This window comes from Streptomyces sp. SUK 48 (assembly GCF_009650765.1).
Taxonomy (GTDB): domain Bacteria; phylum Actinomycetota; class Actinomycetes; order Streptomycetales; family Streptomycetaceae; genus Streptomyces.
The window spans coordinates 3371229-3427975 of sequence record NZ_CP045740.1 but is presented as its reverse complement, the minus strand read 5'-3'; the positions used below and the strand labels follow the sequence as shown (position 1 = coordinate 3427975).

The window sequence follows — 56747 nt, the reverse complement described above, 5'->3', positions numbered from 1 at the left end:
CCCGCTTCCTGGAGGAGATCCCGGCCACGCATGTGGACTGGAAGCGCACGGGTGCGACGGCGCCGCTGTCCGGGCCCGCGTCCGGGGTGGCGGCCTCGCTGTCCTCGTCGCGGTCGCGTTCCTCGGCCTCGGGCGCGTCCGGTTTCGCCACGCGGCGCACCTCGGAGAAGCCGGTGGTCGGGCTGTCCGTCGGGGACCGGGTCACGCACGACCAGTTCGGACTCGGCACGGTCGTCGGGGTCAAGGGCACGGGCGCGAACGCGGAGGCGACGATCGACTTCGGCGACACCAAGCCGAAGCGGCTGCTGCTGCGGTACGCGCCGGTGGAGAAGCTGTAGGCGGACCCGGAAAGCACATACGGAAAAGGGCCCTCGCCGACCGGCGGGGGCCCCTTTCGTTCAAGGCTTTCAAGGCATTCAGGGCTTCCCTACGTGGGGTCGAGCCCGTGGCTGCGCAGCCACGGCAGCGGGTCGACCGCCGCCCCGCCCCCGGGCCGTACCTCGAAGTGCAGGTGCGGACCGGTGGAGTTGCCGGAGTTGCCGGAGTCGGCGATCGGCTGGCCGGCCTTGACGGTCGTACCGGGGGCGACGACATAGCGGGAGAGGTGGCAGTACCAGGTCTCCGTGCCGTCCTTCGCGGTCAGGATCAGCATGTTGCCGTAGGCGCTGTTCCACTTGGTGACGACGGTGCCGTCGGTCGCGGCCATCACCGTGGTGCCGTACGCGACGGGGAAGTCGATGCCGGTGTGCACGGACATCCAGTTGACGCCGGCCTGCCCGAAGTAGGCGCTGAGGCCCTTCTGGAGGACCGGCAGCACGAACTTGGGCCGCAGCCGTTCCTTCAGCGCGGCCGCCGCGGCCGCCTTCTTCTTCTCCTGGTCCTGCTGCTGCTTGAGGTCGATCCGCTCCTGGGTGCGGCTGGCCCGGTCGGCGAAGTCGTCGGCGCCGGCCGACAGCCCCCTGAGCTGCGTGTCCAGCGTGCTGTTGGCGGTCGACGGCTGGACCGCGTGCGTGTCCGAGGCGGAGGCGGTGGTCTCCGTGGAGCCGCCGCTGTGCAGCGCGCCGACGGAGGCCGCGGCGATCCCGGCGACACCCATCACACAGGCCGAGGGAACGGCGACGGTCAGCAGCGCGGAGCGCTTCGCGGGCGTACGACGCCGGGAACGCGCCCCGGCCCGCGCGCCCGCGCGCCCACCCGAGGGAGCCGGAGCCGGCGCGGACTCCTGCTGCTCCTCCAACAGGTACGGCGTGTCGGCGAGTTCGCCGGTCCCGTCCGGGTCCGCGAACCCCTCGAAGGTCGCGGTCTCCTGCTGGTCGAACGGCACGGCGTCCGGCTCGTACGGCGTACCGTCCGGCTCGTACGACGCGTGGTCCTGCGGGTAGGGCATGGCGTCCGGCTCGTACGACGCGTGGTCCTGCGGGTAGGGCATGGCGTCCGGCTCGTACGGCGCCGCCTCCTGCTCGTACGGGGCGGCCTCCGGCTCGGCGCCCGCGGCCCCGGCGGAGTTCCACTGCGTGGCGTCGTACGCGCCCGTGTCGAAGGTCTGGGTGCCCCACTCCCACTGCTGCGTGGCGTCGTGGGTGCCGGACGGGTCGGGGTGCGCGTCCCACTGGCCGCTCACCTCGTTGCCGGTGGCCTGCGCGGGGACGGTCCAGGCAGTGCTGTCGTAGGCACCCGTGTCGTAACCGGCCTGGTGCTGCGGCGCGTAGGCGCCGTAGGCCGGGGTCTGGACGGTGCCGGTGTGCCATGGGCCGGTGGCATATTCACCGGTGGCATGGGGATCACCGGGGAAGTGCCCGAAGAGCGGGTCCGGATCGAAGCCTGCGGCGGGACCACTGGTGAAACCGGTGGCGTCGTAGCCGCCGTACGTGGTGAAGTCGTCGTAGGGGACTTCCGGAGTGCCGTACGACGCCGGGGGCGCCGCGGAGGCGTCGGAAGCCGGGGCCGGGGTGGTCAGGGTCCCCGACGGGTGACGGTCGTTCACCAACTTCTCTTTCGCCTCGACAACAGGGGCTGCCAGAGCAGTGCGGCGACTGTACCCGGCGGTATGCGGGCGCGACAATCTTCGACCGGTTTCACCGAGCCGGAAACGGGCATTCGGCGTTGTTTCGGGGGGCGCTCGACCCGAGTTTGGCTTTCTGTTCGATGTGCGTTCGATGTCAGGCGGCTGTGAGACGGTGCTTCACGGCCCTCGCGGCGCGCTCGGCGGGCCTCACGCCACCGTCAGGCCGTTCGTGGGCCGCTCCCTGCTGTCGGCGAAGTCCAGCGCCTCGCGTATCCCGGCCGCCACCGCGGGGTGCACCGGCAGGGCGAGATGGCCGATGCCGGTCACCCGCACGTTGTGCGCGTCGAGGTCGGGATGGTCCAGGCAGGCCGTCTCCAGCGGGTCCATCAGCGGGTCCAGGTCGCTCCAGAAGCTGACGAACCGGGTGCGGCAGCCGGGTGCGGGACGGCCCAGCTCCTCGATGACCTGCGAACCGGGCCGCATCTGGCGCACGATGGGATGAGCGTCGGCCAGCGGCGCGACCCGGGTGCCGGAGTGCGGGGTGCCGAGGGTGACGAGGGTGCGTACGCGCAGGTCACCGCCCATGCACTGCACGTAGTACCGGGCGATCAGACCGCCGAGGCTGTGCCCCACGATGTCCACCCGGTCGCTGCCGGTGCGCGCGCAGATCTCCTCCACATGCCGGCCGAACAGCTCGGCGGCGGTGCGGATGTCGCAGGTCAGCGGGGAGTAGTTGAGCGATTCCACGCGCTGCCCGCCGTGCTGGCCCAGGCTGCGGCGCAGCAGGACGAACACCGAGCGGTTGTCGATGAAGCCGTGCAGCAGCACGACCGGCGGGCCGGGGCGGACGGGCAGCCGGGCGGTGCCGCCGGGCGCGGCCAGGGGCGCGAGCCGCTCCTGGAAGAGGCCGGTCGGATACAGCAGGACGTGTCCGGCCAGGATCGCGGCGTCCAGGGCGGTCGCCTTCAGCAGCGTCACCGACAGCCCGGCCAGTCTGCCGGGCCACAGGCGACGGCAGTATGCGTACGGGGAGAAGAGTGGCGCTGCTCCGGTGACCTTCATGGCCGACCTCCCGTCGGCACACCGGAGGACGGCTCCCTCCCCCGTGTGCCTGTATGTCCCACTCAATGAATTCCCCGTCGTCGCGCGCCGTAAAACAGCCGGGCGCGGGATGCTGGAGACAACGTCCTCTCACCCCGCGACGGGTGGCGGGGCGTGCCGAAGGTGCGGTACTTGTCGGAGGGCGGCGGCGAGCGCCTCCGCCGGCCGTACGGTGACGGCGCGGTCGCGTGACGCGGCCGGGGCCGGATGAGGGAGGCAGTGATGGGTGTGGCAGCCGGTCCGATCCGGGTGGTGGTCGCCAAGCCGGGCCTCGACGGCCACGACCGGGGCGCCAAGGTCATCGCGCGGGCCCTGCGGGACGCCGGGATGGAGGTCATCTACACCGGGCTGCACCAGACGCCCGAGCAGATCGTGGACACCGCGCTCCAGGAGGACGCCGACGCGATCGGCCTGTCCATCCTCTCCGGCGCGCACAACACCCTGTTCGCCGCCGTCATCGACCTGCTCAGGGAGCGCGACGCCGAGGACATCCTCGTCTTCGGCGGCGGCATCATCCCGGAGGAGGACATCCCGACGCTGAAGGAGAAGGGCGTCGCGGAGATCTTCACCCCGGGCGCGACGACCGCGTCGATCGTGGAGTGGGTCAGGCAGAACGCGCGTCAGCCGGCGGCGTCCGGGGGCTGAGGAGGCGCGGCGGGCCGGCGCGGCGGTGGGCCGGGCCGGGCGGGCGACCGTCCCCGCCGCGTGCCCGCAGGGACCGTGAGTTCGCCGGTCTTCATGGTGTCCGCCACCCGCCCCCGCCCCGCGTGCCGGTCCCGCCCCACACGTCGGCCGCGCCCTGCGTGTCGGTGGCGGCGCACTGAGGTGGCGGCGCCCCCGCGTGCCGATGGCGCCTCCGCGTGCCGGTGGCGCCCCCACGCGCCGGTGACGCCCGGCGAACGACGTCACCCCGCGCCCGAATCCTCCGCCGGTCTCAGCTCCTCGGCCATCGCCGCCCGCAGCCGCAGTGTGGTGACGAGCCGCTGGAACGCCTCCGCCCAGTAGCCCCCGGCGCCCGGCGCGGCGTCCTCGCGTTCGTCGGGTATCGCCAGCAGGGCTTGGAGCCGGGCCACCTCGGCCGGGTCCAGGCAGCGTTCCGCGAGACCCATCACACCGCTGAAGCTCCAGGGGTAACTCCCGGCGTCCCGCGCGATGTTGAGCGCGTCCACGACGGCCCGGCCCAGCGGCGCCGACCAGGGCACCGCGCACACGCCGAGCAGCTGGAACGCCTCCGACAGGCCGTGGGCCGCGATGAACCCGGCGACCCACCCGGCCCGTTCCGCCGGATCGAGCGTGGCCAGCAGCTTGGCGCGCTCCGCCAGGGACACCGCCCCCGGGCCGCCCGCCTCGGGCGCCGACGGGGCGCCGAGCAGCGCCCGCGACCAGCGCGCGTCCCGCTGCCGCACCGCCGCCCGGCACCAGGCCGCGTGCAGCTCGCCCTGCCAGCCGTCCGCCACCGGCAGCGCGACGATCTCCCGCGCGTCGCGCCCGCCGAGCCGGTCCGGCCAGGTGGTAAGCGGCGTGGCCTCCACCAACTGGCCGAGCCACCAGGACCGTTCGCCCCGCCCGGCCGGAGGGGTGGCCATCAGGCCGTCGCGCTCCATGCCGGAATCGCATGCGTGCGGCGCCTCCACCGCGATCACCGGACCGTCTCCCGAACGGTCCAGGGCCACACACGCCGTGGCCCGCACGGCCATCCGCCGGGCCAGCGCCGAGCCGGGCAGCGCGGACAGCAGCTCCGCCGCCGTGGCCCGGACATTGCGGCTGCGGTCGCCCAGCGCCTGCTCCAGGAACGGCTCATCCGCCGCGGACAGGCCCGAGCGCAGCGAGTCCAGGAACATCAGCCGGTCCTCCGCCCGCTCCGTCGGCCAGGTCCCGTCCAGCAGCTCACGGGCGTGCTCGGGGAGCGGGCCCGCAGCGCGCCCAGCAGGGCCACCCGCTCGGCGAACAGGCCCTCCTCCCACAGCCGTCGGATCGCCTCGGTGTCCCCGGGGTCCGGGAGCTCCGCGCCGCCGCCCGGCGCCGCGCGCAGGGCGAAGCGCCAGTCCGGGTTGAACCGGGCCAGCCACAGCGCCCGGGGCCCCGCGAAGGCCAGCGCCGCCGGGCGCAGATCGGTGCGGCCCCGGGCCGCGTCCAGCAGTGCGGGGAGCGCCGGCGCGGGGGCGGCGTACCCGTGTCCGTTGGCCGCCGCGAGCCACTGCGGGAGCAGCTCCATCAGGTCCGGGGAACTGCCCCGCCGCCCGCCGCCGGTGCCGCCGGAGCGGTCGGCCAGCAGCGCCGCCAGCCGGCCGGCCGCGGCCGCGGGCAGCGCCGGGCGGTGATCCTCGGGCGCCCGCTCCGGCCGCCGCCCGGCGGGTGCGGCCCGCAGCCCGGCCCGCCGCCGTACGGTCGCCTCGGCGGCCGCGTCCAGCAGGGCGACGGGGGCGGGACGGCCGGGCGCGAGCCACGCGGGCGGGCGCCGGCCGGTGCCGAGGAGAGCGGTGGTGACCAGGTCCTCCCAGCCGCTCACGGGGTCCGGGCGAGGCGCGCTGCCGCGCACGGCGTCCGGACGGGGTGCGCTGCCGTTCATCGCGGTGCCTTCCCTTCGTCTGCCCTTCGGGTGGAGTGGAGCGGGGCGGTCAGCACAGCGGCACCGCCTCCCCGCCGCCCTCGGGCCACGCCGTGAGCGGGGTGAAGCCCCGGTGGCCGCACTCGCCGAAGACCGTGACCGGGGCGCCGCCGGACAGCGCGAGCAGGCGCCACAGGCCGGGGCGGGAACGGGCGGAGGGGGAGAGCGGCAGGGCCGAGTCCGCGTCGGCGTCGGCCAGTTGCCACCGTTCGCCGTCCGGGACCGGGACGACCCGCTCCAGGACCGCCGGGACCGACTCCAGCCAGGGGTCCTCGCGCAGGGCGGTGCCGTACCGGGCCACCGCCTCGGCCGTGGTGACACCCGCGGGGCGCGGGCCGGCCGGGGCGGGCGCGGCGAACCGCTCGCCCAGCGCCACCCGGAGCCGCCCGGCGCCCGGATATGCGGACACCTCGGCGTCCAGGGCGAGACCCACCGGCAGGGACAGCTCCGGGGCCCGGCCGCCCGCGCCGTAGGACAGCAGCAGCCGGGTGCGGTGCGACGCGGTGCCGTACAGCCATGTCCGGCGCGTCGTCAGTTTGGTGTCCGCCGTGTCGTACTGGGCGAGGACCAGCCAGCGGTCCCGCTCGGGCGGTCCGTCCGCCGGGGCGGGCAGGCCGAGCCGGGAGCGGACCGTGGCCGCGAGGGGCTCCGGCAGCAGGTCGCGGCGCAGCCAGCCCTGGACGAGCAGATGCGTCAGCGCGCACTCCTCCAGCAGCCGGGCCGGCCAGCCCGCGCCGGACGCCGGTATCGCCCCCAGCTCCCGCACCCGGGCGGCCAGTCCGGGCGCCTGGGCGTCGACCATGCGGGCCGCGGTCTCCTCCCACAGTCCGTACCCCGCCTGTTCGGCCGCCGCGAGGCCGCCGCGCAGCAGGTCGGCGAGGCGCTGCTCCAGCTCCCTCGCGCCCGCGGTGACCCGCTCGGCCCGGCGCTCCGCGCGGCGCCGGGCCGCCTCCGGATCGGCGCCCCCACCGCCCCTGTCCGGCCGCTTGTCCTGCGTACGCTCGCGTCGGCCCGTGAGCCACTGCCCGGCCCAGTCCGGCGGCTCGGCGCGGACCGGTACCGAACCGTCGTCCCCCGCCCACAGCAGAAGCAGTCCGAGCGCGTGCTTGCACGGGAACTTACGGCTCGGACAACCGCACCTGTACGCGGGCCCGGTGAGGTCGACCACCGTCTGGTACGGCTTGCTGCCGCTGCCCTTGCACAGCCCCCACACCGACCCCTTCCCGCTCCCCGCCTCGGACCACGGACCGGCCGTGCCGAGCCTGCCGCCCGCCTTGCGTGACGCGGCGTCAGGCGCCAGTGCCAGCACCTGGTCCGCGGTCCAGCGCACCCCCTGCTCAGTCATGTCACCGACGGTAGATCCCCCCACTGACAATCGGCTCCGAGCGGGCGTCTGTGCTGGTCAGAGCGATTGTCAGTGGGGTGGTTCATCGTGGGGTGCAGATCCGAACCGGCCGAGCTGGAGGGGGCCTCAGCCATGTCAGCCAACCTTGCGTCCACGCGATCCACGTCCGCCGCACCGCACCCGGGCGAGCGCGCGACGGCCCTGCGGCCGCACGCCGAGGACGCGTTCGCGGACGAACTCGCCGCGCTGGCCGCGCAGGACGACCGGCCGCGCCCGGCCCGCTGGAAACTGTCGCCCTGGGCGGTGGCCACGTACCTGCTCGGCGGCACCCTGCCGGACGGCACGGTGATCTCGCCGAAGTACGTGGGGCCGCGCCGGATCGTCGAGGTCGCCGTCACCACGCTCGCCACCGACCGCGCCCTGTTGCTGCTCGGCGTGCCCGGCACCGCCAAGACCTGGGTGTCGGAGCATCTGGCCGCCGCCGTCAGCGGCGACTCGACCCTGCTGGTCCAGGGCACCGCCGGCACCCCCGAGGAGGCCATCCGCTACGGCTGGAACTACGCGCGGCTGCTCGCCCACGGCCCCAGCCGGGACGCCCTCGTGCCCAGCCCCGTCATGCGCGCCATGGCCGAGGGCATGACCGCCCGGGTCGAGGAGCTGACCCGGATCCCGGCCGATGTGCAGGACACGCTGATCACCATCCTGTCCGAGAAAACCCTGCCCGTCCCGGAGCTGGGCGAGGAGGTCCAGGCGGTCCGCGGCTTCAACCTCATCGCCACCGCCAACGACCGCGACCGGGGGGTCAACGAGCTCTCCAGCGCGCTGCGCCGCCGCTTCAACACCGTCGTACTGCCGCTGCCGGAGAGCGCCGAGGCCGAGGTGGACATCGTCAGCCGCCGCGTCGCGCAGCTCGGCCGCTCCCTCGACCTGCCGGCCGTGCCCGACGGGATGGCGGAGATCCGCCGCGTCGTGACCGTCTTCCGCGAACTGCGCGACGGCCTGACCGACGACGGCCGTACGAAGGTGAAGTCGCCCAGCGGCACCCTCTCCACCGCCGAGGCGATCTCCGTCGTCACCGGCGGCCTCGCGCTCGCCGCCCACTTCGGCGACGGCGTGCTGCGCCCGGCCGATGTCGCCGCCGGCATCCTCGGCGCCGTCGTCCGCGATCCGGCGGCCGACCGGGTCGTCTGGCAGGAGTACCTGGAGACGGTCGTGCGCGAGCGCGCGGGCTGGACGGACTTCTACCGCGCGTGCAGGGAGGTGAGCGCATGACCGGCGCGGACGGCGCCGGTCCGCTGCTGCTGGGGGTGCGGCACCACGGGCCCGGCTCCGCCCGCGCGGTGCGGGCCGCGCTGGACGCCGCCCGGCCCGCCACCGTCCTGATCGAGGGGCCGCCCGAGGCCGACGCGCTGATCCCGCTGGCCGCCGACCCGGAGCTGCGGCCGCCGGTCGCCCTGCTCGCCCACGCGGTGGACGAGCCCGGCCGCTCCGCGTTCTGGCCGTTCGCCGCCTTCAGCCCGGAGTGGGTGGCCGTGCGCTGGGCGCTGGAGCACGGCGTCCCGGCCCGCTTCATCGACCTGCCGGCCGCCCACACCCTCGCCTGGGACACCGAACTCCCCTCCGTGGAAGGGGAGGAGAGCGGGGAGGGCGAGGAGGAGCAGGCGCGCGTCGACCCGCTCGCCGCGCTCGCCGAGGCCGCCGGGTACGACGACCCCGAGCGCTGGTGGGAGGACGTCGTCGAACACCGGGGGCCGGGGGAGCGGGACCCCTTCGCCCCGTTCGAGGCGCTGGCCGAGGCCATGGGCGCGCTGCGCGAGCGGTACGGCGTGGGCGGGCGCCCGCGGGACCTGGTGCGCGAGGCGCAGATGCGGCTCCAGCTGCGTGCCGCGCAGAAGGAGTTCGGGGACGCGGTGGCCGTGGTGTGCGGGGCCTGGCATGTGCCCGCGCTGCGCGAGAAGGCGACGGTCACCGCCGACCGGGCACTGCTGAAGGGGCTGCCCAAGGTCAAGGCCGACCTGACCTGGGTGCCCTGGACACATCGCAGGCTGGCCCGGTCGAGCGGCTACGGCGCGGGCATCGACTCGCCCGGCTGGTACGGCCATCTCTTCCACGCCCCCGACCGGCCGGTGGAACGGTGGCTGACCAAGGTGGCCGGGCTGCTGCGGGAGGAGGACCGGATCGTGTCCTCCGCGCATGTCATCGAGGCCGTACGGCTCGCCGAGACCCTCGCGGTCATGCGCGGGCGCCCGCTGCCGGGCCTCGGCGAGACCACCGACGCGGTGCGGGCGGTGATGTGCGACGGCTCGGACGTGCCGCTCGCGCTGGTGCACGACCGGCTGGTGGTCGGGGACGTCCTCGGCGAGGTGCCGGAGTCCGCCCCCGCCGTGCCGTTGCAGCGCGATCTGGCGCGGCGGCAGCGTTCGCTGCGGCTCAAGCCGGAGGCGCTGGAGCGGGAACTGGAGCTGGATCTGCGGGGGGACACGGACGCGGGCCGCAGCAGACTGCTGCACCGGCTGCGGCTGCTCGGGATCGGCTGGGGGGAGCCGGGCCCCTCGCGGGGGAGCACGGGCACGTTCCGGGAGACCTGGCGGCTGCGCTGGGAGCCGGAGCTGTCGGTGCGGGTCGCGGAGGCGGGGGTGTGGGGGACCACCGTGGCCGCGGCGGCGCGGGCCAGGGCGGAGGCGGACGCGGCGGGCGCGGGGACCCTCGCCGACGTCACGGCGCTCGCCGAGCGGTGCCTCCTCGCCGGTCTGTCCGACGCCCTGCCCGCGGTCATGCGCGCGCTCGCCGACCGCGCGGCCCTGGACACGGACGTCGGCCACCTCGCCCAGGCCCTGCCCGCCCTGGTCCGCTCCCTGCGCTACGGCGACGTCCGCGGCACCGACACCCAGGCCCTGTCCGACGTCGCCGCCGGCCTCGCCGAGCGCACCTTCGTCGGCCTGCCCCCGGCCTGCACCGCCCTCGGCAGCGAGGCCGCGGAGCAGATGAGGGAGCATGTGGACGCGGTGCACACGGCGGTGGGACTGCTGGGGGAGTCGGCCGCCGCGGGCACCTCCGCCGACAGGGATACGGCGACCACCCCGCCCGCCGACCCCGGCGAACCCACCGCGACCGCGCCGGCCTCCGGCACCGGGGGAGACACGGCATCGGGCTCGGTCCCGGGCACCGGCGAAGGCGCGGCCTCGGGCTCTGCCTCCGGCGCAGGGGAAGGCGCGGGTCCGGCCTCGGCCATCGGGGCCGGACGGAGCGCCGCGGCCGTCTCGCCCTCCCGTGCCGGTGAAGGTGCTGCGGCGGTCTCGGTCCCGGACGCGGGTGACGGCGGAGGCGCGGCCTCGGGCTCGGTCCCGGGTGACGGCGGAGGCGCGGCATCGGGCTCGGTCCCGGGTGACGGCGGAGGCGCGGCGTCGGGTTCGGCCTCCGGCGCAGGGGAAGGCGCGGCACCGGCTCTCGGCGACCGCGGAGGAACGACCTCGGCCCCGGCCCCCGGCGACCCTGGACATACGACCCGGACCCCGGCCCCCGGTGCCGGTCCCGGCGCTGGGCTCCGGGGGCTGCGGCAGCGTTGGTGGAAGGTGCTCCGGGTTCTCGGAGAGCGGGAGGCCGTCGCCGGGGTGGTGCGGGGGCGGGCGGTGCGGTTGCTGATGGACGAGGGGGAGGTGGGGGCCGAGGAGGCGGCGCGGCTGATGGGGGTCGCGTTGTCGCGGGGGACGCCGCCCGCGGAGGCGGCCGCCTGGATCGAGGGCTTCGTCGGCGGCGGGGGCGGCATGCTGCTGGTGCACGACGAGCGGCTGCTCGGCCTGGTCGACACCTGGCTGACCGGGGTGCCTGCGGAGGCGTTCACGGACGTACTGCCACTGTTGCGGCGCACGTTCGCGGCGTACGACCCGGGGGTGCGCAGAACCCTCGGCGAACTGGTGCGGCGCGGACCGGGGGACCGGGGCGATCCCGTGGCGCGCGGACTCACCGCACCGGGCTTCGGCGCCGAGCCGGATACCGGCCGTGCCGACGCCGTACGTCCCGTGCTGCGGCTGCTGCTCGGGACGGCGACCGAGGAAAAGAGCCTGACGGGGGTGGGCGTATGACGAACGGGACGGAACCGGCGGAGCGGCTGCGGCGCTGGCGGCTCGTGCTCGGCGGGGAGCGGGCGGACGGCACCGGATGCGCGCTGTCCGGGCGGGACGCGGGCATGGACGGGGCGCTGGCCGCGCTCTACGGCAAGGCGGACAAACCGCAGCCGGGCCGGGAGCGCGCGGGCGGGCTCGGGGCCTCGGCGCCGTCCGTGGCCCGCTGGCTCGGCGACATCCGCACCTACTTCCCGTCCTCCGTCGTCCAGGTCATGCAGCGCGACGCCATCGACCGGCTCGGGCTCTCCGCGCTGCTCCTGGAGCCGGAGATGCTGGAGGCGGTGGAGGCCGATGTGCACCTGGTCGGCACCTTGCTCTCGCTCGGCACGGCGATGCCTCAGACCACGAAGGAGACGGCGCGGGCGGTCGTGCGCACGGTGGTGGACGACCTGGAGAAGCGGCTCGCGACCCGCACCCGGGCCACCCTGACCGGCGCCCTGGACCGCAGCGCGCGGGTCGGCCGGCCGCGCCACCAGGACATCGACTGGAACCGCACCATCGCGGCCAACCTCAAGCACTACCTGCCCGAGCACCGCACGGTCGTACCGGAGCGGCTCATCGGCTACGGGCGGGCCGCGCGGTCGGTGAAGAAGGAGGTGATCCTCTGCATCGACCAGTCCGGCTCGATGGCGGCGTCCGTGGTCTACGCCTCCGTCTTCGGCGCGGTCCTCGCCTCCATGCGGTCGATCAGCACCCGTCTGGTCGTCTTCGACACGGCGGTGGTCGACCTCACCGACCAGCTGGACGACCCGGTGGACGTCCTCTTCGGCACCCGGCTCGGCGGCGGTACGGACATCAACCGGGCGCTCGCCTACTGCCAGGCCCACCTCACCCGCCCCGCCGAGACCGTCGTCGTGCTGATCAGCGACCTGTACGAGGGCGGCATCCGCGACGAGATGCTCAAGCGCGTGGCGGCCATGAAGGCGTCCGGGGTGCAGTTCGTGACCCTGCTCGCGCTGTCCGACGAGGGCGCGCCGGCCTACGACCGGGAGCACGCCGCCGCGCTCGCCGCGCTCGGCGCCCCCGCCTTCGCCTGCACCCCCGACCTGTTCCCGGAGGTGATGGCCGCGGCGCTGGAGAAAAGGCCGCTGCCGATACCGGAGACGGCGTAACGAAGGGGGGAAAGGGGGAACCCGTGCGGCGTACGGGGCGTCGGAGGGGGCATCGGGTAGCCGGCACATCCGCCTGTCGCCCGGCCACCTCGCTCCGTGGGGCGGTCGCACCCGGTCGGCCGAATGCCATCGGACCGACCGGGCGGAGCCTCGCGGGTGGGGCGGGTGGTCCTCATTGGGGTGGGGATCAACCGTTCCGGCCCCGGCGCCATCGGGGTCGTCCGGGGGCCTCACCGGGTCAACCCCAGCCCGGTGAGGCTCTGTACCCGCAGGTAGGGTGAGGATGTTGCGGCACGGCGTGCCAGCGAACCCGGCATCATGTGACAGGTATCACCGCTCGCGTGTGACCCTCGATTTAGGGAGCCCCCGCAAGCGGCGATAACCTGCGAGACGGACATGCCGCGCGCTCGGACACCGTGTGCGCCCCCCTAGTGACAAGCGGACGTCACGTTGCCCTTCGCGGCACGCCCACGCATCCAACGAACCGCGAGATCACTGATAGGGACGGAAGCGCGTGGACCTGTTCGAGTACCAGGCGAGGGACCTCTTCGCCAAGCACGATGTACCGGTGCTGGCCGGTGAAGTCATCGACACGCCTGAGGCGGCGCGCGAGATCACCGAGCGTCTGGGCGGCAAGTCCGTCGTCAAGGCGCAGGTGAAGGTCGGTGGTCGTGGCAAGGCCGGCGGCGTCAAGCTGGCCGCCTCCGCGGACGAGGCCGTCGCGCGCGCGACGGACATCCTCGGCATGGACATCAAGGGCCACACGGTCCACAAGGTGATGATCGCCGAGACCGCCCCGGAGATCGTCGAGGAGTACTACGTCTCCTTCCTCCTCGACCGTGCGAACCGCACCTTCCTCTCCATCGCCTCCGTCGAGGGCGGCATGGAGATCGAGGAGGTGGCGGCCACCCGCCCCGAGGCCGTCGCCAAGACGCCGATCGACGCCATCGACGGTGTGACCCCCGAGAAGGCCCGCGAGATCGTCGCGGCCGCCAAGTTCCCGGCCGAGGTCGCCGACCAGGTCGCGAACGTCCTGGTCACGCTGTGGGACACCTTCATCAAGGAGGACGCCCTCCTGGTCGAGGTCAACCCGCTGGCCAAGGTCGCCTCGGGTGACGTCATCGCCCTGGACGGCAAGGTCTCCCTGGACGACAACGCCGAGTTCCGTCACCCGGACTTCGAGGCGCTGCACGACAAGGCCGCGGCCAACCCGCTCGAGGCCGCCGCCAAGGAGAAGAACCTCAACTACGTCAAGCTCGACGGTGAGGTCGGCATCATCGGCAACGGCGCGGGTCTCGTCATGAGCACCCTGGACGTCGTCGCGTACGCCGGTGAGAACCACGGTGGCGTGAAGCCCGCCAACTTCCTGGACATCGGTGGCGGCGCCTCCGCCCAGGTGATGGCGAACGGCCTGGAGATCATCCTGGGCGACCCGGACGTCAAGTCCGTCTTCGTGAACGTCTTCGGTGGCATCACCGCCTGTGACGAGGTCGCCAACGGCATCGTGCAGGCCCTGAAGCTCCTGGAGGACCGCGGCGAGAAGGTCGAGAAGCCGCTCGTCGTCCGCCTCGACGGCAACAACGCCGAGCTGGGCCGGAAGATCCTCACGGACGCCAACCACCCGCTGGTGCAGCGCGTCGACACCATGGACGGCGCGGCCGCGAAGGCCGCCGAGCTGGCCGCCGCCAAGTAAGCACGAGGACGAGGACACCGACACACCATGGCTATCTGGCTCAACAAGGACAGCAAGGTCATCGTCCAGGGCATGACCGGCGCCACCGGCATGAAGCACACCAAGCTCATGCTCGGTGACGGCACGAACGTCGTGGGCGGCGTGAACCCGCGCAAGGCGGGTCAGACCGTGGACTTCGACGGCACCGAGGTACCCGTCTTCGGCACCGTCAAGGAGGCCATCGAGAAGACCGGCGCCAACGTCTCCGTCATCTTCGTGCCGGAGAAGTTCACGAAGGACGCCGTCGTCGAGGCCATCGACGCCGAGATCGAGCTGGCCGTCGTGATCACCGAGGGCATCGCCGTGCACGACTCGGCGTCGTTCTGGGCGTACGCCGGCAAGAAGGGCAACAAGACCCGGATCATCGGCCCGAACTGCCCCGGCATCATCACCCCGGGTCAGTCGAACGTCGGCATCATCCCGGGCGACATCACCAAGCCGGGCCGCATCGGCCTGGTCTCGAAGTCCGGCACGCTGACGTACCAGATGATGTACGAGCTGCGTGACATCGGCTTCTCGACCGCCGTCGGCATCGGTGGCGACCCGATCATCGGCACCACGCACATCGACGCGCTCGCGGCCTTCCAGGAGGACCCCGAGACCGAGCTCATCGTGATGATCGGTGAGATCGGTGGCGACGCCGAGGAGCGCGCCGCCGCGTTCATCAAGGAGAACGTGACGAAGCCGGTCGTCGGCTACGTCGCGGGCTTCACCGCGCCGGAGGGCAAGACCATGGGTCACGCCGGCGCGATCGTCTCCGGTTCCTCCGGTACCGCGCAGGCGAAGAAGGAGGCCCTGGAGGCCGCGGGCGTCAAGGTCGGCAAGACCCCGACCGAGACGGCGAAGCTCGCCCGCGAGATCCTGGGCGCGTGACCTCTTCGGCAGAGCCGGGCTCCTCGCCGAGCTGAGTCTCTGACCCGTACGCCGGTAGGCCCGTCCCGTTCCCCGGGGCGGGCCTACCGGCGTTCTCGCGCGCGCACCGGCGGGGTGTGCGGGTCACCTCGGTGTGGGTTCGATCCGTTCGCCGCCCGCCGACGCCTCGCCGCGCAGCTTCGTCCGCAGGGCCAGTTCGTCGTGGGACAGGGGGCCCATCGGGACCGCGCGGGGGACGCCCTGCACGGCCTGGGCGGGGGCGATCGGGGCTTCGTAGTGGGTGGGGGCGGTGCGCAGCGTGAGTGCCGTCGCGCCGATGATCGTCACCGTGAAGGCGATCGCCGCCCGGGTCCAGAACACGTTGCGGCGTTCGCCGAGCGTGCGGACCGTCGGGGGGCGGGACGCGCGCAGGCGTTCGCGGGAGGACAGCTCCGCCAGCCGGCGGTGCAGCAGCGCGGTGTCCGCCAGCTCGGGGACCCGCGCCGCCATCGCCTCCCGCGCGTGCGTCAGCCGGTTCGCCGCCGCCGGGGTGCTCGCCTCCGTCTCCGCCGCCGTCTCCGGGAGGTCGAGGCCGACCCCGTCGTACAGCACGAGCGTGCGCCGGTACGACGGCGGCAGCGTGAGCAGCGCGCCCAGCAGATCCCGGTCCGCGGGGTCGGCCGGCGGCGGCTCCGGGTGCCGGTGGCAGGGGCGGAACCGGTGCCAGGGCGAGAGCGCGCAGTCGTACGCCACCGCCCGGACCCACCCGGCCGGGTCCCGGTCCCTGGCCACCTCGGGCCAGCGCTGCCAGGCCAGCTGGAAGGCGCGCTCCACCGCCTCCCGGGCCAGTTCGCGGCGCCCGCACAGCAGATATGCCTGGCGTACGAGGGCCGGGGCGCAGAAGGCGTAGAGCGCGTCGAAGGCTTGAGCGGGCGTCAGCGGCTCGGGCTTTCCGGGGCCTTCTTTCCCGGACGGTTCGTCAGGGGCCGCCGACGGGGCCGGCGCACCGAGGAACTCGGTGTACGCCCGGCCCTCGGCGCCGGTCGGCGCCCGGCGCCCCGACTCCCACGCACGCACCGTGGCGCGGGCCACGCCAAGGCGTCCGGCCAGCTGAGCCTGGGTCAGGGAGCGGGACTGGCGCAGGCGTCGGCGTTCCTTCGGCGACGGCAACGGGCTTGCGGAGATCTGCGTGCTCATCGCGCACCCTTTCGTACGATAAGTGACATAAACATATATTGGGCGACACTACGGTGGTTCACCTGTTACGCCGGGAAAGCGCGTGTCGTTGGGACCATGGCGGGGTGACCCAGATGACCGCGCGCCACCCGTCGCTCACCCCGCTGTCCACCCGGCTGCGCGACCGCTCGCCCGGCCTGTCCGCGAGCCTGCTGAACGGCGTGGTCGCGGCCGGACTCGGCCTCGGCGCGCTCACCGTGCTGGTCCTGGCCCTGTGGATCAGCTCGCCGTACCCCGACAGCGGGCCGAGCGGCGCCCTGCACATCGCCGCCGCGCTGTGGCTGCTGGCGCACGGTGTCGAACTGGTCCGCACCGACACCCTCTCGGGCGCGCCCCTCCCGGTGGGCGTCACCCCGTTGCTGCTGCTCGCGCTGCCCGCCTGGCTGCTGTACCGGGCGGGCCGGTACGCCACGGACGCCTCCGGCGAGCCCGACGGGCCGCCCCCGGTCCCCGTGCGCACGGCCTGGCTCGGTGTGGTCCTCGGCTACCTCGCCGTCGGCACCGCCACCGCGCTGTACTGCTCCGGCGGTGAACTGCGGCCGTCCTGGGGCTGGTTGACGCTGACCCTGCCCCTGGTCGCGGCGGCGGGCGCGGGCGCCGGGGTGTGGTCGGCGCACGGCTGCCCGCCCGGGCCGCTGCTGGTCGTGCTGAAGGTGGTGCCGGAGCCGGTGCGGCGGCTGGTGTTCGGCGCGGACGCGCCGGTCCGGGTGGATACGGCCGTACGGGCCGCCGGCGCGTCGGCCGCCGTGCTGGTCGGGGGCGGGGCGCTGCTCGTGGCCGTCTCGACGGTGTGGCACGGGGACGTGGCGCGGGCGTCGTTCCTCCAGCTGACGGAGGGGTGGACGGGACGGTTCGCGGTGCTGCTGCTCGGCATGGCGCTGGTCCCCAACGCCTCCGTGTGGGCCGCGTCCTACGCCCTCGGCCCCGGCTTCGTCCTCGGTGCCGGGCATCCGGTGCACCCGTTCGCCTCCGACCCGGCGCCGCTGCTGCCGCCGTTCCCGCTGCTCGCGGCGGTCCCGGACGCGGGCCCCGGCACCCGGCTGAACGGGGCGGCCGTGCTGGTGCCGGTGGCGGCCGGGATGGTGGCCGGATGGTTCGTGGCCCGCGCGGCGGTACGGCGCCGGGGGCACCAGGAGCCGCCCCGGGTGCGCTGGTCGATGGCGCGTACCACCGGCGTGACCCTGCTGACGGCCGCGGTCTGCACCCTGCTGCTGGCCCTGCTCGCCGCCTTCTCCGGCGGACCGCTGGGCGTCGGCGCGCTCTCCCGCTTCGGCCCCCTGTGGTGGCAGACCGGCCCGGCGGCGGGCGCCTGGACCGCGCTGCTCGGCATGCCGACGGCCCTCGTCGTACGGGCGTGGCGGCTGCGGGGCGCGGGGGCCCTGAAGACGGCGGCCGATGCGGCGAAACCGGCGGCCGGGCAGAAGCCCAAGGACCCGGAGAAGCCCAAGGACCCGGGCAGGACGATGACCGAGGGCAAGGCGAAGACCGAGGGCAAGGCCAGGCGTGAGGACGTCCTTCCCGACGAGGAGGACGCCTACGACATCCTCCCGGCCGAGCCTCCGGCGGAACTCCGTATCGAACTGCCCACCAAGGCTCCCACCACGGAAACCACGGAAACCACGGCGAACGCGGAAACCAGGGAAGCCCGGGAAGTCACGGAACCCACGGAACCCGCCGAAGCCGAGGACTCCGCCGAGGTCACGGAACCCCCGGAACCCCGGAGGCCCCCGAAACCTCAGAGCCCCCCAAAACCCCCGAGACGTCCTGACCCCGCCCCCGTCCTGCTCGCTACTCGTTCGCCGCCCCGAGCACGCCCCTCAACTGCTCCGGCAGCAGCGTCTGGCACGACTGCTTCGCCTCGTGCGTGAGCGCGTCGTTCACACACGTGAAGTAGTCGCGGTAGACGAACTGGACCGTGAACGTCGAGGCGACCAGCACCAGGGCCAGGGACGCCGTGACCAGACCACCGACGGCCGCCGTCGTCTGGGGGCGGCCGGGGGCCTGGGCCGGGGCCGGCCGGTCCGGGTCGGCGGCGCGGGGCTTGGCGCGCAGGGTGCTGATGCCCCAGTACAGCGCCAGCGCGCCCAGCAGCAGCGACACGTACGGCCAGCTGAACAGCGCGAAGAAGATGGCCCACATCCCGGACAGCAGCGCGTAGCGCGCCCGGCGCTGCACCGGGTCCGTGGGGTCCCAGCGCATGTTCGCACCGGGTCCGCCCCGGCCGCCGCCCTGCCCGCCCTGTCCGCCGGGCTGTCCCTGGGGAGCCGCGCCGGGACGCTCGCCGAAGCCGTCGGAGGACCGGCCGGGCTGCCGGTCGCTCCACTGACTGCCCCAGGCACCGCCGCCGTGACCGCCCTGCCCGCCCTGACCGTCACCGGAGCCGGAGGGACCGGACGCGCCGCCCGGGTGCCGCGGCTGCCACGGCCGGTCCGGCGTGCCCTCCGGCGGCGGCGCGAACGGATTGTCCTGCTGCCGTCCGCCCTCGTCACCGCGGCCGTCCCGCCCTTCACGGGAATCCCCGGAACCCCCGGATGCCCCGGACCCGGCGGAGCCGTCCGCCCCGCCCCGCGGAGCGTCGGGCGGCGTCGAGGGCCGCTCGCGCAGCAGCACTCCGTCGCGCTCCCCTCCCAGGGCCGGAGCTGGCGGGAACGTGAGGAGTCGCAGGCTGCGGACGGGCATCAAAAGAGCGTCTTCCCCTAGATCAACACGGCTGGTCGTCGTGAGCTTCCACCCCGTCAACGCGCCGCACGACGACCGCGTTCCCGGGGCTGCTCCGGTCGATTCCCTGCGAACGCTACCTCCCGGCCACGCACCCGTCCCGTGGGGGCCGTCCGCGGTGCCGGTATCGTTGCTGGCGGTCGGCCGCTTCGTAGACTTCCCCGTATCCCGGGGCGCGAAGCATTCGTACGACTGTACAAACCGCCGACGGCACAGACCGTTCTTGAGAAAGGGCCCCACCGTGGCCGCCAACCCCGTGGCCAAGCGCCTCGTCGTGCTGGTCTCCGGATCCGGCACCAACCTCCAGGCGCTCCTGGACGAGATCGAGAGCGCCGGAGCCGAGGCGTACGGCGCGCGGATCGTCGCCGTCGGGGCCGATCGCGACGGCATCGAGGGCCTCGCCCGCGCCGAGCGCGCCGGGCTGCCGACCTTCGTGTGCCGGGTGAAGGGCCACGCGAGCCGCGCGGAGTGGGACGCCGCCCTCGCCGCCGCGGTCGCGGCGTACGAGCCCGACCTGGTGGTCTCCGCCGGGTTCATGAAGATCGTGGGCAAGGAGTTCCTCGCCCGCTTCGGCGGGCGGTTCGTCAACACCCACCCGGCCCTGCTGCCCAGTTTTCCCGGCGCCCACGGGGTCCGCGACGCGCTCGCGTACGGCGCCCGGGTCACCGGCTGCACCGTCCACTTCGTCGACGACGGCGTCGACACCGGGCCGATCATCGCGCAGGGCGTGGTGGAGATCCGGGACGAGGACGACGAGAGCGCGCTGCACGAGCGCATCAAGGAAGTCGAGCGAAGGCTGCTCGTCGAGGTCGTGGGCCGGCTCGCCCGCCACGGCTATCGGATCGAGGGACGAAAGGTAGTTATCCAGTGACCGCCGAGAGCAACAAGCGGCCCCTTCGCAGGGCGCTCGTCAGCGTCTACGACAAGACCGGCCTGGAAGAGCTGGCGCGCGGGCTGCACGAGGCCGGTGTCGAGCTGGTGTCGACCGGTTCCACCGCCTCGCGCATCGCCGCCGCCGGCGTCCCGGTCACCAAGGTCGAGGAGCTGACCGGCTTCCCCGAGTGCCTGGACGGCCGGGTCAAGACCCTGCACCCGAAGGTGCACGCGGGCATCCTCGCCGACCTGCGCCTGGAGAGCCACCGCGCGCAGCTCGACGAGCTGGGCGTGGCGCCGTTCGACCTGGTCGTCGTGAACCTCTACCCGTTCCGCGAGACCGTCGCCTCCGGTGCCTCGGCCGACGAGTGCGTGGAGCAGATCGACATCGGCGGCCCCTCGATGGTCCGCGCCGCCGCCAAGAACCACCCCTCGGTCGCCGTGGTCACCAGCCCCGGCCGGTACGCGGACGTGCTCGCGGCCGTCAAGGACGGCGGCTTCGACCTGGCCGCCCGCAAGCGGCTGGCCGCCGAGGCGTTCAAGCACACCGCCGCCTACGACGTGGCCGTCGCCTCCTGGTTCGCCGCCGACTACGCCCCCGCGGACGACTCGGCCTTCCCGGACTTCACCGGCACCACCTACGAGCGCAAGAACACCCTGCGCTACGGCGAGAACCCGCACCAGGGCGCCGCGCTGTACGTCGACGGCACCGGCGGCCTGGCCGAGGCGGAGCAGCTGCACGGCAAGGAGATGTCGTACAACAACTACACGGACACGGACGCCGCGCGCCGTGCCGCGTACGACCACGCCGAGCCCTGCGTCGCGATCATCAAGCACGCGAACCCCTGCGGCATCGCGGTCGGCGCGGACGTCGCCGAGGCGCACCGCAAGGCGCACGCCTGCGACCCGCTGTCCGCGTTCGGCGGCGTCATCGCCGTGAACCGGCCGGTCAGCAAGGAGATGGCCGAGCAGGTCGCGGAGATCTTCACCGAGGTCATCGTCGCCCCGGACTACGAGGAGGGGGCCCTGGAGGCCCTCACCAAGAAGAAGAACATCCGGGTGCTGAAGGCCGAGGGCGGCCCCGCGAACGCGGTCGAGGCCAAGCCGGTCGACGGCGGTCTGCTGCTCCAGGCCGCCGACCGGCTCCAGGCCGAGGGCGACGACCCCGCGAACTGGACGCTGGCCAGCGGCGAGGCGCTGTCCGCCGAGGAACTGAAGGACCTCGCGTTCGCCTGGAAGGCGTGCCGCGCGGTGAAGTCCAACGCGATCCTGCTCGCCAAGGACGGCGCCTCGGTCGGCGTCGGCATGGGCCAGGTCAACCGCGTCGACTCCTGCAAGCTCGCGGTCGAGCGGGCCGGCGAGGAGCGCGCCCGGGGTTCCTACGCGGCCTCCGACGCCTTCTTCCCCTTCCCCGACGGCCCGCAGATCCTGATCGACGCCGGGGTCCGCGCGATCGTCCAGCCCGGCGGCTCCGTCCGGGACGAGCTGGCCGTCGAGGCGGCCCAGAAGGCGGGCGTGACCATGTACTTCACGGGCACGCGGCACTTCTTCCACTGAGCCGTCGCCCCGAGCGGGCACGCGTACGGCGGCCTCCGGCCCTCCCCCGAGGGGACCGGAGGCCGCCGCGCCGTATGCCGGGTCAGCAGGGACGCAGGGAGTAGATCGGGTCCCAGGTGGCGGTCCCGGCCTGGTAGGCGGTCGAGGTCCAGCGGACGCTGCCGTCCTTGTTGAAGAACCGGGCGACCGTGCCGGGCGTCTGGTTGTTGGTGAACGGGCCGTCACCGGTCCAGTTGCTCACCGTCCAGTCCTGGCACTTGTAGAAGTCGAACTTGGTGCCCCTGACGACCATGCAGAGATGGCCGTACCCGCAGGCCAGGTCCTTCGCGGCGAGCGTGCCCGCCGGGGCCTTCGTGAGGGTGAGGCCGTCGTAGCGGACCCGGTCCCGCGTGACCTCGAGGGCGGCCGGGTGTCCCGGCAGCACCTGGTCGGCGACGCGCTCGACGGCGGTGACCCGGGTGCCGTCGGGGGCGGCGGCGGTGGCCGCGGCCGTGGAGCCGGCGAGCAGGGCGGTGGCCGCGACGAGCAACGCGGCGGGCTTGGCGATATTCACTGTTCCCCCATGTGAACGAGCGAGGTGGTCGCTCCGCCGTGGCGGAGTGGTTCCACCGTCCCAGCCGGGCCCCGGGGCCGGTACCTCGGACGTCTCAGGGTGTGTACTCCGCGAGCCCCCGGGCCACCCGCGCGCAGTACGCCCGGTACGCCGCCGGGACACCGCCCGCGGCCTCGACCTTCTTGTACGACGTCCGGTACGCGGCCGCGTCCAGCACCCGCCGGTCACCGGGCAGGTCCGCCTTCAGGTGGGCGTCGATGAAGCACAGATAGCGCCCCACGGCCGGGATGGACACCGCCGGGGTCAGCGGGGGCGTGGGGGTCGCGGCGGCCGGGATACCGTCGTCCTGCATCCACCAGCGCAGCACGGACGGCGTCCACCGGGCGATGCCGTACTCCTGGGCGCCCGGGTCGGCGAGGTCCGCGTCGAAGCCGCTCTCGGCCCTCAGCATGGCCGCGATCAGCGCCGGGCTGACGTCCGGGCGGCGGCAGCCGTGGGCGGCGTCCACGATCAGCCGCCGGTAGCGCACCGGAACGCCCCGGTCGGTGCGCAGTTCGGCGGCCCCGTAGCGGGCCAGCGCCTTCTCGTCGGCGCCGCTCCCGCCGTCGAGGCCGTACCCGAGGACCACGACGGCGGCGGCCGCGGCGGTGACCGCGGTGGCCAGGACCGCCGTACGACGGCGGCGGCGGCCGGGGCGCGCGAGGCGGGGCGGCCGGGGTGCCCGCCCGGTGCCCGCGGCGGCCGTGACCCGGCGCAGCAGCGCCCCGGTGCCGATCCGGCCGGAGTGCGTACGGGCCAGGCAGTCCCGCACGATCTCCCGCCAGGCGTCCGGGAGTCCGGCCGACAGGCGCAGCTCTTCGGTGCCGCGCGCATAGGCGACGGCGGCGTCCCGGCGGGCCGAGGGGGTGCCGCCGGGCAGCGGGAAGGAGCCGGTGAGCAGGAGGTGGGCGAGCACGCCGAAGGCCCAGACGTCGGCCGACGGGCGGATCGGGCGGCCGCGGTCGCCGATCTCCGCCCACAGCAGCTCGGGCGGGGTGTAGTCGGGGGTGGAGAAGGCGGGCGTGTAGCCGTGGGTGCCCTCCAGCTCGGCGGCCATGTTGAAATCGGCGAGCCGCGCCGAACCGTCCGCCATCAGCAGCACGTTGGCCGGTTTGAGGTCGCCGTGCACCCAGCCCGCGCGGTGCAACTGGGCCAGTCCTTCGGCGATATGCGCGAGCAGCGCGGGCCCGGCGGCCGGCCGGGGCCCGGCGGCGAGCAGCGCGGCCAGGGAGCCCTGCGCGCGTTCCAGTACGAGGACGGTGGCGCCGTCGAGGGCGGGGCGCCCGGGGTCGTCGACGACGAGGGTCTCGTACATCCGGATCAGGCGCGGCTGCCGCAGCCGCCGTAACAACGCGACCTCGCGCTCGGCCAGTTCGCGCAGGTGGGCGAGCTGGCGGGGGTACCGGTGCCGGTGGGGAGGAACTTCAGGGCGGCGGTGCGGGGGAGCCGCCCGTCCGCCCCGCCGGCCCGGCGCGCCGCGTACACGCTCCCGAAGGCGCCCGTGGCCAGCGGTTCGCGGACCTCCCAGTCGCCGACCCGGTAGCCCCTGGGCACCGGGACGGCGTACGGCTCGGTCACCGGGCGGTCCGGCGCGCGGCCCCGGACCCGGACTCCGACCCGGACCCGGGCCCTGTGTCCGGTCCGGTGCCCGACAGCACGATCAGGTCGTCCTCGCGCACCAGGTCGAAGCGGAGCGCCAGCGAGACCAGCGACTCCTTCTTGCCGTTCAGCCGGGGGCCCGGATCCGCTGTCTCCGGGCCGGGTTTGAGCCGCAGTTTCACCGCGAGGTAGTCGATGTTCCACTGCACCGAGGTGCGCGAGGCGGCCGGCCAGGAGGGCGCGAGCCGGTCCACGACCTGGTCGACGGTGGGCGGCGGGGCGTGCGGGTTGCCGCGCAGCCGGGGCTCGCACAGGGCGGCCAGCACGGCGAAGTAGCGCTTGGTGCGGTCGACGGAGAAGGCCGGGGCGGTGGTGTCGCCGTCGGTCCCGCAGCCGTCGCGCAGATAGTCGTGGCGCGGCGCCCACACCTCGACGGCGAGCAGATCGCCGCCCGCGGGCAGCACGATCCGGGAGAACTCGAAGGGCACCGGCGCGTCCAGCCGGCCCGGACCGACCTTGATGTGCTCGCCCGCGCCCTCCGGGTTCTCCACGACGTACGTCTGGTGCGCGGACAGGTTGCTCAGCGTCCAGAACGCGCCCTGGGCGCCGAGTTCACCGGCCCGGCGCGAGACTCCCTCGTGCGGGATCGGCAGATCGTTCCCGGGCGCCCGCCCGAAGCGGAGGCGCTCGCCGGGGGCGAGGCGAATCTGGCCGCGCTGCTGCCGGTCCTCCGTGGTCGGCGGAGGTACGACGATGATGCTGTACAAGGTGCGTCTCCCCGTGCCTGACGGCTTCTCCCAGAGTAGGGCGACGCACGGGGGCCGTGTCCCCCTGGAAGGGTGAGACACGGCCCCGGATGCCGAATGGCGCGAAACGCTCGCGCCGCGGCCTCGCTCAGTAACGCGGGCGGCCGAACCACGCCTTGCCGTCGGCACCGCCGACGAAGCAGGCGATCAGGATGCCCAGCACGATGTGGAAGATGCCCACGACGACGAGGAACGGGTAGACGCCGAGCACCGCGGTCAGGATGCCGAACACCAGCGTCGTGACGCGCAGGTTGTTGCCGCCGGAGGAGAACTTCGTGGCCAGCACGACCGCCCACACCAGCCAGGCGAGCGCGAGCACCACGAAGGCCCACAGCACGCCCACCGGGTAGTCGGCGAGGCCCGGCACGGAGTTGTCGTGCTTGGCCTTGTTGACGGCCACGGCGGAGAAGGCGAAGAGGCCCACGCCGATGACCTGGAGGGCGACGATCACCCACAGCATCACGCGGGCCGAGTTGACCTTGCCCGGCATGGCGGTCATCGGGGCGGCGGCGTACGACTGCTGGACCGGCGGCGCGGCCGGGTAGCCGTACCCGGGCTGCTGCGGCTGCTGCCCCTGGGGAGCGCCGTAGGGGTTGTTCGGGTCGCCGTAGCTCATGGTTGGTCTTCCTCCGTTGTTCGAGCGAGTGCGGGGACGAGGCGCGGCACTGCACGGAGGAGAGTTTCTACAGATGCGGTCCGTCCCCCGATGAGCTGCCCGCTGCACTGTGCGTTCATGGTTCTTGACCAGATACTGACTTGTCCAGCCGGAATCCCCGGGTGTTGTGCAAGTGCAACATCGGTGATCACCCGGACATGTGCCCTGACACGCGCCCGACCCTGATGAGGACCCCGGTACGGACCTGGACGCGGACCCGGACGCGGACCCCGATACGGCCCCGGATTGGAACCCCGGGGCGGTCATCCTGGAGGATGGGGGTATGACCGCCCAGATTCTCGATGGCAAGGCCACCGCAGCCGCGATCAAGTCCGATCTGACCGCCCGCGTGGCGGCGCTGAAGGAGAAGGGCGTCACGCCCGGACTCGGCACGATCCTGGTCGGGGACGACCCCGGCAGCCGCAAGTACGTCGCGGGCAAGCACCGCGACTGCGCGGAGGTGGGCCTCGCCTCCATCCAGCGCGAGCTGCCGGCCACGGCCACCCAGGAGGAGATCGAGGCGGTCGTCCGCGAGCTGAACGAGGACCCGGCCTGCACCGGCTACATCGTCCAGCTGCCGCTGCCCAAGGGCATCGACGAGAACCGCATCCTGGAGCTGATGGACCCGGCCAAGGACGCGGACGGCCTGCACCCGATGAACCTCGGGCGCCTGGTCCTCAACGAGCCCGCCCCGCTGCCCTGCACCCCCAACGGCATCCTCACCCTGCTGCGCCGCTACGGCGTGGAGATCAAGGGCGCCGAGGTCGTGGTCGTCGGCCGGGGCGTCACCATCGGGCGCCCGATGCCGCTGCTGCTCACCCGCCGCAGCGAGAACGCCACCGTGACCCAGTGCCACACCGGCACCCGCGATCTGTCCGCCCACCTCAAGCGGGCCGACATCGTCGTGGCCGCGGCCGGCTCCCCGCACCTGATCCGCGCCGAGGACATCAAGCCGGGCGCGGCCGTCCTGGACGTGGGCGTCTCCCGCAACGCCGAGGGCAAGATCGTCGGCGACGTCCACCCGGACGTGACCGGGGTGGCCGGTTTCATCTCCCCCAACCCCGGCGGTGTCGGCCCGATGACCCGGGCCCAGCTGCTGGTCAACGTGGTCGAGGCGGCGGAGCGCAGTGCCGGCTGAGGACACGCGGGACGGCGAGGAGACCGTCCGCGACGCGATCAGCGCCCCCGACGCCGAGGGGCGCCCGCGGCGGGTCACCCGCCGCTTCCCGTTGTTCACCCGGGACACCGCACGGCCGGAGGGCGGCGGCCGGGCCGCGCCCCGTGACGCCCCCGCGCCCGCCCGGCAGTGGCCCCTGCTGGTGGTGCTGGGCACGGTCGCGCTCGGCCTGCTGCTGACCGCGTTCGACGTGTTCCGGGTCGGCACCCTGCTGATCGGCGCCGCGCTGCTGGCCGGCGCGGTGCTGCGCTGGATGCTGCCCGGCGTCGGCATGCTCGCGGTCCGCTCCCGCTTCACCGACATCAGCACCTACGGCGTCCTCGGTCTGGCGATCGTCCTGCTGGCCCTGATGGCCCAGCCGCATCCCCTGCTGGAGATCCCGTTCGTGAGCAACACGCTGCACTTCACGATGACCAAATAGGGGCGATGGTACGGCGGTTCGTCCCCACCCCCGATGAGGGACGAACCGCCGCCCGACACACCCTGGCGCCTGGCGAACGGCCTGAACAACGGCTGTGTTCGCGCTGTGGCACGGAAGTGACCGTTCCGCTGAACGGTGACCGTCCGGTACGAAAGTGGGGATGAGGGGGGAGACCATGCCTCGTTGGAAGACCTTGCCGAACGAACTCGACCCGGAGATCAAGGAGTTCGTCAGTCAGCTGCGGTGGCTCGTGGACCTCGGCGGGCTCGGTGACGCGGCCCTGGCCGACCGCACGGGCTACGGCAGGACGTCCTGGGCGGACTACCTCGCCGGACGGCGCCTCGCCCCCAAGGGCGCGGCCGTCGCGCTGGCGGAGGCGGCGGGGACCAGCCCGGTGCCGATCATCACGATGTGGGAGCTGGCCGAACGGGCCTGGAGCCGGGCGGAGTTGGGGCACGAATACGTGGCACGGGAACACCGGACCGAGGGCGGCACGCTCGCCGTCCCGAAGGTTCCGGCGCAGCCGACGGCCGGGGCGGCGGAGCGGCGCGGGGACACGGAGGAGCGCGGGAACACCGAGGGCGGCCAAGGCACCCAGGGCACCCAGGGCACCCAGGGCACCCAGGGCGGTCAGGGCGCCGGGGGTGCGACGGCCGACTCGTCCGGCGGCAACTCGTGGGGGCTGGCCGGGTATCAGGGGCCCTCGCGGGCGAGCGGCCGGCCGGGTGCGTGGCCGGAGCCGGCGCGGGTCCCGGGCGAGCCGGAGCCGGAGAACCCCCGGAGTCCTCAGGGCACTCAGGGCACTCGGAGTCCTCAGGACCCCCAGGGCACTCAGGGCTCCGACGCCGTACCGCCCTCCGCTCCCGCGCCCACGTCCGCCCCCGATCCCGCCCCTGACCCCAAGCCCGGGTACCGGCAGCCGGTGCTGATGTTCCTCGGCGGGTTCGTCACCGTCCTGCTGCTCATCCTCGGCGTCTTCTACCTCACCGGGGACCACGGCGGCGGCACGCACGAGGCGGCGGCCAAGAAGCCCGCCCGGAGCGCGAGTCCGCGGGCGAGCCTGCCGCCCGGGGTGAAGTGCTCCGGCGCGGACTGCGCGGGCAAGGACGCCGAGTCGATGGGATGCAGCGGCGACCAGGTGACCACCGCCCAGACCGTCACCCTCGGCACCACCGTCCTGGAGGTCCGCTACAGCAAGGTCTGCGGCGCCGCGTGGGGCCGCATCACCGGCGCGGTGCCCGGTGACAAGGTCGACGTCACCGGGGCGCGGGGCAAGGACCGCGAGTCCGGGGAGGCCACCGAGGCGGGCGACACCATCGCCTACACCCCGATGATCGCCGTGCCGGATCCGGCCCGGGCGAGGGCGTGCGCCACGCTCGCGTCGGGCCGTACGGGCTGCACGCGGTGAAGCCGAACGGATGAATTCCTGATCGGCAGGCATGCCCGGGCGGATCTTGGGCAGGCGAACCGGTACCCCCCACGGGAGACCGGTGCGCCGGTACCCCCACCGGCGGCCGTTTCCGTCCACCCTCTCCGGACGGACGGCCGCCTCTTTCCTGTCCTTTCCGTCCCCGCGCGATCTTCTGTGGGGTGAGCCACAGGGCCCCGCACGTCTCGCATGCCGGATGCGCGATAGCCTGACCGCTGGATCTCTCTTGATGCCAAGAGATCGATCATCCGCCCGGGGCAGGGACGCCCCACCGCCAGCTGTCATACGGAGAACGCCATGACCCGCACTCCCGTGAACGTCACCGTCACCGGCGCGGCCGGCCAGATCGGTTACGCCCTGCTCTTCCGCATCGCCTCCGGCCAGCTGCTCGGCGCGGACGTGCCGGTCCGCCTGCGCCTCCTGGAGATCACCCCGGCGCTCAAGGCCGCCGAGGGCACGGCCATGGAGCTGGACGACTGCGCCTTCCCGCTGCTCCAGGGCATCGACATCTCCGACGACCCGAACGTCGCCTTCGACGGTGCCAACGTGGCCCTGCTGGTCGGCGCCCGCCCGCGCACCAAGGGCATGGAGCGCGGTGACCTGCTGGAGGCCAACGGCGGCATCTTCAAGCCGCAGGGCAAGGCCATCAACGACCACGCCGCGGACGACATCAAGGTCCTGGTCGTCGGCAACCCGGCCAACACGAACGCGCTGATCGCGCAGGCGGCGGCGCCGGACGTACCGGCCGAGCGGTTCACCGCGATGACCCGTCTGGACCACAACCGGGCGCTGACGCAGCTGGCGAAGAAGACGGGCTCGACCGTCGCCGACATCAAGCGGCTGACGATCTGGGGCAACCACTCCGCCACGCAGTACCCGGACATCTTCCACGCGACGGTCGGCGGCAAGAACGCGGCCGAGGTCGTGTCCGACGAGAAGTGGCTGGCCGAGGACTTCATCCCGACCGTCGCCAAGCGCGGTGCGGCGATCATCGAGGCCCGTGGCGCGTCGTCGGCGGCGTCCGCCGCGAACGCCGCGATCGACCACGTGCACACCTGGGTCAACGGCACGGCCGAGGGCGACTGGACGTCCATGGGCATCCCGTCCGACGGTTCGTACGGTGTGCCGGAGGGCCTGATCTCCTCCTTCCCCGTCACCACGAAGGACGGCACGTACGAGATCGTGCAGGGCCTGGACATCAACGAGTTCTCCCGCGCCCGCATCGACGCGTCCGTCCAGGAGCTCTCCGAGGAGCGCGAGGCGGTCCGCGCGCTCGGTCTGCTCTGACCTTCGCCTCCGGCGGTTCAGCGGCAAAGCCACGTGGGCCCCGCTCCGGTTCTCTTCCGGAGCGGGGCCCACGCCTGTGCGGGCGCCTCGCAGGTGGTCAACGACCCGCGCCCGTCGGCACCTTCTCCGGGGCCGACGGGGCCGACGGGGCCGACGGCGCCGACGAGGCCGTGCGCAGGCCGTATCCCCGCACCACCAGCGCCGTGGCCACCAGCACCACCACTCCCACCACCCGCAACGCCGGCCCCATTCCCTGGAGCAGGCCGGCATGGCCCGAGAGCACCGTGCCGGTCACGGCGACGCCGAGGGCCGCGCCCGTCTCCCGGGCCGTCGTGCCGAGGCCCGAGCCCAGCCCCGCCTGGTGCGGCGGGAGGGACGTGACGACGCCCATGGTCAGGGGCGGCATGGACAGGCCCGCGCCGGTGGAGATGACCAGGAGCCAGCAGACGAAGAGCCCGTACGGCGTCGACCCGGACGCCGTGGACGCGCCGAGCAGGCCGAGGCCGATGAGCGCGAGCCCGGTGCCGACGAGGGTGCGGGGGTGGTCGGACCAGCGCTTGGCCAGGATCTGCGCCCCCGTCATCCCGATCACCAGCGGCATGATCGCCACCCCGGTGACGGCGGGACCGTACCCCTTGACCTCTTGCAGGTACTGGGAGTTGACGAAGAACAGGGAGAAGAGGCCGAAGAACGCGGTCGCCGTGCCGAGGGACGCCGCCCGCAGCCGGGGCGAGGCGAAGACCCGCGGGTCGAACAGCGGGCCCCGGGCGCGCAGCGCGTGCACCGTGAACGCCGCCACCAGCACCACTCCTGCGCCGAACGCGCCGGCGATCCGCGCCGACAGCCAGCCGTACGACGGCCCCTCGATGATCCCGAAGAGCACGGCCACCAGCCCCGCGACCAGCAGCACCGCGCCGAGCGGATCGGTGTGGCCCGCGGTCGCGCGCTCGGTGCGCGGGACGACGCGTGCCACCACCGCGATCAGCAGCGCCGCGAGCGGCACCATGGCCCAGAACAGCGCCCGCCAGCCGAGGAACTGACCCGCGAGCCCGCCGCCGAGATTGCCCGCGGCCCCGCCGAGCCCGATCGACAGCGTCCACGCGGCCATCGCGCCGAGCCGCTGCGCGGGCGCCGCCAGCCGCATCAGCAGGGACAGCGTGGCCGGGGTGATCAGCGCGGCGCCCGCGCCGGACAGCCCCCGGCCCACGATCAGCACGAGCGGCGCCCCCGCCAGGGCACTGGTCGCGGCGCCCGCCGCGAACAGCGCGAGCCCGGCGAGCAGCGCCCCCTTGCGCCCGTGCCGGTCGCCGAGCGCCCCGGCGGGGATCAGCAGTCCGGCGAAGACGATGACATAGGCGTCGACCGTCCACAGGATCTCGGCGTGCGAGGGGTGCAGCGCGGACGAACCCAGCTGCGGTATCAGCAGGTTGATCGCCGCCACCATGCTCTGCGCGACCAGGACACAGGCGCACAGGGCGAGCAGGGCGGGGCGTTTCAGGGCGTGCGAGGGCACGGCTCCTCCCGGGAGCTGGACGGTGAAAGGGATGCACGCTCACCGTAGGCTCGATCCTGACCTGCACTCCAGTGCAACTTATGCAAGGAATGAATGCGCATGACGCAATCAACTGGCCTCGACCTGAATCTGCTGGTCGCGCTGGACGTGCTCCTGGAGGAGCAGAGCGTGCGGGGCGCGGCGCGCCGGCTGCATCTGTCCGAGCCGGCCATGAGCCGCACCCTCGGCCGCATCCGCAAGGCGCTCGGCGATCCCGTCCTGGTGCGGGCCGGCCGGCAGATGGTGCCGACCCCGCACGCCCTGGCCGTCCGGGCCGAGGTGAGCGCCGTGGTGGAGCGGGCGCGCGCCCTGTTCGCGCCCGGCCGGGACACCGACCTGCGCACGGTGAGCCGTACCTTCGCGATCCTCGGCCACGACGCCATCGTGGCCACCCATGGCGCCGCCCTCCTCGCCCGCGCCGCGCGCGAGGCCCCCGGCATCCGGCTGCGCTTTCTGTCCGAGAGCCACATCGACGCCCCGTTCCTGCGCCAGGGCACCGCCGACCTGGAGATCGGGGTGATCGACACCACCGACCCCGAGGTGCGCCAGGAGACGGTCTACGAGGACCGCATGCTCGGTGTCGTACGCTCCGGACACCCTTTGCTGGAAGGGGAGTTGACCCCCGAACGGTTCGCCTCGGCGGCCGGTCACCTCATCGTGTCCCGGCGCGGCCGGCTGCGCGGCCCGGTCGACGAGGCGCTGGCCGGGCTGGGGCTGAGCAGACGGGTGGTGGGCAGCGTCGGCACCTACCCGGCGTCGCTGTTCGTGCTGCGCGAGACCGATCTCATCGGCCTGATCAGCCCCTGGGCCCGCCCGCTCGCCGAGCCTCTCGGGCTGACCGTCTTCGAGATCCCGCTGCGGCTCCCGGCCGCCCCGGTCGGCTTCGCCTGGCACCCCCGCCACGACGCCGACCCGGCCCACGCCTGGCTGCGCGAGCGGGTCCGCGAGCTGATGGAGCGGGGCGCCGGGCCCGCCGCCACGGGCTGTACCGGTCCGATGAACCGAACGCAGCGCCCGGGATAGACCGTTTCCGTGCGCTTTTAGCCGTCTTTTTAGTGACGCCGCGCACTTTCGATGCCCGATTCCGCATGCAAAGGGAGCTCCGGGGCAGGGGGCCACGGTCCCTGAGCCGGCCCTTTGCATGACACAGGGGCGTCGAACAGTAACGGAAGGCAACACCGATCATGGCGGAAAGCACGGCAGGACAGAACCAGGCGACCATCCACGCGGGAGGCGAGTGGCTGACGGCGATCTCCGGGGCGACCCGGGAGATCCTCGACCCCGCGGACGCCCGGCCGTTCGCCGTGGTCGCGGAGGGGGACGAGAAGGACGCCGAGCGTGCCGTGGCCGCGGCCCGGCAGGCGTTCGACCACGGCCCCTGGCCGGGCACCCCCGTCGCCGAGCGCGCCGCCCTGCTGCGCCGCGTCGCCGACCTCCTCGTACGCGATCGCGAAGCGCTCGGCCGCCTCGAGGCCCAGGACGCGGGCAAGACCGTGGAGGAGGGGCGCGTCGACATCGACTGTGTCGCCGACGCCTTCCGCTACTTCGCCGACCTGGTGGCCGCCGAGGCCCCCGGCCGCGTCGTGGACGCCGGCTCGCCCGACATCCACAGCGTCGTCGTGCACGAGCCGGTCGGCGTCTGCGCGCTGATCACCCCCTGGAACTACCCGCTGCTCCAGGCCAGCTGGAAGATCGCCCCGGCGCTCGCGGCCGGCAACACCTTCGTGATCAAGCCCAGCGAGATCACCCCGATGACCACCGTCGCGCTGGTCGGGCTGCTGGCGGAGGCCGGACTGCCCGCGGGTGTCGCCAACATCGTCACCGGTCCCGGCCACACCGTCGGCGCCCGGTTCGCCGACCACCCCGACGTCGACCTGGTGTCCTTCACCGGCGGACTGGTCAGCGGCACCAAGGTCGCCCAGGCCGCCGCGCCCAGCGTGAAGAAGGTCGCCCTCGAACTCGGCGGCAAGAACCCCAATGTGGTCTTCGCCGACGCCTGCGCCACCGAGGAGGGCTTCGACACCGCCGTCGACCAGGCGCTGAACGCGGCCTTCATCCACAGCGGCCAGGTCTGCTCGGCCGGCGGCCGGCTCATCGTCGAGGAGTCGGTGCGCGAACGCTTCGTCGCCGAACTCGCCCGCCGCGCCCAGCAGATCAGGATCGGCCGCGGCACCGAGGACGGCGTCGAGGTCGGCCCGCTCGTCTCCGAGCAGCAGCGCGCCAAGACCGAGGCGTACGTCGCCTCCGCGCTCGCCGAGGGCGCGATCCTGCGCTGCGGCGGCAAGCGGCCCGAACCCGCCCCGAGCGGCCCGAGTCCGGCTACTTCTACGAGCCGACCGTCCTCGACGGCTGCCACCGCGAGATGAAGGTCGTCCGCGAGGAGGTCTTCGGACCCGTCCTCACCGTCGAGACCTTCACCACCGAGGACGAGGCCGTCCGCCTCGCCAACGACACCGAGTACGGCCTCGCCGGCGCCGTGTGGACCACCGACCCCGGCAAGGCCCGGCGCGTCGCGGCCCGGCTGCGCCACGGCACCGTCTGGATCAACGACTTCCACCCCTACCTGCCGCAGGCGGAGTGGGGCGGCTTCGGCAAGAGCGGCACCGGCCGCGAGCTGGGCCCCGCCGGACTCGCCGAGTACCGGGAGACCAAGCACGTCTACCAGAACCTCGCGCCGAAGCCGGTGCGCTGGTTCGCCGGCTGATCCGACTCCGCCCGGCGGGCCCGGGCCCCGAGACCTCTCGACACCCCCTGGAGCAGCACCCCATGTCCCACACCCCCCACGTCTACGACTACGTCGTCATCGGCGGCGGCACGGCGGGCTCGGTGATCGCCTCCCGCCTCACCGAGGACCCCGATGTCACCGTCGCCGTCATCGAGGGCGGCCCCAGCGACATCGACCGCGAGGACGTCCTCACCCTGCGCCGCTGGCTGGGCCTGCTCGGCGGCGATCTCGACTACGAGTACACCACCGTCGAGCAGCCGAACGGCAATTCGCACATCCTGCACAGCCGCGCCAAGGTCCTCGGCGGCTGCTCCTCGCACAACACCCTGATCTCCTTCAAGCCGCTGCCCTCCGACTGGGACGAGTGGGAGCGGGCCGGCGCCGAGGGCTGGGGCGCGGTGCCGATGGAGGCGTACTACGCCCGGCTGCGCAACAACATCGTGCGCGTCGCCGACAAGGACCAGAACGCCGTCGCCAAGGACTGGATCGACGCGACGAAGACCGCGATCGGCGTCCCCGAGGTGATCGGCTTCAACGACAAGCCCTTCCACGAGGGCGTCGGCTTCCTCGACCTCGCCTACCACCCGGAGGACAACAAGCGCTCCTCCGCCTCCGTCGCCTACCTCCACCCGCACATCGAGGCCGGCGACCGCCCCAACCTCACGCTGCTGCTGGAGACCTGGGCGTACAAGCTGGAGCTGGACGGCAAGCGCGCCACCGGCGTGCGCGTGCGCACCAAGGACGGTGCCGAGCAGCTGATCAGCGCCCGCCGGGAGGTCGTCGTCTGCGCCGGCGCCGTCGACTCCCCGCGCCTGCTGCTGCTGTCCGGCATCGGCCCGAAGCGCGACCTCGAAGCACTGGGCATCCCGGTCGCGCACGACCTGCCGGGCGTCGGCGAGAACCTCCAGGACCACCCCGAGTCGGTGATCGTCTGGGAGACCAACCGGCCGCTGCCGGAGAACTCGGCGATGGACTCCGACGCCGCGCTGTTCGTGCGCCGGGACGACTCGCTGGACGCCCCCGACCTGATGTTCCACTTCTACCAGATCCCCTTCACCGACAACCCCGAGCGCCTCGGCTACGAACGCCCCGAGCACGGCGTGTCGATGACCCCCAACATCCCCAAGTCCCGGGCCCGGGGCCGCCTCTACCTCACCAGTGCCGACCCCGAGGCCAAGCCCGCCCTCGACTTCCGGTACTTCACCGACGAGGACGGCTACGACGCGCGGACCCTCGTCGACGGCGTGAAGATAGCCCGCGAGATCGCGCGGACCGAGCCCTTCGCGGGCTGGCTGAAGCGCGAGGTCTTCCCCGGCCCCGAGGTCACCGACGACGAGCAGCTCAGCGAGCTGCTGCGCAAGGCCCACCACACCGTCTACCACCCCGCCGGCACGTGCCGGATGGGCGCGGCCGACGACGAACTCGCCGTAGTGGACTCGGAGCTGAAGATCCGTGGTCTCGACGGCATTCGCATCGCGGACGCGTCCGTCTTCCCGACCATTCCCGCCGTCAACCCCATGATCGGGGTGCTGATGGTCGGGGAGAAGGCCGTCGATCTGATCGGAGGCGATCGCCGATGAGTACCACCACCCCCAGCGTCCCCACCCGCAAGCCCCCCACCGCCCAGGAGGACGCGCCCGTCTTCTCGGTCTCCGGTCTGTGGAAGGTCTTCGGCCCCAAGCCCGAGCGCGTCCCCGCCGACCCCGAACTCGGCGCCCTCGACGCCGCCGAGCTGCGCGCCCGCACCGGCTGCACCGCCGCCGTCCGCGATGTCACCTTCGACGTCCGCAAGGGCGAGGTCTTCGTGGTGATGGGCCTGTCCGGCTCCGGCAAGTCCACCCTCGTGCGCTGCCTGACCCGGCTGATCGAGCCGACCGCGGGCACCATCGCCATCGACGGCGAGGACGTGCGCGCCATGGACAAGTCCCGGCTGCGCGAACTGCGCCGGCACCGCGCCGCCATGGTCTTCCAGCACTTCGGCCTGCTCCCGCACCGCACCGTGCTCGACAACGTCGCCTACGGCCTGGAGATCCAGGGCGTCGGCAGGTCCGAGCGCCGCGAGCGCGCCGCCGAGATCGTCGCCAAGGTCGGCCTGGAGGGCATGGAGCACCGCCGCCCCGGCCAGCTCTCCGGCGGCCAGCGCCAGCGCGTCGGCCTCGCCCGCGCCCTCGCCGTCGACCCCGAGGTGCTGCTCTTCGACGAGCCGTTCAGCGCCCTCGACCCCCTCATCCGCCGCGACATGCAGGACGAGGTCGCCCGCCTCCACGAGGAGGAGGGCCGCACGATGGTCTTCATCACCCACGACCTCAGCGAGGCCCTCAAGCTCGGCGACCGCATCGCCCTGATGCGCGACGGCCAGGTCGTCCAGCTCGGCACCCCCGAGGAGATCGTCGGCTCCCCGGCCGACGACTACGTCCGCGAGTTCGTCCGGGACGTGCCGCGCGAGCAGGTGCTGACGGCCCGTACGGCCATGCGCCCCGCCGCCTCCGCGGACGAGACCGGCAGCGGCCCCGCCGTCCGCCCCGACGCGACGGTCGCCGAGGCCATCGAGGCCGTGGCCCGCGCCGGTGAACCGGCCCGCGTGATGGACCACGGCAAGTGCCTGGGCGTCGTCGACTCCGAGCAGCTGCTGGGCGTCGTCGCGGGTGTGGAGAACACGCCCGCCGCCGCGAGCGGCCGTACCGCCGCGGGCCCGGCGCGGGCGGCCTCGGCCACCGCGACCCGCAAGCGCGCGCAGGCGAAGAAGCCGGCGGCCTCCACCCCGGCGGCCTCCACGGCCTCCACCCCGGAGGCCGTCTGATGGCTACCCTCACCGTCCCCGCCCTGCGCACCAGGACCCCCGCCGTCCTGCGCAACAGAGCCGTCGGCAAGCTTCTGCTGCTCGCCCTGATCACGGTCGTCCTGCTCCCGGTGCTGCACGGCCACGCCTGGCCGCACCACCTCACGGTCAGCCTCACCAAGCCGCTGACCAGCGCCAGCAACTGGATCATCGACAACCGCGACACGCACCCCCTGTTCCTCTACTTCTTCGGCTACGTCAGCAACGCCGTCGTCCTTTCCGTACGCGCGGTCTACGTCGCCCTCCTCGCCCTCGGCTGGCCGGGCGTCACCGCGCTGGGCGCCCTCGTCGCCTGGCGGGTGGCGGGCCCCCGCCTCGCCGCCGGGACCGCCGTCGCGTTCCTCGCCTGCGGCGTGCTCGGCATGTGGGAACCGACGATGCAGACCCTCGCGCTGATGGTCGCCGCCGTCGTCGCCTCGGTGCTCGTCGGCGCCGCCCTCGGCCTCGCCGGCGGGCTGTCCGCGCGCCTCGACCGCGCCCTGCGCCCGGTCCTGGACACGATGCAGGTCCTCCCGGCCTTCGCCTACCTCCTCCCCGTCGTCCTGGTCTTCGGCATCGGCGTCCCCGCGGCCGTCCTCGCCACCGTCGTCTACGCCGCCCCGCCCATGGCCCGCCTCACCGCGCTGGGCCTGCGCGGCGCCGACCCCGAGGTCCTGGAGGCCGTGGAGTCGCTCGGTGCCACCCGCCGCCAGCGGCTGCTGACCGCCCGTATCCCGCTGGCCCGCAAGGAACTGCTGCTGGGCCTCAACCAGACGATCATGATGGCCCTGTCCATGGCCGTCATCGCCTCCGTCATCGGCGCCGGCGGCCTCGGTGACCGCGTCTACCAGGCCCTGTCCACCGTCGACGTCGGCCAGGCCCTCGCCGCCGGCATCCCGATCGTGCTGCTCGCCGTGGTCCTGGACCGGGTGACCGGCGCGGCCGGCGCCGCCGAGGAGCGCGGGCCCCGGACGATCGGCTGGCCGTACGCGCTCGCCGTCACCGCGGCCGCCGCCCTCGCCGCCCGGCTGCTCGGCGCCCTCGACTGGCCGACCGGCTGGAGCGTGCAGATCGCCGCCCCGGTCAACCGCGCCGTCGACTGGATGACCGGCCACCTCTACTCCGGCGTCCCGGTCATCGGCGGCACCGCCGACTGGGCCGCCCACTTCACCACCTGGGTCCTGGACCCGATCCGCGACGGACTCCAGTGGCTGCCCTGGTGGTCGCTGCTGCTGATCGTCGCCGCCCTCGCCTGGGTGATCGGCACCTGGCGCACCGCGCTGACCGCCGTGCTCGCCATGGCCGCGATCGGTGTGCTCGGCGTGTGGGAGCCCTCCCTCGACACCCTCTCCCAGGTGCTGGCCGCCGTCGCCGTCACCCTGGTGCTGGGCTTCGCCACCGGCATCGCCGCGGCCCGCAGCGACCGCGTGGAGCGCGCCCTGCGCCCGGTCCTCGACGTCTTCCAGACGATGCCGCAGTTCGTGTACCTGATCCCGGTCGTCGCCCTGTTCGGCGTCGGCCGCGCCCCCGCCGTCGCCGCGGCCGTCGTCTACGCGCTGCCCGCCGTCGTGCGCATCACCACCCAGGGCCTGCGCCAGGTCGATCCGGCCGCCCTGGAGTCGGCGCGCTCGCTCGGCGCGACCGGCCGGCAGCAGCTGTGGCAGGTCCAGCTGCCGCTCGCCCGCCGCGCGTTGCTGCTCGCCGTCAACCAGGGCGTGGTCCTGGTCCTCGCGGTCGTCATCATCGGCGGTCTGGTCGGCGGCGGCGCCCTCGGCTACAACGTCGCCTTCGGCCTCGCCCAGGGCGACCTGGCGACCGGTCTGGTGGCCGGTGCCGCCATCGTCTGCCTGGGCCTGATGCTGGACCGGGTGACCCAGCCGACCGAGCGCCGCTCGAAGAAGGGAGCCTGACATGCGGATCCGACTGCGTACGACGGTCCCGGTCGCGCTCGCCGTGCTGGGGCTCACCACCGGCTGCGGCGCCGCCGACATGACCAAGCAGGCCAGCCCGTTCGCGCACACCGGCGGCGGCAAGAGCGTCACGCTGTCCGTGCAGTCCTGGGTGGGCGCCGAGTCCAATGTGGCCGTCGCCCAGTACCTGCTGGAGCACAAGCTGGGCTACCGCGTCGACACCGTGCAGGTGGACGAGGTGCCCGCGTGGGACGCGCTGAGCCAGGGCCGGGTGGACGCCCTCCTGGAGGACTGGGGCCACCCCGACCAGGAGAAGCGCTACGTCGAGGACAAGAAGACGATCACCCGGGCCGGCGATCTCGGGGTGACCGGGCACATCGGCTGGTTCGTGCCGACGTACCTCGTCAAGCAGCACCCCGACATCACCGACTGGCACAACCTGAACAAGTACGCCTCCCTCTTCCGCACCGCGGAGAGCGGCGGCAAGGGCCAGCTGATGGACGGCTCCCCGTCCTATGTCACCAATGACAAGGCCCTGGTGAAGAACCTGAAGCTGAACTACCAGGTCGTCTTCGCCGGTTCCGAGGCCGCGCAGATCACCCAGATGAAGCAGTTCGCCAAGGAGAAGAAGCCCTTCCTGACGTACTGGTACTCACCGCAGTGGCTGTTCAAGAAGGTCCCGATGACGGAGGTGAAGCTGCCGCCCTACAAGGACGGCTGCGACGCGGACGCGGCGAAGATCGCCTGCGCCTACCCGCGCACCCCGCTCCAGAAGTACCTGAACGCGGACTTCGCCAAGTCGGGCGGCAAGGCGGCGGACTTCCTGAAGAAGTTCCGCTGGACCACCGACGACCAGAACGAGGTCTCCCTGCTGATCGCCCAGGACAAGATGTCCCCGCAGGCGGCCGCGGAGAAGTGGGTGGACAGCCACCCGTCCGTCTGGAAGAAGTGGCTGTCCTGAGCCGCTACTGACGCAGCCCGGCGGCGAGTTCGGCCGCCGCGGCCGCGGCCCTGCGCTGGAGCTGCGGGCCGAACGTGATCCGGGTGGCCCCGAGTTTGCCGAGCGCGGCGGGCGAGGGGCCGTCCGGGGTCAGCGGGGCCAGCGCGTTCAGCGGGCCCTCGATCCCGGACCGCAGCAGGGGCAGTACGTCCGCCGGGGCCATGATCGGATACACGCACTCGGCACCCGCCGCGACGTACGACGCGGCCCGCGCGATGGCCCGTTCGGGGTCCCCGTCCCCGTGCACGAAGACATCGACGCGGGCGTTCAGGAAGATCCGCCCCCCGGCCGCCGCGCAGAACTCGGCCAGGTACGCGGCGTGCTCCCGCGGGTCCCGGAGCGCACCCCCGCCGGAGTCCTCGATGTTGCAGCCGACGGCGCCCGCCTCCAGCAGCCGCTCCACCAGCTCCTTCGGCGCGAGCCCGTACCCGCCCTCGACGTCCGCCGTCACCGGCACGTCCACCGCGCGGGTGATCCGGGCGATCGCCGCGAACATCTCGTCCGCCGGGGTCTCGCCGTCCGCGTACCCGAGCGCGGCGGCGACCCCCGCGCTCGGCGTGGCCAGCGCCTCGAACCCCGCCTCCACGAGGGCCCGCGCACTGGCCGCGTCCCAGGGTCCGGGCAGGATCAGCGGATCTCCCTGGGGGCGCCCCCGGTGCAGCGCGCGCAGCGCCTCCACGGTCCCGGTCACGCGTGCTGTCCGGGCTGGTAGTGGCCCGGGGTCATCCGGGCGCTGACGCCGAACCGGTTCCAGGCGTTGATCACCGTGATCGCGGCGATCAGCCGGACCAGCTCGGGCTCCTCGAACTGCTTGGCGGCCCGCTCGTACACCTCGTCCGGCACGAAACCGTCGGTCAGCACGGTGATCGCCTCGGTCAGCTCGATCGCCGCCAGCTCCCGCTCCGTGTAGAAGTGCCGCGACTCCTCCCACGCGCTCAGCTGGATGATCCGCTCCACGCTCTCCCCGGCCGCGAGCGCGTCCTTGGTGTGCATGTCCAGGCAGAACGCGCAGTGGTTGAGCTGCGAGGCACGGATCTTCACCAGTTCGAGCAGCTTCGCGTCCAGCCCCTGCCGGGCGGCGATGTCCAGCCGCACCATCGCCTTGTAGACGTCCGGAGCGTGCTCGCTCCAGTTCAGACGGGGGGCGTGCTCGATGGCGTACTCGGTGTTCTCGTGCGTGTTCATGCCTCCACCGTAGAAGCGAGGCAGCCCAGGAGTATGGTCCATTTCCATGGCGGAATCGTGGGCCACTTTGGGCGTCGACCTGCATCTGGAACCGGCCGGCCCGGGCGGGCTGCGCCGGGGGCTGACCGATGCCCTGCGCGAGGCGGTCCGCACCGGCCGGCTCGCCCCCGGCACCCGGCTGCCCTCCTCCCGGAGCCTCGCCGCCGACCTCGGCGTCGCCCGCAACACCGTCGGCGAGGCGTACGCCGACCTGGTCGCCGAGGGCTGGCTCACCGCCCGGCAGGGCTCCGGCACCCGGGTCGCCGAACGCGCCGTGGTCCCGCCGAGCGGCCCCGCCCGCCGCCCCCGCGTGCCGGCCCGGCCCGCCCACAACCTCGTCCCCGGCACCCCCGACCTCGCCGCGTTCCCGCGCGCCGAGTGGGCGAGGGCCGCCCGCCGCGCCCTGACCGCCGCCCCCAACGAGGCCCTGGGCTACGGCGATCCGCGCGGCCGCGTCGAACTGCGCACCGCCCTCGCCGGCTATCTCGCCCGCGTCCGGGGCGTGCGCTGCGACCCGGACGACCTGGTCGTCACCGCGGGCTTCTCGCACGCCCTGCGCCTCCTCGGCCCGGTGCTGCGCGCCCGCGGGACGCGCTCGGTGGCCGTCGAGTCGTACGGCCTCGACGTCTACTGGGGCCTCCTTGAGGCCGCGGGTCTGGCGACCCCCGCCCTGCCCTGGGACGAACTCGGCACCGATCCGCGCCCGTTGACCTCCAAGGGTGCCGTACTCCTCACCCCCGCCCACCAGTTCCCGATGGGCCTGCCCCTGCACCCCGACCGGCGCGCGGCCGTCGTGGACTGGGCGCGGCGCACCGACTCCCTCGTCCTGGAGGACGACTACGACGGCGAGTTCCGCTACGACCGCCAGCCCGTCGGCGCCCTCCAGGGCCTCGACCCCGACCGTGTCGTCTACCTCGGCACCGCCAGCAAATCCCTCGCCCCGGGCATCCGGCTGGGCTGGATGGTCCTGCCGCCGGCCCTCACCCGCGAGGTGCTCACGGCCAAGGGCCACGCCGACACCGTGGGCGTCCTCGAACAGCTCACCCTCGCCGAGTTCCTCACCTCGGGGGCGTACGACCGCCAGGTCCGCGCCGCCCGCTCGCGCTACCGGCGCCGCCGCGACGCCCTCGCCGCGGCCGTCGCCGAACGCGCCCCCGGCGTCCGGGTCACCGGGGTCGCCGCGGGCCTGCACGCGCTGCTGCGGCTGCCCCCGGGCACCGAGTCCTCCGTCGTCCAGGCCGCCGCCTGGCAGGGGCTCGCCCTGCACGGACTCTCCTTCCACCGCCATCCCGAGGCCGTCGCCGAGCCGGTGGACGCGCTGGTGGTGGGGTACGGGACGCCGCCGGACAGCGCGTGGGCGGGGGCGCTGGAGGCGCTGTGCAGGGTGCTGCCCTAGGGAGCGGCCCGCGGGTCAGCCGGTGACCGGGCGGAAGACCAGGAAGAAGAACCGGGCGCCCGGCGAACCCAGCGGCTGCGCGGCGCACAGGGTCACCAGGCCCCGCGCGGCGGGAGCGTGCCGGGCGCAGCACCGGTCGTCGTCGGCGGCGGCGAGTCCCGCGTGCCGCACCGGCCGGGTGTCCCCGTCCTGCTGCACATAGGTGATGTCGTGGCGGCGGTAGATGGGCCCCACCACGGGGTCGTCGTTCACCTCCGCGTCCAGCTGCCGCAGATCGGGGTTGTCCGGGTGGGCCGCCACCGCCGCCCGCAGCTGGGCCGCGACCGGCGCCGCCCACCGCTCCGCCCAGTCCAGCAGATGGTGCTCGCGCGCCTCCTCGCGCAGCAGCATCCAGCGCATCACGTTCCGCTCGGGCACCGCGGGCTCCGCGCCCTCGGCGCGGGGGAACATGCGCAGGAAGTCGTCGTTCCAGGCGAGGAGGTTCCACGCCACGTCGTTGACGTAGCAGGGCACGCCGGACACGCCCTGGACGGCCGTGAACCAGGCCGGGTCGACCCGGGTACCGGCCTCGGGGTTCATGGGGACCGGCGGCTCGTGGCCCAGCGCGTAGACGTACAGCGCGCCGCGCTCCGGCTCGGCCATGCGCAGCACGGTGGAGACCGCGTCGAGGAACTCGGGCGCGGGGGAGGGCATGTCGCCCCGCTCCAGCTGTGCGTAGGTGCGCTCGGAGACGTACAGCGCGTGCGCCACCTGGGCCTGGGAGAGCCCGGCGGACCGGCGGCCGCGGCCGGTGCGGCGGGGCCAGCCCAGCTCGGTGGGGTCGATCAGCGAGCGCTTGTGCCGCAGCAGCGACCGCAGGGCTTCCCTGTCCATCCCCGACTCCCTCTCGGCGCGGGCCGCCACACCGGCGGCCCGGAAAATATCGGAAGTCTACGTTCCTGAAAATCCAGTTCCGGAAAATGAGGTTCCTGGTCACGGGCGGGCGGTTGGCGCAGGATGGTCCGCGGACCGGTTGCGCTGCGGGGGGCGCAGCCGGTCCGCCGCTTTTCCGGGACCTGTTCAGCGGGCGCCCCCGCCGGCCGGGCGCTCGCCCGCGGCCTACCGCGCGGTCTGTGACGGCCGCTCCGCCGGTTCCGCCTCCGGGGCCTCGCCGAAGCGGGCCAGGGCCAGGGCGCCGGCCACCGCCACCGCGAAGCCGAGGACGGCCAGCCAGGCCATGCCCTCGCGGGTGCGGTCGCCGAGCCAGACGACGCCGATCGCGGCGGGGCCGAGCGTCTCGCCGAGCACCATCCCGGCCGTCGCCGTCGTGACCGAGCCGCGCTGGAGGGCCGAGGTCAGCAGGATGAACGCGGCACCGCCACCGATCAGCAGGGCGTACGTCGCGGGGTTGGTGAGCAGCGCGGTGGGCGCGAGGCTGTCGATCAGCCGGACCGTCACCTCGACCACCCCGAACCCGCACCCGGCGCCGAGCCCGAGCACCAGCCCCCGCGCCGGACCGGACAGCCGCCCGCCCGCGAGCCCGAGCAGCAGCAGCCCGAGCGCCACCGCGAGCATCACCCACCGCAGGGTGTCCGACCCGTCCTTGCCGCCCTCCGGGCCGGAGGCCAGGCCCAGCATCGCGAGCCCGGCGCACACCACGCCCACCGCGCCCCACTCCACACCGCGCAGCCGCACGTCCAGCAGCCGCGCCGCGACCACCGCCGTCACCGCGAGGCTGGCCGCGAGGGCGGCGCCGACCGCGTAGATCGGCAGCGAGCGCAGCGCCACGATCTGGAACAGGAACCCCAGCCCGTCCAGCCCGAGCCCGGCGATGTACCGCCACTGCCGCAACGCCCGCAGCAGCAGCGCCGCCTCACCGCCACCACCGGGACCGGCCTGCCGCGCCGCCACCGCCTGCAACACCGTCGCGGTACCAAAACAGACCGCCGCGCCTAGGGCGCACACCATTCCAAAGAGCACAAAGGGACTCTAAAGGAGGCCCGCCACCGTCCTGTCATGCTCACCCCCCTTGGCCGGTTCTCATACCGGTCTCTAGGCTTGCCGCACCGCACATCGCACACGGGGGAGACACGAACATGGCCGAAACCAGGCGACGGCTGCGCTCCGGCGCGGTGGTCCTCGGCGGCGTCGGCCTGCTGGCCGCCGCGCTCACCGCCTGCTCGTCCCAGCCGGACAAGCGCTGCGTGGACCAGAGCAGCTACACGTACGCCAAGGGCTACAAGGTCGTCTCCGACAAGAACTGCAAGGCGGTCAAGTCGGCGGTCAACGGCGCCTGGTACTACGGCGGCAAGAAGAAGGGCTCCTGGGTGAGCGGCGGTTCCTTCACCAAGCCCCGCCACAGCTCGGGCCACTCCACCCACCACTCCTCGACGCACTACGGCTCCGGCTCCGGCGGGGTGCACCGCGGCGGCTTCGGCGGCGGCTCGCGCAGCTCCGGCGGCTGACCGGGACCGCCGTATGGAACGCCGTACCATCACCCCCCGCCCGGACTGGCAGCGCACCGTCGAGGAACAGGGCCTGATCTACCCGCTCACCCGCCATCCCGACGGGAGCCTGCGCCCCTACTGGGACGAGAGCGCGTACTACGTCTTCTCGCTGCCCGAGGTCGAGGCGCTGGAGGAGACGGTCGCCGAACTGCACGCCATGTGCCTGGCGGCGGCCGGCCACCTCGTGGAGCGGGGCCGCCTCGCCGACCTCGGCATCACCGACCCCGCCGTCGCCGCCGCGGTCACCGAGTCCTGGCACCGCCGCGCCGAACTCCCCTCCTTCTACGGCCGGTTCGACCTGCGCTACGACGGCACCGGCCCCGCCAAGCTGCTGGAGTACAACGCGGACACCCCCACCTCCCTGGTGGAGGCCGCCTCCCCGCAGTGGTTCTGGATGGAGGACCGCTTCCCCGGCGCGGACCAGTGGAACTCGCTGCACGAACGCCTGGTGGAGTCCTGGCGCAGGCAGTCCGCGCTGCTCCCGCCCGGCAGCCCGCTGCACTTCGCGCACTCCGCCGCCGACGAGCTGGGCGAGGACCTGATGACGGTCGCCTATCTGAAGGAGACCGCGGAGCAGGCGGGCCTGGAGACCGACTGGCTCGCCATGGAGGAGATCGGCTGGGACACCCTCTCCGGCCGGTTCGTGGACAACCGGCTGCGGTTCATCCGCGCCCTCTTCAAGCTCTACCCCTGGGAATGGCTCACCACCGACGCCTTCGGCGGCCATGTCCTGGACACCCTGGACAACGGCGGCGGCACCGGCAGCACCCTGTGGATCGAGCCCGCCTGGAAGATGCTCCTGAGCAACAAGGCCCTGCTGGCCGTCCTGTGGGAGCTCTACCCCGGCCACCCCAGCCTCCTGCCCTCCTACCTCGACGGCCCCCGCGAGCTCGCCGCCACCACCGGCTACGCCGCCAAGCCCCTGCTGGGCCGCGAGGGCGAGGGCGTCACCCTGCACCCGCCGGGCGGCCCGCCCGCCGTCCGCCCCGAGCCCTGCTGCTACCAGGGGCTCGCGCCGCTGCCCGCCTTCGACGGCAACCACGTCGTCCTCGGCGCCTGGGTCATCGACGGCGAGCCCGCGGGCCTCGGCATCCGCGAGTCGTCGGGCCCCGTCACCGACGGGTACGCGCGCTTCCTGCCGCACGTCATCCTCTGAACGGAGCCGTCCGCATCCACTGAGCGGGCCGTCCGCGCTCTCGCCCGCATGGTGGACGCCGGATCTCCGCCCTCCGGGCGGGCCGGTACGCTGAGCCACGGGCCGTGACTGGCGCGCTGGGATGGGACGGACCATCGGGGAGCGGCCTTGCTGGAAACAGTGCCGTGCGCCTGGGCCGAACGTGAACGCCGAAACGCACCCCGTCCGGAGGTCCCCATGCCAGAGCAGCCCCTGTCCACCGAGTCCACCGCCTTCCGCGCCGCCCTCGACGTGATCCGCGCCGTGGAGCCCCGGGTCGCCGACGCCATCGGCCAGGAGGTCACCGACCAGCGCGCGATGCTCAAGCTGATCGCCTCCGAGAACTACGCCTCCCCGGCGACCCTCCTCGCGATGGGCAACTGGTTCAGCGACAAGTACGCCGAGGGCACCGTCGGCCGCCGCTTCTACGCCGGCTGCCGCAACGTGGACACCGTGGAGTCCCTGGCCGCCGAGCACGCCCGCGAGCTCTTCGGCGCCCGGCACGCCTACGTCCAGCCGCACTCCGGCATCGACGCCAACCTCGTCGCCTTCTGGGCCGTACTCGCCGACCGGGTCGAGGTCCCCTTCCTGGCGAAGACCGGCGCCCGCCAGGTCAACGACCTCTCCGACGCGGACTGGGCCGAGCTGCGCCAGGCGTTCGGCAACCAGCGGATGCTCGGCATGTCCCTGGACGCCGGCGGCCACCTCACCCACGGCTTCCGCCCGAACATCTCCGGCAAGATGTTCGACCAGCGCTCCTACGGCACCGACCCCGCGACCGGCCTCATCGACTACGAGGCGCTGCGCGCCCAGGCCCGCGAGTTCAAGCCGCTGATCATCGTGGCGGGCTACTCGGCGTACCCCCGGCTGGTGAACTTCCGGATCATGCGCGAGATCGCCGACGAGGTCGGCGCGACCCTCATGGTCGACATGGCCCACTTCGCCGGTCTCGTCGCGGGCAAGGTCCTCACCGGCGACTTCGACCCGGTCCCGCACGCCCAGATCGTCACCACCACCACCCACAAGTCGCTGCGCGGCCCGCGCGGCGGCATGGTGCTGTGCGACGACTCCCTCAAGGACCAGGTCGACCGCGGCTGCCCGATGGTCCTCGGCGGCCCGCTGCCGCACGTCATGGCCGCCAAGGCGGTCGCCCTGGCCGAGGCCCGGCAGCCCGCGTTCCAGGACTACGCGCAGCGCATCGTGGACAACGCCCGGGCGCTGGCCGAGGGCCTGACGCGGCGGGGCGCGACCCTCGTCACCGGGGGCACCGACAACCACCTCAACCTGATCGACGTCGCCGGCTCCTACGGCCTCACCGGCCGCCAGGCCGAGGCCGCCCTCCTCGACTCCGGCATCGTCACCAACCGCAACGCCATCCCGGCCGACCCCAACGGCGCCTGGTACACCTCCGGCATCCGCATCGGCACGCCCGCCCTGACCACCCGCGGCCTGGGCACGGCGGAGATGGACGAGGTGGCCGGACTGATCGACCGCGTCCTCGCGGCCACCGAACCGGGCACCACCAAGTCCGGCGCCCCGAGCAAGGCGTCCCACGTCCTGGACGAGAAGGTCTCCGAGGAGATCGCCCAGCGCGCCACCGACCTGGTCGCGGGCTTCCCGCTCTACCCGGAAGTCGACCTGGGCTGATCGACGCCGTCGGGGGCCATGCCCCGGGGGCGCGGGGAACTGCGCGACCGGTCACCAGCGGTCCGCAGTCCCCGGCGTCCCCGCCCCCCGCCTCCCGGGACGTTCCCGCACCGCCCCCGCCTCCCGGGCCGATCCCACCCTCGGCCGATGAGAGAATGGGCGGCATGGCCCCCGCTGAAAAGCCCCGCGTGCTCTCCGGTATCCAGCCCACCGCCGGCTCGTTCCACCTCGGCAACTACCTCGGCGCCGTCCGCCAGTGGGTATCCCTCCAGGAGACCCACGACGCCTTCTACATGGTCGTCGACCTGCACGCGATCACCGTGCCCCAGGACCCCAAGGAGCTGCGGGCCAACACCCGCCTGGCCGCCGCCCAGCTCCTCGCCGCCGGACTGGACCCGGAGCGCTGCACCCTGTTCGTGCAGAGCCATGTGCCCGAGCACGCCGAGCTGGCCTGGGTGATGAACTGCCTCACCGGCTTCGGCGAGGCCAGCCGCATGACCCAGTTCAAGGACAAGTCCGCCAAGCAGGGCGCCGAGCGCGCCTCGGTCGGCCTGTTCACGTACCCGATCCTCCAGGTCGCGGACATCCTGCTGTACCAGGCCAACCAGGTGCCGGTGGGCGAGGACCAGCGCCAGCACATCGAGCTGACCCGGGACCTGGCCGAGCGTTTCAACGGCCGCTTCGGGCAGACGTTCACGATCCCGGCGCCGTACATCCTCAAGGAGACGGCGAAGATCTACGACCTCCAGGACCCGTCGATCAAGATGAGCAAGTCGGCGTCCACGCCGAAGGGCCTGATCAACCTCCTGGACGAGCCGAAGACCACCGCCAAGAAGGTCAAGAGCGCGGTCACCGACACCGACACCGTCATCCGCTACGACGCGCAGGCCAAGCCGGGCGTCTCCAACCTGCTCACCATCTACTCCGTCCTCACCGGCACCTCGATCGCCGACCTGGAGCGGGAGTACGAGGGCAAGATGTACGGCGCGCTCAAGACCGACCTCGCCGAGGTCATGGTCGAGTTCGTGACGCCGTTCCGGGAGCGCACCCAGCAGTACCTGGACGACGCCGAGACCCTCGACGCGATCCTCGCCAAGGGTGCCGAGAAGGCCCGCGCCGTCGCCGCCGAGACCCTCGCGCAGGCGTACGACCGCGTCGGCTTCCTCCCGGCGAAGCACTGACCGAAGCCCCGGCCGGTCCACCGACCGGGGCACCGAACGGCACGGCCCGCGCCGGGAGGCACGGAACCGGCGCGAGGGCGCACGACCGTTCGCACGTCCCTGTGGGCAGAGCGCTGCACATCACTTCCGTTGCGCCTGCCCACGGGACACCCATGGCCGTACAGTCGAAGCCGAAGGCCCGTACGAGTCGGCCGAGTAGACGACGGACGCGACGACAGGAGACGACGTGGGGACCGTAACGATCGGCGTGTCGATCGCGGTTCCGGAGCCTCACGGCAGCCTGCTCCAGGAGCGGCGCGCTGGCTTCGGCGACGCCGCGGCCCATGGCATCCCCACCCATGTCACGCTGCTGCCGCCGACCGAGGTGGAGCGCGCCACGCTGCCCGCCGTGCGGGCCCACCTGCGCGAGGTGGCCGCCGCCGGCCGCCCCTTCCCGATGCGGCTGCACGGCACCGGCACCTTCCGGCCCGTCTCCCCGGTGGTCTACATCCGGGTCGTGCGCGGCGCCGAGGACTGCGCCCGGCTCCAGCAGCGGGTCCGCGAGAGCGCCGGGCCCTGCGCCCGCGAGCTCCAGTTCCCGTACCACCCGCATGTCACCGTGGCCCACGGCATCGAGGACGCGGCGATGGACCGCGCCTTCGCCGAGCTGGCCGGCTTCGAGGCCGAATGGCCGTGCACCGGGTTCGCGCTGTACGAGCAGGGCGCGGACGGGGTGTGGCGCAAGCTGCGCGAGTACACCTTCGGCGGCTCCGTCGTACCTCCCCAGGCGGGCCCCGCCGGCATCGGCCGCGGGACCATCGCCAGCCGCTAGGGCCTCGGGCCCCGCTTCCGCGAGGGCGGCCCTAGAGGGGCAGCCTGCGGAACAGCGCGCGCGGGACGTGCCGCAGCGCGGCCGTCACCAGCCGCAGCACCCCCGGCACCCACACCGTCTCCGCGCCCCGGCGCAGGCCCAGTTCGATCGCGGTGGCGACCGCCTGCGGGGTGGTGGCGAACGGCTCGCGGGGCCGGTGCGCCGTCGCCCGCGTCCGCACGAACCCGGGGCGTACGACCATCACCCGCACCCCTGTGCCGTACAGCGCGTCGCCGAGGCCCTGGGCGAAGGTGTCCAGGCCCGCCTTGCTGGAGCCGTAGATGAAGTCGACGCGGCGGGCGCGTTCGGCGGCGGTGGCGGACAGGAAGACGAACGAGCCGTGGCCCTGGGCCTGGAGGCCGCTCGCGGCGACCAGAGCGGCGGAGACCGCCCCGGTGTAGTTGGTCTGGGCGACGTGCACGGCGCGCAGCGGGGCCCGCTCGTCGTGGGCCTGGTCGCCGAGGACGCCGAAGGCGAGCAGCACCAGGTCGATGGCGTCCTCGGCGAAGACCTTGCCGAGCGCGCTCTCGTGGGAGGCGGGGTCGAGGGCGTCGAAGTCGACCGTGCGGGTGTCCGCGCCCAGCGCGCGCAGGCTCCTCGCGGCCTGCTCCAGCGCGGGGGAGGGGCGGCCGGCCAGCCATACGGTGCGGGCGCCGCGGGCGATCAGCCGGCGGGCGGTGGCGAGCCCGATCTCGGAGGTGCCGCCGAGGACGAGCAGGGACTGGGGCAGGGCGAGAGCGTCCTTCACAGGCATGCCCGTGACCGTATCGTCCGCAAGTGCGCTCTTCGTCCCCGAACGTCACCTTGTGGGGTCGAAGATCACTCGAAGGTGTGATGGACGGGCTTCGGTGCGCAAACCGTTGCGGGTACCCGGACATGGGACGTCGCACACAGGGCAGGGACGGATCATGGACTGGCTCAAGAGACTGCCCGTCATCGGGCCGCTGGTGACCTGGCTGACGGCCACCCACGTATGGCGGGCGTACGAGCGGCTCGACCGGGTCAAGTGGTCCCGGCTGGCGGCGGCGATGACGTTCGTCAGTTTCCTGGCGCTGTTCCCGCTGCTCACCGTGGCCGCCGCGATCACCGCCGCCACGCTCAGCCCGGCCCAGCAGCGCAATGTCGAGCACAAGGTCGCCGAGCAGTTCCCGGGGGTCGTCTCCCAGCAGTTGGACATCACCACGCTGGTCCACAACGCGGGCACCGTCGGTGTCATCGCGGGTGCCCTGCTGCTGTTCACCGGCGTCGGCTGGGTCGGCCAGGTGCGGGACTGCCTGCGCGCGGTCTGGGAGTTGGCGGACCAGGAGCAGAACCCGCTGGTCGCCAAGGCGAAGGACGCCGGGATCCTGATCGGCTTCGGCGGCGCCCTGCTCGTCACCCTCGCCGCGTCCACGCTCGCCTCGGCGGCCGTCGGCCGGATCTCCGACCAGCTGGGGCTCGGCCAGCACGGCTGGGGCATCGCGCTGCTGCGCGTCGCCGCCTTCGCCGTCGCCGTGCTCGCCGACTTCCTCGTCCTGCTCTACGTGCTGACCCTGCTGCCCGGGGTGGAGCCGACGCGCCGCCGCCTGGTGATCGCGGCACTGCTCGGCGCGGTCGGCTTCGAACTGCTGAAACTGCTGCTCAGCGGCTATATCCAGGGGGTCGCCGCGAAGAGCATGTACGGCGCGTTCGGGGTTCCCGTGGCGCTGCTGCTGTGGATCAACTTCACCGCGAAACTGGTCCTGTTCTGCGCCGCCTGGACGGCCACCCCGAGCGCGACGGCGAAGGTCACGGCCGTGACCGACGGCGCATCAGGTCCGGCAGCGGCCACCGGCGGTTGACCAGGAACACCCCGCCCGCCAGCAGCACCAGCAGCCCGCCCGCGACGGCGAACGCGGTGCCGATCCCGCGGGAACCGCCGGTCCCGGCCGCCACCGGCCTGGAGCCCGCCTGCCCGGCGGGCGCCGACGCCCCCGGCGAGCCGCTCGGCGCCGTACCGGCGGCACTCCTCGGCCCCACCAGGTCGCCCACCTTCCTGACCTTGCCGGCTGCCTGGAAGCCCCAGTCGAACAGCTTCGCCGTCTCCTTGTAGACCTCGTTGTGCTCCTGCTTCCGCGGGTTCATCACGGTGACGAGCAGCACCTGCCTGCCGCGCTGGGCGACCCCGGTGAAGGTGGCGCCCGCGTGCGTGGTGTTGCCGTTCTTCACGCCCGCGATGCCCTGGTAGACCGGCACATCGGTGTCGCCGCTGAGCAGCCGGTCGGTGTTGCGGATCTCCCGGCCGTCGAAGTCGGCGCTCACCGTGGAGCAGTAGTCCCGGAAGTCCTTCTTCTGGAGCCCGGAGCGGGCGATCAGGGTGAGGTCGTACGCCGAGGACACCTGGTGCGGCGCGTCGTAGCCGTCGGGGGAGACCACATGGGTGTCCAGGGCCTGGAGTTCGTCCGCGTGCCGCTGCATGTCCTGGACGGTCTGGGCGACACCGCCGTTCATCGCGGACAGCACGTGCACCGCGTCGTTGCCCGAGCGCAGGAACACCCCGAGCCACAGGTCGCGCACGCTGTAGGTCCTGCCCGGCTTTATGCCGACCACGCTGGAGCCCTCGCCCATCCCGGCGAGGTCCGCCGCGGCCACCTTGTGCGCCGTCGTGCGCGGGAAGCGGGGCAGCAGGGTGTCCGCGAACAGCATCTTCATCGTGGACGCCGGGGGCAGCGCCCAGTGCGCGTTGTGCGCGGCCAGCACCTCGCCGCTCTGGGCGTCGGAGACGATCCAGGAGCGCGCGGTCAGCTCCTTGGGCAGCACCGGGACACCGGGCGCGAGGTTCACCTGGGTGCCGGGCTCGCCGAGCCGGGCACCGCCGAGCGTCGACATATGAGCCGGGGGTGTGGCGGCCGGGGCCGTGCCGGCGGCCGGGGCGGCGAGGGCGGCGGGCGCGGTGACGGCGAGGGACAGCAGCGTCGCGGCGCCGGTCAGCAGGGAGCGCCGGGCGGTGTTCGGGGGAGCGGGCACGACCGGGAACGTACCCGTGGCGGATCGGGCGGACCGGCCCCAGCCCCTGTCACGAAAGCGCACCCCGGATACTGGAGGTATGAAACTCAGCCGCCCGGTCTCCTGGTTCCTGCTCGCCTTCGGGGTGTGGAGCTGGTTCATCTGGGTCACTTTCGTAAAGAACCTGGTCAAGGACGGCAGTGGTCTTGCCTTCCACGACGGCCGGCCGACCGCCTACTTCTGGGTGCACCTGGTGCTGGCGATCGTCTCCTTCGTATTGGGGACGGTCATCGGGGTCATCGGGTTGCGCGGCCTGCGGGCCCTGCGCCGGGAACCGTCGCCCATGTGACCGGAATCTCCCCCGCCACCTGTGGAGACGCTGTGAAGGCACGGCGAACTCCCGGCGGAGACAACGTCTTGGGCAAGTTCTTCCACAACTGGTCAGAAAGCCCTTCCCACGCCGAAACACGTGTGATTGGGTGAGCCGCGTCACTCAGGGGAGTGGCGGGATTTGTGCTGACCAGGGGTAGGACCTCACAAGGGTCTGGGGAGGGCACCACCGTGCGATCTGTTCGCATGCGGATTGTCGTGACATTGCTCGTGCTGGCGATCGTGGGCATCGGCGGCTGGAAACTGCTGCCGTCACAGGAGAACAAGAACAAGACCATCACGGTCGGAACCACGGACGCGGTCACCTCGCTCGACCCGGCCGGCGCGTATGACGCGGGGTCCTGGGCCCTGTTCAGCAATGTGTTCCAGACGCTGATGACCTTCGAGCCGGACGGTGTGCAGCCGGTGCCGGACGCGGCCAAGAGCTGCGCCTTCGTCGGCAGCGACACCAAGACCTACCGGTGCACCCTGCGCACGGGGATCACCTTCCCCAGCGGGCGGGCGATGACGGCCGAGGACGTGAAGTTCTCCTTCGACCGGGTCAAGCGGATCAACTCCGACGTCGGCCCCTCCTCGCTGCTCGCCGACCTCTCCTCGGTGACCGCCGACGACCCGCGCACCGTCACCTTCCACCTCTCGGAGCCGGACGCCACCTTCCCGCTGAAGGTCGCCACCGGCGCGGGCGCGATCGTGGACCGGGACACCTACCCGGCGAAGTCGCTGCGCAAGGACTCCGCGGTCGACGGCACCGGTCCCTACCGGCTCACCTCGTACACCAAGGACGAGCAGGCCCGGCTCGCGCCGAACCCGACGTACAAGGGCTACCTCGGCTCCACCGGCCGCCCGGTCGAGCTGCGTTACTACAGCGACTCCGCGAAGCTGAACGCGGCGTGGAAGGCGAAGGACGTCGACGTGGCCTCGCGCACGCTGCCGCCGGACGTGCTCGCCGGGCTGAACCCGAGCGACCCCAAGGAGCGGGTGACCGAGTCCGACTCCTCCGAGACCCGCAACCTGTACCTCAACACCCGGGCCGGCTCCCCGCTGCACGACGTGCGGGTGCGGCAGGCGGTCGCCTGGCTGGTCGACCAGGAGCAGCTGGCGGCCACGGTCTACCAGGGCACGGTCGACCCGCTGTACTCGCTGATCCCGACCGGCATCACCGGCCACACCACGTCGTTCTTCGACGCCTACCCGACGCAGAGCGCGAAGAAGGCGCGCGCCCTGCTCACCCAGGCCGGGGTGAGCCTGCCGGTCCACTTCACCTTCGCCTACGGCAAGGGCCAGGGCCCCGGCGAGGTGGAGGCCGCGGCGCTGAAGAAGCAGCTGGAGGCGGGCGGCCTGTTCAAGGTCGACGTCAAGGGCTACGAGTGGACCGACTTCCAGGAGCGGATGGCCGCGGGCAAGCTCGACGCCTGGGCCGTCGGCTGGGTCGCGGACTACCCCGACGCCGACACCTTCGGCCAGCCGCTGGTCGGCACCGGCTCCACCATGGCCACCGGCTACAGCAACAAGACGGTCGACCAGCTCATCCGCAACAGCCAGCAGTTCGCCGACCGGAGCCGGGCCGCCTCCGACTTCCAGCAGATCCAGTCCACCATCGCCCAGGACGTCCCCCTGATCCCGCTGTGGCAGCGCAAGGAGTACACGGTCACCACGGAGGACGTGGGCGGCGGCCAGTACCTGATGGACGGCACGGGCGTGTACCGCCTGTGGCGGCTGGACTGGATCTGACCCCGGCGCGTCGCGGGCCGTCCCCCGAAGGGGGCGGCCCCGCGCCGTTCAGTCCCGGCTCTCCGTGCCCGGGGCCGGGCTCGGGGTCGGCAGCAGCCTCGTCATCCCCGGCAGGAAGTCCGTGAACAGTTCGTGGACCTCCAGGACCAGCGGGCGCAGGACGCGGAACCGGGAGAGGGTGACACCGCGGGAGGTGAGGCGGGCGCCCCGGCGGGCCAGGCGGTAGCTGCGTTCGCGGTGCTCGGTGCGGTCGAAGATCCAGTACATGATGAGGCCCATCTGGGCCAGCCACATCAACTCCGGCAGCACGTCCCGGAGTTCGGCCGGTACCTTGGCTTTGGAGCCGGTCAGCACCTCCCGGTGCACCTGGATCGCCTGTTCGCGCGCGTGCTCGCTCTCCTGGGAGAAGGGGCTCAGCGGGCTGTCCGGGTCGGCGGCGTTCTTGAAGAACTGCACCGCGAACTCGTGGTACGGCCGCGCGATGTCCAGCCAGGCGGTGAGGACGCCCGCGAGCCGGGCCTCCAGGTCCGTCTCCCGCTCCAGGATGCCCCGGACCGCCTGCCGGTGCTCGGCCGCGATCCGGTCGTAGAAACCCTGGATCAGGTGTTCCTTGCCCTCGAAGTAGTAGTACGCGTTGCCGACGGAGACGCCCGCCTCCTGGGCGATCGCCCGCATGGTGGTCTTGTCGTACCCCCGCTCCCGGAACAGCCGCATGGCCGTCTCCAGGATCAGCGCACGGGTCTGCTCGGACTTGCTGCTGGGGGTACCGGCCGCCTCGGGACCGTCGTTCTTCACGGGCACGCCACGAAGCCTAACGAGTGCCGTACGGGCGCCCGGCTCAGCCTGTGCGGCCCAACTCCGGGCGCCGGGTGTAGTCCGTCAGCCCGAGCACATTGCCCCAGGGGTCGGCGATCTCCACCGTCCAGCCGGTCGCCGTCTGGAACACCTCGTCCACCGGCTCGATGCCCACGGCCGCGAGCCGCCGCGCCGCCACCCGCGCGTCCGGCACCTCCAGCCACAGCCGCGGCGAGGGCCACGGCGGACTGCGATGGCCCAGCGCCTCCTCCACCCGCAGCAGGATTCCCGGCGTCTCCTTCCCCGCCGTGAGCAGCGCGATCCCGGCCTCGTCGAACCGGAACCCCACCCCGAACCCGGCCCGCTCGTAGAACCCGACGGCCTCCGCGAGGTCCCCGACGGGGAGCAGTACGTTGTCGAACCCGAGCAGTTCGTACGACTCTTCGCCTGACATGTCGTCAGATTAGAGCGCCGTCCCCCGGTATTCCGTGATGACCGGGCCGTCGGCTCACCCGCTGCTCGGCGAGCGGGCGTGGTCGGCCTGCCCCATGACCGCCGGGAACGTCTCCGGACCGAACGCCGGCACCGTCGTCCGGTGGTGCCGCCCAAAGACGAGGGCCGTTCCCCCGAACGGGGGAACGGCCCTCGTGTCGCGCCAGGCGTCGCGTCAGTAGCGGCGGGTGATCAGCGCCCGCTTGACTTCCTGGATCGCCTTGGTGACCTCGATGCCACGCGGGCACGCGTCGGTGCAGTTGAAGGTCGTACGGCAGCGCCACACGCCGTCACGGTCGTTCAGCACCTCGAGACGCTGCTCCCCGGCCTCGTCACGCGAGTCGAAGATGAAGCGGTGGGCGTTGACGATCGCGGCCGGGCCGAAGTACTGGCCGTCGTTCCAGAACACCGGGCAGGACGACGTGCACGCGGCGCACAGGATGCACTTGGTGGTGTCGTCGAAGCGCGCCCGGTCCTCCGCGGACTGCAGACGCTCGCGCGTCGGCTCGTTCGTCTCCTTGGTGATCAGGAACGGCATGACGTCCCGGTACGCCTGGAAGAACGGCTCCATGTCCACGACCAGGTCCTTGAGGACCGTCAGGCCCTTGATGGGCTCGACCGTGATCGGCTTCTCGGGGTTGATGTCCTTGATCAGCGTCTTGCAGGCAAGGCGGTTCTTGCCGTTGATCCGCATGGCGTCCGAGCCGCAGATGCCGTGCGCGCAGGAGCGGCGGAACGTGAGGGTGCCGTCGACGTCCCACTTGATCTTGTGGAGACCGTCGAGGACACGCTCCTTCGGGTCGATCTCCAGCTGGAAGTCTTCCCAGACGGCCTCCGCCGAGACCTCCGGGTTGAACCGGCGGATCCGGAAGGTGACCGTGATGTAGGGGGAGTCGGCGAAGCCGGGCTCGGGCTGGCCGGCCGCGTCCGCCTTGTCCAGAACAGGGGTAGCCATCAGTACTTACGCTCCATCGGCTGGTAGCGGGTCTGGACGACCGGCTTGTAGTCGAGACGGATGGACTCGGCGCCGTCGTCGCCCACCTCGCGGTACGCCATGGTGTGGCGCATGAAGTTGACGTCGTCGCGGTTCGGGTAGTCCTCGCGGTAGTGACCGCCGCGGGACTCCTTGCGGGCCAGGGCCGACGTGGCCATGACCTCGGCCAGGTCGAGCAGGTTGCCCAGC

At 73.2% G+C, this 56747-nt stretch carries 47 protein-coding genes, 3 pseudogenes and 1 riboswitch (2 of these 51 cut by a window edge); of the genes and pseudogenes, 29 read left to right on the top strand and 21 right to left on the bottom strand.

Annotated features, from left to right (window positions below; all coding sequences use genetic code 11):
• On the top strand, positions 1 to 338 hold the final stretch of the coding sequence (pcrA, locus tag GHR20_RS14530; protein ID WP_153813414.1) for a DNA helicase PcrA. It extends 2173 nt beyond the left edge of the window; 338 of the gene's 2511 nt are visible here — the last part of the coding sequence; its start codon lies off the left edge, out of view; the stop codon is at positions 336 to 338.
• Between the two features lie 89 nt (positions 339 to 427).
• On the opposite strand, the gene GHR20_RS14525 is transcribed toward pcrA, so the two are convergent.
• On the bottom strand, positions 428 to 1984 hold the full coding sequence (locus GHR20_RS14525; protein WP_153813413.1) for a M23 family metallopeptidase: 1557 nt from the start codon (positions 1982 to 1984) through the stop codon (positions 428 to 430).
• A 228-nt stretch (positions 1985 to 2212) separates the two neighbouring features.
• Positions 2213 to 3067, bottom strand: coding sequence for an alpha/beta fold hydrolase (locus GHR20_RS14520; protein ID WP_153813412.1), 855 nt, complete (start codon positions 3065 to 3067; stop codon positions 2213 to 2215).
• Positions 3068 to 3328: 261 nt separating this feature from the next.
• Here GHR20_RS14520 and GHR20_RS14515 point away from each other — a divergent pair, with 261 nt between their 5' ends.
• A complete protein-coding gene (locus GHR20_RS14515; RefSeq protein ID WP_153813411.1) occupies positions 3329 to 3751 on the top strand; it encodes a cobalamin B12-binding domain-containing protein in 423 nt (140 codons plus the stop codon).
• A gap of 260 nt (positions 3752 to 4011) precedes the next feature.
• Here GHR20_RS14515 and GHR20_RS14510 read toward each other — a convergent pair.
• Both GHR20_RS14510 and GHR20_RS14505 read right to left on the bottom strand, forming a co-directional pair.
• A pseudogene (locus GHR20_RS14510) lies at positions 4012 to 5675 on the bottom strand (DUF5691 domain-containing protein).
• Positions 5676 to 5724: 49 nt separating this feature from the next.
• Positions 5725 to 7059, bottom strand: coding sequence for an SWIM zinc finger family protein (locus GHR20_RS14505; RefSeq protein WP_153813410.1), 1335 nt, complete (start codon positions 7057 to 7059; stop codon positions 5725 to 5727).
• Positions 7060 to 7191: 132 nt separating this feature from the next.
• Between GHR20_RS14505 and GHR20_RS14500 the strand changes: the two genes are divergently transcribed.
• From GHR20_RS14500 to sucD, 5 genes are all read left to right on the top strand, one after another.
• The gene (locus GHR20_RS14500) at positions 7192 to 8331 is read left to right on the top strand and encodes an AAA family ATPase (RefSeq protein WP_153813409.1); all 1140 of its coding nucleotides are present in this window, start codon (positions 7192 to 7194) and stop codon (positions 8329 to 8331) included.
• A complete protein-coding gene (locus tag GHR20_RS14495) occupies positions 8328 to 11141 on the top strand; it encodes a DUF5682 family protein (protein ID WP_153813408.1) in 2814 nt (937 codons plus the stop codon). The genes GHR20_RS14500 and GHR20_RS14495 overlap by 4 nt, the downstream gene beginning before the upstream one ends.
• Positions 11138 to 12295: a VWA domain-containing protein gene (locus GHR20_RS14490; RefSeq protein ID WP_111586735.1), complete on the top strand. Its 1158-nt coding sequence runs from the start codon at positions 11138 to 11140 to the stop codon at positions 12293 to 12295. The genes GHR20_RS14495 and GHR20_RS14490 overlap by 4 nt, the downstream gene beginning before the upstream one ends.
• A gap of 514 nt (positions 12296 to 12809) precedes the next feature.
• Entirely contained in the window at positions 12810 to 13988 is a 1179-nt protein-coding gene (gene sucC, locus GHR20_RS14485) for an ADP-forming succinate--CoA ligase subunit beta (protein WP_153813407.1), read from the top strand.
• A gap of 27 nt (positions 13989 to 14015) precedes the next feature.
• Positions 14016 to 14900, top strand: coding sequence for a succinate--CoA ligase subunit alpha (gene sucD, locus GHR20_RS14480; protein WP_037655968.1), 885 nt, complete (start codon positions 14016 to 14018; stop codon positions 14898 to 14900).
• A gap of 123 nt (positions 14901 to 15023) precedes the next feature.
• Here sucD and GHR20_RS14475 read toward each other — a convergent pair whose 3' ends face one another.
• Positions 15024 to 16076, bottom strand: coding sequence for a helix-turn-helix domain-containing protein (locus GHR20_RS14475; RefSeq protein WP_153813406.1), 1053 nt, complete (start codon positions 16074 to 16076; stop codon positions 15024 to 15026).
• Positions 16077 to 16189: 113 nt separating this feature from the next.
• On the opposite strand from GHR20_RS14475, the gene GHR20_RS14470 reads away from it, so the two are divergent.
• Positions 16190 to 17983, top strand: coding sequence for a DUF6350 family protein (locus GHR20_RS14470; RefSeq protein ID WP_243878350.1), 1794 nt, complete (start codon positions 16190 to 16192; stop codon positions 17981 to 17983).
• On the opposite strand, the gene GHR20_RS14465 is transcribed toward GHR20_RS14470, so the two are convergent.
• Entirely contained in the window at positions 17904 to 18794 is an 891-nt protein-coding gene (locus GHR20_RS14465; protein WP_153813405.1) for a hypothetical protein, read from the bottom strand. The genes GHR20_RS14470 and GHR20_RS14465 overlap by 80 nt on opposite strands.
• A gap of 280 nt (positions 18795 to 19074) precedes the next feature.
• Between GHR20_RS14465 and purN the strand changes: the two genes are divergently transcribed.
• Both purN and purH read left to right on the top strand, forming a co-directional pair.
• Positions 19075 to 19704 carry a phosphoribosylglycinamide formyltransferase gene (gene purN / locus GHR20_RS14460; RefSeq protein WP_153813404.1) on the top strand — a complete coding sequence of 210 codons (630 nt, stop codon included), beginning with the start codon at positions 19075 to 19077 and terminating at the stop codon, positions 19702 to 19704.
• Entirely contained in the window at positions 19701 to 21263 is a 1563-nt protein-coding gene (gene purH, locus GHR20_RS14455; protein WP_153813403.1) for a bifunctional phosphoribosylaminoimidazolecarboxamide formyltransferase/IMP cyclohydrolase, read from the top strand. The genes purN and purH overlap by 4 nt, the downstream gene beginning before the upstream one ends.
• Before the next feature lie 82 nt (positions 21264 to 21345).
• On the opposite strand, the gene GHR20_RS14450 is transcribed toward purH, so the two are convergent.
• The 4 genes and pseudogenes from GHR20_RS14450 to GHR20_RS14435 all read right to left on the bottom strand — a co-directional run bounded on the left by GHR20_RS14450 (position 21346) and on the right by GHR20_RS14435 (position 24876).
• On the bottom strand, positions 21346 to 21816 hold the full coding sequence (locus GHR20_RS14450; protein ID WP_153813402.1) for a hypothetical protein: 471 nt from the start codon (positions 21814 to 21816) through the stop codon (positions 21346 to 21348).
• Positions 21817 to 21910: 94 nt separating this feature from the next.
• A pseudogene (locus tag GHR20_RS14445) lies at positions 21911 to 23433 on the bottom strand (protein kinase).
• Positions 23430 to 24221 (bottom strand): FHA domain-containing protein, encoded by a 792-nt coding sequence (locus tag GHR20_RS14440; protein WP_243878024.1) that lies wholly within the window; start codon positions 24219 to 24221, stop codon positions 23430 to 23432. Before GHR20_RS14440 ends, GHR20_RS14445 begins: the two are co-directional and overlap by 4 nt.
• A gap of 127 nt (positions 24222 to 24348) precedes the next feature.
• Entirely contained in the window at positions 24349 to 24876 is a 528-nt protein-coding gene (locus tag GHR20_RS14435) for a hypothetical protein (RefSeq protein WP_111586728.1), read from the bottom strand.
• A gap of 322 nt (positions 24877 to 25198) precedes the next feature.
• Here GHR20_RS14435 and GHR20_RS14430 point away from each other — a divergent pair, with 322 nt between their 5' ends.
• The 4 genes from GHR20_RS14430 to GHR20_RS14415 all read left to right on the top strand — a co-directional run bounded on the left by GHR20_RS14430 (position 25199) and on the right by GHR20_RS14415 (position 29229).
• Positions 25199 to 26053 (top strand): bifunctional methylenetetrahydrofolate dehydrogenase/methenyltetrahydrofolate cyclohydrolase, encoded by an 855-nt coding sequence (locus GHR20_RS14430; protein WP_153813401.1) that lies wholly within the window; start codon positions 25199 to 25201, stop codon positions 26051 to 26053.
• A complete protein-coding gene (locus GHR20_RS14425) occupies positions 26043 to 26513 on the top strand; it encodes a DUF3017 domain-containing protein (protein ID WP_111586726.1) in 471 nt (156 codons plus the stop codon). The genes GHR20_RS14430 and GHR20_RS14425 overlap by 11 nt, the downstream gene beginning before the upstream one ends.
• Before the next feature lie 175 nt (positions 26514 to 26688).
• Entirely contained in the window at positions 26689 to 27921 is a 1233-nt protein-coding gene (locus GHR20_RS14420) for a DUF2690 domain-containing protein (protein ID WP_153813400.1), read from the top strand.
• 318 nt (positions 27922 to 28239) lie between these two features.
• Positions 28240 to 29229, top strand: a complete 990-nt coding sequence (locus GHR20_RS14415) for a malate dehydrogenase (protein ID WP_148026592.1) — start codon at positions 28240 to 28242, stop codon at positions 29227 to 29229.
• A 97-nt stretch (positions 29230 to 29326) separates the two neighbouring features.
• Here GHR20_RS14415 and GHR20_RS14410 read toward each other — a convergent pair whose 3' ends face one another.
• Positions 29327 to 30742, bottom strand: a complete 1416-nt coding sequence (locus GHR20_RS14410; RefSeq protein WP_153813399.1) for an MFS transporter — start codon at positions 30740 to 30742, stop codon at positions 29327 to 29329.
• Between the two features lie 93 nt (positions 30743 to 30835).
• On the opposite strand from GHR20_RS14410, the gene GHR20_RS14405 reads away from it, so the two are divergent.
• The 6 genes and pseudogenes from GHR20_RS14405 to GHR20_RS14380 all read left to right on the top strand — a co-directional run bounded on the left by GHR20_RS14405 (position 30836) and on the right by GHR20_RS14380 (position 39195).
• A complete protein-coding gene (locus GHR20_RS14405) occupies positions 30836 to 31804 on the top strand; it encodes a LysR family transcriptional regulator (RefSeq protein ID WP_153813398.1) in 969 nt (322 codons plus the stop codon).
• A gap of 161 nt (positions 31805 to 31965) precedes the next feature.
• Positions 31966 to 33485 (top strand): annotated as a pseudogene (locus GHR20_RS14400) (aldehyde dehydrogenase family protein).
• 62 nt (positions 33486 to 33547) lie between these two features.
• Entirely contained in the window at positions 33548 to 35086 is a 1539-nt protein-coding gene (locus tag GHR20_RS14395) for a GMC oxidoreductase (RefSeq protein WP_153813397.1), read from the top strand.
• Positions 35083 to 36306, top strand: coding sequence for a glycine betaine/L-proline ABC transporter ATP-binding protein (locus tag GHR20_RS14390; RefSeq protein ID WP_153813396.1), 1224 nt, complete (start codon positions 35083 to 35085; stop codon positions 36304 to 36306). Before GHR20_RS14395 ends, GHR20_RS14390 begins: the two co-directional genes overlap by 4 nt.
• Positions 36306 to 38234 (top strand): ABC transporter permease subunit, encoded by a 1929-nt coding sequence (locus GHR20_RS14385; RefSeq protein ID WP_111586718.1) that lies wholly within the window; start codon positions 36306 to 36308, stop codon positions 38232 to 38234. The genes GHR20_RS14390 and GHR20_RS14385 overlap by 1 nt, the downstream gene beginning before the upstream one ends.
• A gap of 1 nt (position 38235) precedes the next feature.
• Positions 38236 to 39195 (top strand): ABC transporter substrate-binding protein, encoded by a 960-nt coding sequence (locus GHR20_RS14380; RefSeq protein WP_148026598.1) that lies wholly within the window; start codon positions 38236 to 38238, stop codon positions 39193 to 39195.
• Between the two features lie 4 nt (positions 39196 to 39199).
• Here the strand turns inward: GHR20_RS14380 and GHR20_RS14375 are convergent, their stop codons facing one another.
• Positions 39200 to 39925, bottom strand: a complete 726-nt coding sequence (locus tag GHR20_RS14375) for an isocitrate lyase/phosphoenolpyruvate mutase family protein (RefSeq protein ID WP_153813395.1) — start codon at positions 39923 to 39925, stop codon at positions 39200 to 39202.
• Positions 39922 to 40419 carry a carboxymuconolactone decarboxylase family protein gene (locus tag GHR20_RS14370; protein ID WP_111586715.1) on the bottom strand — a complete coding sequence of 166 codons (498 nt, stop codon included), beginning with the start codon at positions 40417 to 40419 and terminating at the stop codon, positions 39922 to 39924. The genes GHR20_RS14375 and GHR20_RS14370 overlap by 4 nt, the downstream gene beginning before the upstream one ends.
• Before the next feature lie 46 nt (positions 40420 to 40465).
• Here GHR20_RS14370 and GHR20_RS14365 point away from each other — a divergent pair, with 46 nt between their 5' ends.
• Positions 40466 to 41854 (top strand): PLP-dependent aminotransferase family protein, encoded by a 1389-nt coding sequence (locus GHR20_RS14365; RefSeq protein ID WP_153813394.1) that lies wholly within the window; start codon positions 40466 to 40468, stop codon positions 41852 to 41854.
• 15 nt (positions 41855 to 41869) lie between these two features.
• Here GHR20_RS14365 and GHR20_RS14360 read toward each other — a convergent pair whose 3' ends face one another.
• Together GHR20_RS14360 and GHR20_RS14355 are read right to left on the bottom strand one after the other, a co-directional pair.
• Positions 41870 to 42727, bottom strand: coding sequence for a helix-turn-helix domain-containing protein (locus GHR20_RS14360; RefSeq protein ID WP_111586713.1), 858 nt, complete (start codon positions 42725 to 42727; stop codon positions 41870 to 41872).
• Positions 42728 to 42952: 225 nt separating this feature from the next.
• Positions 42953 to 43801 carry a DMT family transporter gene (locus tag GHR20_RS14355; protein WP_153815980.1) on the bottom strand — a complete coding sequence of 283 codons (849 nt, stop codon included), beginning with the start codon at positions 43799 to 43801 and terminating at the stop codon, positions 42953 to 42955.
• A 128-nt stretch (positions 43802 to 43929) separates the two neighbouring features.
• On the opposite strand from GHR20_RS14355, the gene GHR20_RS14350 reads away from it, so the two are divergent.
• From GHR20_RS14350 to GHR20_RS14330, 5 genes are all read left to right on the top strand, one after another.
• Positions 43930 to 44298: a hypothetical protein gene (locus tag GHR20_RS14350; RefSeq protein ID WP_153813393.1), complete on the top strand. Its 369-nt coding sequence runs from the start codon at positions 43930 to 43932 to the stop codon at positions 44296 to 44298.
• Between the two features lie 13 nt (positions 44299 to 44311).
• Positions 44312 to 45496: a glutathionylspermidine synthase family protein gene (locus tag GHR20_RS14345; protein WP_111586710.1), complete on the top strand. Its 1185-nt coding sequence runs from the start codon at positions 44312 to 44314 to the stop codon at positions 45494 to 45496.
• Positions 45497 to 45590: 94 nt separating this feature from the next.
• Positions 45591 to 45679, top strand: a riboswitch (ZMP/ZTP riboswitch).
• A 33-nt stretch (positions 45680 to 45712) separates the two neighbouring features.
• Complete coding sequence (locus tag GHR20_RS14340; protein WP_148026603.1) at positions 45713 to 47161, top strand: glycine hydroxymethyltransferase; 1449 nt, start codon at positions 45713 to 45715, stop codon at positions 47159 to 47161.
• A gap of 155 nt (positions 47162 to 47316) precedes the next feature.
• Positions 47317 to 48342, top strand: a complete 1026-nt coding sequence (gene trpS / locus GHR20_RS14335; protein WP_194858882.1) for a tryptophan--tRNA ligase — start codon at positions 47317 to 47319, stop codon at positions 48340 to 48342.
• A 226-nt stretch (positions 48343 to 48568) separates the two neighbouring features.
• Entirely contained in the window at positions 48569 to 49153 is a 585-nt protein-coding gene (locus tag GHR20_RS14330; protein WP_153813392.1) for a 2'-5' RNA ligase family protein, read from the top strand.
• 31 nt (positions 49154 to 49184) lie between these two features.
• On the opposite strand, the gene GHR20_RS14325 is transcribed toward GHR20_RS14330, so the two are convergent.
• A complete protein-coding gene (locus tag GHR20_RS14325) occupies positions 49185 to 49940 on the bottom strand; it encodes an SDR family NAD(P)-dependent oxidoreductase (protein WP_148026713.1) in 756 nt (251 codons plus the stop codon).
• Positions 49941 to 50100: 160 nt separating this feature from the next.
• Here GHR20_RS14325 and GHR20_RS14320 point away from each other — a divergent pair, with 160 nt between their 5' ends.
• On the top strand, positions 50101 to 51012 hold the full coding sequence (locus GHR20_RS14320; RefSeq protein ID WP_111586706.1) for a YihY/virulence factor BrkB family protein: 912 nt from the start codon (positions 50101 to 50103) through the stop codon (positions 51010 to 51012).
• On the opposite strand, the gene GHR20_RS14315 is transcribed toward GHR20_RS14320, so the two are convergent.
• Positions 50960 to 52177 (bottom strand): D-alanyl-D-alanine carboxypeptidase, encoded by a 1218-nt coding sequence (locus GHR20_RS14315; protein ID WP_243878023.1) that lies wholly within the window; start codon positions 52175 to 52177, stop codon positions 50960 to 50962. The genes GHR20_RS14320 and GHR20_RS14315 overlap by 53 nt on opposite strands.
• Positions 52178 to 52256: 79 nt before the next feature.
• Here GHR20_RS14315 and GHR20_RS14310 point away from each other — a divergent pair, with 79 nt between their 5' ends.
• Both GHR20_RS14310 and GHR20_RS14305 read left to right on the top strand, forming a co-directional pair.
• Positions 52257 to 52505 (top strand): hypothetical protein, encoded by a 249-nt coding sequence (locus GHR20_RS14310; RefSeq protein ID WP_111586740.1) that lies wholly within the window; start codon positions 52257 to 52259, stop codon positions 52503 to 52505.
• Positions 52506 to 52732: 227 nt separating this feature from the next.
• Positions 52733 to 54277: an ABC transporter substrate-binding protein gene (locus GHR20_RS14305; RefSeq protein WP_153813390.1), complete on the top strand. Its 1545-nt coding sequence runs from the start codon at positions 52733 to 52735 to the stop codon at positions 54275 to 54277.
• A gap of 48 nt (positions 54278 to 54325) precedes the next feature.
• On the opposite strand, the gene GHR20_RS14300 is transcribed toward GHR20_RS14305, so the two are convergent.
• From GHR20_RS14300 to sdhA, 4 genes are all read right to left on the bottom strand, one after another.
• Positions 54326 to 55078, bottom strand: a complete 753-nt coding sequence (locus GHR20_RS14300; RefSeq protein WP_153813389.1) for a TetR family transcriptional regulator — start codon at positions 55076 to 55078, stop codon at positions 54326 to 54328.
• A 37-nt stretch (positions 55079 to 55115) separates the two neighbouring features.
• On the bottom strand, positions 55116 to 55526 hold the full coding sequence (locus tag GHR20_RS14295) for a VOC family protein (protein WP_111586702.1): 411 nt from the start codon (positions 55524 to 55526) through the stop codon (positions 55116 to 55118).
• A 213-nt stretch (positions 55527 to 55739) separates the two neighbouring features.
• Positions 55740 to 56519, bottom strand: a complete 780-nt coding sequence (locus GHR20_RS14290; protein ID WP_111586701.1) for a succinate dehydrogenase iron-sulfur subunit — start codon at positions 56517 to 56519, stop codon at positions 55740 to 55742.
• A protein-coding gene (sdhA, locus tag GHR20_RS14285; RefSeq protein WP_111586700.1) for a succinate dehydrogenase flavoprotein subunit crosses the window boundary here: on the bottom strand, positions 56519 to 56747 show its end. 1526 nt of this gene lie beyond the right edge of the window; only the last 229 of its 1755 coding nucleotides appear in the window; the start codon falls outside the window, past its right edge; its stop codon occupies positions 56519 to 56521. The genes GHR20_RS14290 and sdhA overlap by 1 nt, the downstream gene beginning before the upstream one ends.

Bases quoted from the DNA above. Each gene is read 5' to 3' on its own strand.
- GHR20_RS14415 (WP_148026592.1), top strand. From the start codon at position 28,240: ATGACCCGCACTCCCGTGAACGTCACCGTCACCGGCGCGGCCGGCCAG.
- GHR20_RS14385 (WP_111586718.1), top strand. From the start codon at position 36,306: ATGGCTACCCTCACCGTCCCCGCCCTGCGCACCAGGACCCCCGCCGTC.
- sucD (WP_037655968.1), top strand. From the start codon at position 14,016: ATGGCTATCTGGCTCAACAAGGACAGCAAGGTCATCGTCCAGGGCATG.
- GHR20_RS14295 (WP_111586702.1), bottom strand. From the start codon at position 55,526: ATGTCAGGCGAAGAGTCGTACGAACTGCTCGGGTTCGACAACGTACTG.
- GHR20_RS14405 (WP_153813398.1), top strand. From the start codon at position 30,836: ATGCGCATGACGCAATCAACTGGCCTCGACCTGAATCTGCTGGTCGCG.
- GHR20_RS14520 (WP_153813412.1), bottom strand. From the start codon at position 3,067: ATGAAGGTCACCGGAGCAGCGCCACTCTTCTCCCCGTACGCATACTGC.
- GHR20_RS14370 (WP_111586715.1), bottom strand. From the start codon at position 40,419: ATGAACACGCACGAGAACACCGAGTACGCCATCGAGCACGCCCCCCGT.
- GHR20_RS14430 (WP_153813401.1), top strand. From the start codon at position 25,199: ATGACCGCCCAGATTCTCGATGGCAAGGCCACCGCAGCCGCGATCAAG.
- GHR20_RS14380 (WP_148026598.1), top strand. From the start codon at position 38,236: ATGCGGATCCGACTGCGTACGACGGTCCCGGTCGCGCTCGCCGTGCTG.
- GHR20_RS14420 (WP_153813400.1), top strand. From the start codon at position 26,689: ATGCCTCGTTGGAAGACCTTGCCGAACGAACTCGACCCGGAGATCAAG.
- GHR20_RS14490 (WP_111586735.1), top strand. From the start codon at position 11,138: ATGACGAACGGGACGGAACCGGCGGAGCGGCTGCGGCGCTGGCGGCTC.
- GHR20_RS14350 (WP_153813393.1), top strand. From the start codon at position 43,930: ATGGCCGAAACCAGGCGACGGCTGCGCTCCGGCGCGGTGGTCCTCGGC.
- GHR20_RS14310 (WP_111586740.1), top strand. From the start codon at position 52,257: ATGAAACTCAGCCGCCCGGTCTCCTGGTTCCTGCTCGCCTTCGGGGTG.
- GHR20_RS14435 (WP_111586728.1), bottom strand. From the start codon at position 24,876: ATGAGCTACGGCGACCCGAACAACCCCTACGGCGCTCCCCAGGGGCAG.
- GHR20_RS14465 (WP_153813405.1), bottom strand. From the start codon at position 18,794: ATGCCCGTCCGCAGCCTGCGACTCCTCACGTTCCCGCCAGCTCCGGCC.
- GHR20_RS14515 (WP_153813411.1), top strand. From the start codon at position 3,329: ATGGGTGTGGCAGCCGGTCCGATCCGGGTGGTGGTCGCCAAGCCGGGC.
- GHR20_RS14290 (WP_111586701.1), bottom strand. From the start codon at position 56,519: ATGGCTACCCCTGTTCTGGACAAGGCGGACGCGGCCGGCCAGCCCGAG.
- GHR20_RS14395 (WP_153813397.1), top strand. From the start codon at position 33,548: ATGTCCCACACCCCCCACGTCTACGACTACGTCGTCATCGGCGGCGGC.
- GHR20_RS14470 (WP_243878350.1), top strand. From the start codon at position 16,190: ATGACCGCGCGCCACCCGTCGCTCACCCCGCTGTCCACCCGGCTGCGC.
- trpS (WP_194858882.1), top strand. From the start codon at position 47,317: ATGGGCGGCATGGCCCCCGCTGAAAAGCCCCGCGTGCTCTCCGGTATC.
- GHR20_RS14360 (WP_111586713.1), bottom strand. From the start codon at position 42,727: ATGGACAGGGAAGCCCTGCGGTCGCTGCTGCGGCACAAGCGCTCGCTG.
- GHR20_RS14500 (WP_153813409.1), top strand. From the start codon at position 7,192: ATGTCAGCCAACCTTGCGTCCACGCGATCCACGTCCGCCGCACCGCAC.
- GHR20_RS14495 (WP_153813408.1), top strand. From the start codon at position 8,328: ATGACCGGCGCGGACGGCGCCGGTCCGCTGCTGCTGGGGGTGCGGCAC.
- GHR20_RS14345 (WP_111586710.1), top strand. From the start codon at position 44,312: ATGGAACGCCGTACCATCACCCCCCGCCCGGACTGGCAGCGCACCGTC.
- GHR20_RS14390 (WP_153813396.1), top strand. From the start codon at position 35,083: ATGAGTACCACCACCCCCAGCGTCCCCACCCGCAAGCCCCCCACCGCC.
- GHR20_RS14505 (WP_153813410.1), bottom strand. From the start codon at position 7,059: ATGACTGAGCAGGGGGTGCGCTGGACCGCGGACCAGGTGCTGGCACTG.
- GHR20_RS14355 (WP_153815980.1), bottom strand. From the start codon at position 43,801: ATGGTGTGCGCCCTAGGCGCGGCGGTCTGTTTTGGTACCGCGACGGTG.
- GHR20_RS14340 (WP_148026603.1), top strand. From the start codon at position 45,713: ATGCCAGAGCAGCCCCTGTCCACCGAGTCCACCGCCTTCCGCGCCGCC.
- GHR20_RS14365 (WP_153813394.1), top strand. From the start codon at position 40,466: ATGGCGGAATCGTGGGCCACTTTGGGCGTCGACCTGCATCTGGAACCG.
- GHR20_RS14305 (WP_153813390.1), top strand. From the start codon at position 52,733: ATGCGGATTGTCGTGACATTGCTCGTGCTGGCGATCGTGGGCATCGGC.
- GHR20_RS14320 (WP_111586706.1), top strand. From the start codon at position 50,101: ATGGACTGGCTCAAGAGACTGCCCGTCATCGGGCCGCTGGTGACCTGG.
- GHR20_RS14475 (WP_153813406.1), bottom strand. From the start codon at position 16,076: ATGAGCACGCAGATCTCCGCAAGCCCGTTGCCGTCGCCGAAGGAACGC.